We start from the raw sequence: 57,671 nt of genomic DNA on the forward strand, positions 1-57,671 counted from the left end.
ACCTCGTCGGAGATCATGCGCACGACCGCGAGGTCGTGGCTGATGAAGAGGTAGCTGAGGCCGAGGCGGGCCTGCAGGCCGGCCAGCAGTTCGAGGATCTGCGCCTGCACGAGCACGTCGAGCGCCGACACCGCCTCGTCGAGCACGACGAGCTCGGGTTCGAGTGCGAGGGCGCGGGCGATCGCGACGCGCTGTCGCTGCCCGCCCGAGAGTTCGTGCGGCAGTCGAGACGACATCGCGACGGGCAACGCGACCTGTTCGAGCAGCTCGGCGACGCGCGTGCGGCGAGCGGCCGCGTTGCCGACGCGGTGCACCTTGAGCGGCTCGGCGATCGACTCCTCGACCGTGTAGCGCGGGTCGAGGGAGGCGTACGGGTTCTGGAAGACGGGCTGCACCCGCCGGCGGAATGCGAAGAGCTCGCGGCGCTTCAAGGCGGTCAGGTCGGTTCCATCGAATTGGACGCGGCCGGCCGTGATCTGCTCGAGCCCCAGCACGAGGTTGGCCGTCGTCGACTTGCCCGAACCCGACTCGCCGACGATCGAGACCGTCTTGCCGCGCGGAATCGTGAAGCTGACGCCGTCGACGGCCGTGAACTTCGTCGGTTCGCCGGCCTTCGGCGATCGCAACGCGAACTCCTTGCGCAGATCGACGACCTCGACGAGCGGGCGGGCGTCGACCTCGCCGCCGCGGATCGGCAGCGGCTCGCGCCGCGAGGCGAGGCTCGGTGCCGCGGCCAGCAGCAGCTTCGTGTACTCGTGCTGCGGGTTCGCCAGCACCTCGGCCGAGGTGCCCGTCTCGACGATGTTGCCGCGGAACATCACGACGATGCGGTCGGCGCGCTCGGCGGCGAGGGCGAGGTCGTGCGTGATGAGGAACACCGCGGTGCCCATCTCGCCCGTGAGCTGGTCGAGTTGGTCGAGAATTCGGCGCTGCACCGTGACATCCAATGCCGAGGTCGGCTCGTCGGCGATGAGCAGGCGCGGCCGGCACGCGAGACCCATGGCGATGAGCACACGCTGCCGCATGCCGCCAGAGAACTCGTGCGGGTACTGCCGTGCGCGCTGGGCCGGGTCGGGGATGCCGACGAGCTCGAGCAGTTCGAGCACCCGGGCCTGCACGGCGTCGGCATTGCCGTAGCCGTGCACCTCGAGCGCTTCGCCGATCTGCTCGCCGACGCGCATGAGGGGGTTGAGGTTCGACATCGGGTCCTGCGGCACGAGGCCGATGCCGGCACCGCGCAGCTGCACGAGCTCGTTCTCGCCCAGTTCGGTGATCTCGCGGCCCTCGAAGCGGATGCTGCCCGTGGTGATGACGCCGTTGTCGGGAAGCAGGCGGTTGATCGCCGCGGCCGTCGTCGACTTGCCCGAGCCCGACTCGCCGACGACCGCGACGGTCTCGCCCGCTGCGACGTCGATGGAGACATCATTCACGGCGGTGACGAGTTCGCCGCCCATGCGGAAGGCGACCGAAAGCCCGCTGATGCGGAGAACCGGTTCGTTCGAGGTCATACGGTGTTCACTCCTGTGTGCTGAGGATCGAGGCGAGCGCATCGAGCGCGCGTCGCCAGTGGAAGTCGGTCGGCTGCGGTTGGCTCGCGAGCAGGCGGTTGCTCGCGAAGGCCACGGCGATGCGCCGGCCGGGCACGAAGCCGACGGCGCAGCCGGTGAATCCGGGGTGCCAGAGCAGTGGCATCCGCTCGCCCTGCACGTCGAGTTCGCGGCGCCGCCAGCCGAGCGCCTGCTCTGGGTCGGGACCTGCCGCGATGAGGTCGGCGGTGATGGCGGGGTTCCAGAGTCCGGGCTCGTCGTCGGCTCCGCTCAGGGCGGCCGCGACGTCCAGCAGGTCGTCGATCGAGCCGAAGAGCCCGGCGTGCCCGGCGACCCCGGCGAAGGCGTGGAAGCAGTTGCCGTCGTTCGCGGTACCGTTCACGGGCTCGGTGCGCCATACGAAGTCGGCGTCGCTCCATGAGACGGGGTACGGATGCCCCGTGGCGACCATGCGACGTTCGACCTCGTCGCCCCGGGCGCTCGTCGCAACCTCGCCCGTGACGGGGCCGTAGCCGAGCGTGCTGAGCGCGAGCGGTCGCGCGACGAGCTCGTCGACGGCGGCGGCGAGCGGCAGACCGGAGGCCGCCTCGACGACCCGGCCGAGGGTCATGAAGCCGAGGTCGGAGTAGTGCCGCTCGGTGCGGGGCGCGTACCGGAGCGGGAGAGCGTCGAGCGCATCGAAGGGGTCGGAGTCGGGAGCGAGATAGAGCGGCTGCCACTCCCAGAGGCCCGCGCGATGCTGCAGCAGATCGCGGATGGTCGCGCCGGCGGCACCGCCGAAGCTCGGAACGAAGCCGACCACCGGGTCGTCGAACGAGAGCTCTCCCGCCGAGGCGAGGCGGTGCAGCGCGGTCGTTGTACCGACCGCCTTGCTCACGGAGGCGAGGTCGTGCAGCGTGCTCCGGCGCATTGGAGCGCCATCCGGCCGCTCGGGAGCGGCGAGGCCGGTCGCGGCGACGGTGCGTTCGCCGTCGATCTCGACGCCGATCACGCAGCCGGCGGGAGCGGCGGCGCCTGACGCAACGACGCCCTCGGCGGCACCTCGGAGGATCTCGGCGGTGCTCATCGGGTCGGTGCTCATCGGGTCGGTGCTCATCGGGTCGGTGCTCACGGGGCTGGTGTTCACGAGGCCGACTCCCCGCCGCCGCGACGCAGCCGCAGCTCGGGCGCGCCGAACTCGTCTTGCGTGCGGGCTCCCCCGTCGGGCAGCCAGCCGCGACCGCGGTAGAACGCGATCGAGGGCGCGTTCGCCGCGAAGACCCAGAGCGCGACCGAACTCGCACCGTCGGCACGCAGCATCTCGTACGCGGTGTCGAGCAGCCGCGTGCCGAGGCCGAGGCCTTGGGCGTCGGGCGAGACGTAGAGCGAGTGAACGGCACCGCCGGCGCCGTCGCGGTCGCCCCGAGGCTCGACCGCGAACCGCGTGACGCCCTGCACGACGCCGTCGTGCTCGGCGACGAGCACGATGCCGTCGGGCGACGCGAGCACTCGACGCCACAGTGCCTGCGCACGGGCATCCGTCATCGCCTCGATCGCAGCGGCCGGCAGCACGCCGACGTAGCTCGCGCGCCAGCAGGCGAGGAAGACTGCGACGATGCCGTCGCGGTCGTCACTCGTCGCTGGGCGGAGCGTCACCGGCATGGCTCAGGCCCCTGCCTCGAGCACGAGCGAGCGCAGACCGCCGGCGAGCGGCTGCGGCAGCACGAGCGGTCCATCGCCCGGCGTGATCGTGCCGAGAATGCGCGGTGCGCGCGCACCGGTGCCGCCCGGCACGGTCGCCGCGACGCCGTGCAGCGTGCACCAGCCGATGAGCGCGAAGGCGATCGCCTCTTTGCTGTCGGCCGGGGCGCCGAGTTCATCGGCGAGCACGACCTCGACCTCGGGAAGCGCATCGCGGAGCCCGCCGAGAATCAGGGGATTGCGACATCCGCCGCCCGAGACGGCGAGGAAGCCGATGCCGGCCGACTGCACGTCGCGGGCGACCGTGCGCACGGTCAGCTCGGTGAGGGTGCGGATGAGGTCGGCGACCTCGAGCGAGCGGCCGAGGCGTGCCTCCGCGGCGCGCACGTAGGCGAGGTGGAAGTGCTCCTTGCCCGTGCTCTTCGGCGCGGCGAGCGCGTAGTACGGGTCGTCGAGGAGCAGCGCGAGCAGCTCCTCGTCGACGGAGCCGCTCGCCGCGATGCGCCCGTCTTCGTCGTAGCCGAGCGTGTTGAGCGCACCGTCGACGACGACCGCATCGACGAGCGCGTTCGCGGGGCCGATGTCGTAGGCGACGAGGGAATCGCCGCCGATGACGGTCATGTTGGAGATGCCGCCGAGGTTGAGCGCGGCCGAGACGCCCGCGCGATCGCGCAGCAGCAGCTCGTCGAGGAATGACACGAGCGGTGCGCCGTGACCGCCGGCGACGATGTCCCTGATGCGCACGTCGGAGACGACCGGCACGCCGAGGAGCTCGGCGATCCATGCGGGCTGACCGATCTGCAGGGTGCCGAGTGCGTGGGCGCCGTCGACCCAGTGGTACACGGTCTGGCCGTGCGAGGTGACGGCGTCGACGCCGCCCACCGCGTCGCGAGCGACGAGTGCGGCGTCGGCGAACGCCTGACCGATGAGGGTGTCGAGCTCGCAGATCTCGGCGAGCGTCGTCGGCGCCGGCGGCAATGCCGCGATGAGCCGCGCGCGCAGTTCGGGCGCATACGGGGTGCTCGCCTCGTGCAGCACTCGCCCTGAGAGGGCCCCGTCGAGTTCGGTGAACTCGACGACGGCGACGTCGATGCCGTCGTGCGAAGTGCCCGAGATCATGCCGAGAACACGCATCATGCTCCTTCCAGAGCTGGTCGGAGCCTGCCGCCGGCCGCAGCCAGGCGCGCCACCGCATCGTTCTGCGACAACCCGCGGGCGAGGATGAGCACCGAGGTCTTCACGTCGTAGCCGGTCTCGACCAGGGTCGCCTCCGCGCGCTCGCGCGGCACCTCGGCGATCTCGGCCACCATGCGCACCGCACGGTCGCGGAGTTTGTGGTTCGTGGGCTTCAGGTCGACCATGAGGCTGCCGTAGGTCTTGCCCTGCCGCACCATCACGATCGTCGAGAACATGTTGAGCACGAGCTTCTGCGCCGTGCCCGCCTTCAGCCGCGTCGAACCGGTCAACACCTCGGGGCCGACGGCCACCTCGATCGGGAACTCGGCGGCCGCACTCAGGGCCGTGTCGACGTTGCACGACAGCCCGACGGTGAGGGCGCCGAGCGCACGCGCTCGCTCGATGGCCGCGATGACGTACGGGGTGCGACCGCTCGACGCGATGCCGACGACCGTGTCGAGCGGCCCGATGCGCGCCTCGTCGATCGCCGCGGCTCCTGCCGCCGCATCGTCTTCGGCGCCCTCGGTCGGCGTGACGATCGCCGACGCCCCGCCTGCCATGATCGCGAAGACGAGCTCGGGCGGCGTGCTGAACGTGGGCGGGCATTCCGAGGCGTCGACCACGGCGATGCGGCCCGGAGTGCCGGCGCCGACGTAGACGAGACGCCCGCCACGCGACATCCGCTCGCTCGCGGCCTCGATCGCCGGAACGATCTGCGGCAGCGCACGGCCCACCGCGCCCGGAACCGTCGCGTCGGCCTCGTTCATGGCGGCCGCGATCTCCGCGACGGTCATGCGGTCGAGCTCCGCGTAGCGCGGGTTGCTCGCCTCGGTGGCGAGGGTCGCCAGGTCATCGCCCTGCATACTCATTTCTTTCCTCTGTTTCTGGGGTCGAGAGCGTCGCGCAGTCCGTCACCGAGCAGGTTCAGGCCGACGACGAGAAGAACGACGACGACACCGGGGGCGAACATCGTCCACGGCGCGATGCCGATGAGGGTTCGCGCCTCGAAGATCATCGAGCCGAGCGACGGGGCCGGCGGCGGCGTGCCGAGGCCGAGGAAGCTGAGCGACGCCTCGGTCAGCACCGCCCATGAGAGCGAGAGCGTGACCTGCACGATGATGATCGAGGTGATGTTCGGCAGCACGTGGCGCAACATCACCATCGCGCGGCTCTGGCCGGTGCTCGTGGCCGCCTTGACGTACTCGATCTCGCGGAGCGACAGCACGGGGCCGCGCGTCACGCGGATGAAGATCGGCACGTACACGATCGCGATGGCCACGGCGATCGTGAACCAGTTGCGGTCGAAGACCGAGGCGAGCGAGAGCGCGAGCAGCAGCGGCGGGAAGGCGAACAGCACGTTCGTGAACCCCGAGATGACGCCGTCGGAGACGCCGCGGTAGAACCCGGCGACGACGCCGCAGAGGGTTCCGACGATGGTCGCGAAGGCCACGGCGACGAGCGAGATGAGCGCCGAGTTCGCGACGCCCGCTGCGACCCGGGAGAAGACGTCGCGGCCGAACTGGTCGGTGCCGAACCAGTGCGCGGATGACGGCGGCTGCAGGCGAGACGGCGGATCCTGCGCGATCGGGTCGTACGGCAGCAGCCCGAATGCGGAGAGCAGGCTGAGCACGCCGAGAATGATGACGAGGATGAGGCCGATGAGGCCGCTCCTGCTGCGGAGCAGGAGCCGAACCCGTTCCATGGTGCGCCCACCGCCTGGGGCGAGGGTCGCGGTCTGCGTGATGTCGGTCATGCTGCACGCACCCTGGGGTCGATCATGCGGTAGAGCAGGTCGGTCGCGAGATTCACGAGCACGAAGGCGAGTGCGATGACGAGCACCGTGCTCTGCACGAGCGCATACTCCTTCTGCTGAATGCCGAGCAGCACCTGCCGGCCGATTCCCGGCAGCGAGAAGATCTGCTCGACGACGACCGCGCCGCCGAGCAGGTAGCCGAACTGCAGGCCCGTCATCGTGACGATCGGCACGAGCGCGTTGCCGAGCACGTGCTTGACCTGCAGCCGGCGCAGCGGAACGCCCTTCGCCTTCGCGGTGCGGATGAAGTCGTTCGAGCGGATCTCGAGCACCGCGGTACGCGTCGTGCGCATGATCGGCGCTGCGATGCCGAAGCCGAGCACGATCGAGGGCAGCAGCATCTGCTGCAGGTTCAGCCACGGATTGTCGAAGAAGTACGCGTAGCCCTGGCCGTTCGGATTGAACCCGAACGTCGAGGCGAGCCACGCGAGCAGGGTCGTCGCGAGCAGGAACGCGGGGATCGACAGACCTGCGAGACCCACGACCTGCCCGAACGCGTCACGCGGCGAGTCGGGCTTCGATGCCGAGAGCATGCCGAGCGGGATGCCGAGCACGAGTGCGAGCACGATCGAGAAGATCGCGAGCTCGATGGTGACGGGCAGCGACTGGGCCGTCAGCTCGAGCACGCTCTGCTGCGCGCGGGCCGAGAAGCCGAGGTTGCCGGTGAAGATGTTGCCGAGCCAGCTGAAGAACTGCACGAAGAGCGGCTGGTCGAGCCCGTAGTACGCCTCGAGCGCCTGCTGCTGGGCCGGGGTGAGGGCTGCGGCCTCGGTGCCGAGGCCGGCCGTGATCTGGTTGCCGGGGATCGCCCGCAACATGATGAAGACGAACACGGCGACACCGAGCAGCGTCGCCAGTGCGGCGAGGATGCGCCGGAGCACCGGGTTCCTGATGAGTCGTCGAAGCATGGTCTTCCGGGGTTGAGCGAGGGTGAGCCGAGTTGAACCGAACGGCGCGGCGCATGTGTGGTTGCCGCGCCGTTCGGGGCTTAGTCGACCGTCGTGGTTCGGAGGTACTGCAGCGAACCGTTGGCCATGGGTGTGAAGCCCGCCACCTCGGATGCCGCGGCGGTGTAGGTGTAGCTCGTGAAGAGCCAGATCCACGCCGCGTTGTCTTCGAGGTTCTCCGAGACCTGCGCGTAGATGTCCTTGCGCTCACCGGCGTCGGAGCTCTGCTTGCCCTCGGCGAAGAGTGCGTCGAGTTCGGGCGAGCTGTAGCCGGCGACCTGGTTCAGGTTGCCCGTGCTGGTGAAGTACCGGCCGTACATGCCGTCGGGGTCGGGGCGTCCGCCGTTGAGGGCGACGGCTGCGTCGAAGTCGGCGGCGACCCAGCGGTCGACGAAGGCGCCCGACTCGAGTACTTCGAGGTCGAGTGTGATGTTCGCCTCTGCGAGCTGGGACTTGAGGTTCTGCGCCTCGTTGACGCTCGTCGCGTACTCGCCCTGCGAGACGATCGTCTTGATCGTCACGCCGTCGGACTTGCCGGCCTTGTCGAGGTAGTCGGCGGCCTTGTCGAGGTCGCGCTCAGGGCAGGGGCGAGCGGATGCGTCGGAGCGATACGCCGGTGAGGTGATCGGACCGGTCACCTCGCCCTCGCCGAGTGCGGCGGTGTCGAGCACCTCTTGGCGGTCGACGGCGCACTGGATGGCCAGACGCACGTTCACTTCGGCGAGGTCACCGCGACGGGTGTTCAGCTGCAGCGCGTGGTAGCTCAGCTGCGGCGTCTTCTCGACGGTGACGGTGCCGCTTTCAGCGGTCTGGGCGACGAGCGGGTCGTCGAAGATCGCGAGCTGCACGTTGCCGGACTGCATGGCCGAGACGATCGAGGACTCGTCGGGGATGACTCGGAACTCGACGGTGTCGAGCTTGACGGCATCGCCCCAGTACGCGTCGTTCTTGGCGAGGGTCAGCGACTGGCTGGGCTTGCGGTCGTCGAGCACGAACGGCCCGGTGCCGTTCGGTGTGGTGTTGAGGTCGGCCTCGGTGTCGTCGGAGGAGAGCATCGCCATGTTGACGACGGCGAGGTTCGCCGGCAGGCCGGAGTCGGGCGCGGTCAGGCTGAGCACGACGGTGTTCTCGTCGGGTGCCTCGACGGCGGCGACCGACGCGAGCGAGCTGCGCGAGACGGCAGCCGTTGCCTCGTCTTGGATGGCTTCGAGCGAGGACTTCACGTCTTCGGAGCCGAAGGTCGAACCGTCGGCGAACGTGACACCCTCACGCAAGTGGAAGGTCACGGTCAGGCCGTCTTCCGAGACCTCCCACGACTCGGCGAGACCTGGCACGACCTCGAGGTCGGCGTCGAACTCGGTGAGCGTGCCGTAGAGGTTCTGCAGCACGTTGACGGCCTGGAACTGGGTGGCCTTCCAGGGGAAGAGCGTGTCGGGGTCGCTCGTGACGCCGATGACGAGCGAGCCGCCTGCGGCCCCTGCGTCGGACGGGGCGGGCTCGGACGACGAGCAGCCGGTGATCGTCAAGGCGACGGCTGCGGCCAGGCCGACCGCCGCGAGGGCGCCGAGCGTGGCGCGGTTGCCTTCGTTCATGGGGGAACTCCTCAGGGCTAGTGCTGCCTCGTCCGGGCGTACATCGCTGTGGTGCGCCGGCTCGAAGAGCATCGATGATCTCAGTAGGTCACGAAAGTACATCACATCGACTACCCGTGTAACAAACTTTCTCCTAGTGTGGTCTGCACGGGCCCGTGACGGGCAGAGCGTTGTCGACGAGGAGAACCCATGCCTGCACAGGAGGCCCGCACCGCGGAGCCCGGTCAACGCGCTGTGCTCGTGCGCATCCGGGCGATCCTCCCCGAGCTGCGCCCGAGCGAACAGCGCATCGCGTCGCTGTTCGTCACCGAACCGAGCGTGATCGCCGCGCTTTCGATCGCCGAACTCGCCGCGCGCTGCGACACCTCGACCACGTCGGTCGTGCGCTTCAGCAAGCGCATGGGCTATGAACACCTCAAAGACCTGCGCATGGACGTGCTGCGCGACATCGCCCGCGAGACGTTCGAGACGGCCGCCCTGCCCGAGGTCTCCGGCGACATCGACCGCGACGACAGCCTCGACGACATCGTGGCGAAGGTGTCGATGGCCGAGACGCTCTCGATCGCCGACACGGCGAAAGTGCTCGACATCGCCGCCCTCCAGTCGGCCGTCGACACGGTCGGCGCCGCGCACCGCGTCGACATCTTCGGCGTCGGAGCGAGTTCCTTCGTCGGGCTCGACCTGCAGCAGAAGCTCACCCGCATCGGTCGAACCGCCCTCAACTGGTCCGACCCGCACGCCGCGTGGACTTCGGCGGCGACGCTGCGCGCCGGGGCCGTCGCCATCGCCGTCTCGCACCGCGGGAGTACCGTGGACACCATCGAGTTCCTCGCGATCGCGCGAGCAGCGGGGGCGACGACGATCGCGCTCACCAATCACGGCAGTTCCCCCCTCGCCGAGCACGCCGACATCGTGTTGACCACGGCCGCGCGTGAGACCGGCTTCCGCTCAGGCGCACTCGGCAGCCGCATCGCGCAGCTCATGGTCGTCGACTGCGTCTTCATCGGCGTTGCGCAGGCCAGCTACGACGAGTCGATGGATGCGATCCGCAACACCTATGCCGCCGTCCACCATCTCCGCGCGCGCGCCTGACATCTCCGCGCGCGCCTGACCACCCGACCAGCCACCACAGGAAGCTCCACTGCATGACCCCGCACGCCACCGCCCAGCGCTCCGCCGTCGGCCCAGGCGACGAACGACTCGCCGCCGATCTCGGCCGACTCCTCGGCACGACCGGGCCGGATGTCTCGGTCGCCGAGTTCGACCGCATCGTCGCGGGCGTCGACGCATCCCACGTGCTGCTGACCCCCGCCGCAGTGGTCACGGCTCGAAGCGTCGACCAGGTCGCCGCCGTGTTCGGGTTCGCGGCCGACGCGGGCCTCGGCGTCACCGTGCGATCGGGCGGCACGAGCCTGTCGGGGCAGGCGGCGAGCGAGGGAATCCTGCTCGACACCCGCACCGCCTTCCGACGCATCCAGCCCGAAGCCGGCGGCGAGCGGGTGCGCGTGCAACCGGGCGCGACCGTGCGCCAGGTGAACGCCCGGCTCCTCCGGCACGGGCGCAAGCTCGGCCCCGACCCGGCCAGCGAGATCGCCGCGACCATCGGCGGCGTGATCGCCAACAACTCGAGCGGCATGGCGTGCGGCACGCACCACAACAGTTACCGCACGCTCGCGTCGCTGACGTTCGTGCTCCCGAGCGGCACCGTCGTCGACACCTCCGGGCCCGATGCCGATCGACGACTCGCCGAAGCCGAGCCCGAGCTGCACGCCGGCCTCGCCCGGCTCCGCGATCTGGTGCGCGGCCGAGCCGAGCTGCGCGCCGAGATCGAGCGGCAGTACCGCGGCAAGAACACGATGGGCTACGGGCTCAACTCCTTCCTCGACTTCACCGAACCGGTCGAGATCCTCGCCCACCTCATGGTCGGCAGCGAGGGCACCCTCGGCTTCGTCGCCGAGGCCGTGTTCGACACTGTGCCGATCGCCTCGAGTGTCGCCACGGCCCTCCTCGTCTTCCCGACCCTCGAGGCCGCCACCGGCATCCTGCCCGTGCTCGTCGAGAGCGGCGCGGCGACCCTCGAGCTCATGGATGCGGCGTCGCTCCGAGTCATCCAGGCCGACCCCGCGGCATCCGGCATCATCGACGATCTCGCGATCGACGGCCATGCCGCCCTCCTCGTCGAGTACCACGGCAGCGATGACGCCGAGCTCGCAGAACAGCTCGATCGTGCAGGCGCGGCGCTCACCGCCGCGGGCGGGCCCAGCCTCGACGTGACCCGGGACCCGAAGGAACGCGCCCGGCTCTGGCACTTCCGAAAGGGTCTCTACGCCGCGATCGCGGGGGCGAGGCGTCCCGGCACGACTGCACTGCTCGAAGACATCGCGGTGCCGGTCGAACAGCTGGCGGCGACCTGCGCCTCGCTGCAAGAGCTGTTCGAGCAGCACGGGTACGCCGACGCCGTGATCTTCGGGCACGCGAAAGACGGCAACATCCACTTCCTCCTCACCGAGGACTTCACCGAAGCGGGCGCGGTCGAGCGACAGGAGCGCTTCACCGAAGAGCTCGTCGACCTCGTGCTCGGCGCGGGCGGAACACTGAAGGCCGAGCACGGCACGGGTCGCATCATGGCGCCCTTCGTCGAGCGGCAGTTCGGCGCCGAGCTCTACGCTGTCATGCGCGAGATCAAGGCGCTCTGCGACCCCGACGGCATCTTGAACCCCGGCGTGCTGCTCACCGACTCGCCGACCGCGCACCTCGAGCACCTGAAGCTCACACCCGAGGTCGAGGCCGAGGTCGACCGCTGCGTCGAATGCGGCTACTGCGAGCCGGTCTGCCCGAGCAAAGACGTCACGATCACGCCGCGCCAGCGCATCGCGGTGCGCCGGGCGCGGGCTGCGGCGAGGGAGGCGGGCGACACCGCGCTCGACGCACGCCTCGCGGCGGCGGAGGAGTACTCCTCGGTCGAGACGTGCGCCGCCGACGGCATGTGCCAGACGGCGTGCCCGGTGCTCATCAACACGGGCGATCTCGTGCGGCGCCTGCGCGAGCAGGATGCGAACGCGCCGACCCGCACGATCGCCGCCGGGCTCGCCGACGGCTGGGGCGTCCTGAGTCGGGGCGCGTCGCTCGCCCTCACCGCAGCGAAGGCGGTTCCGTCCGTCGCGACCGCGGCGAGCGCCGCAGGGCGAAAGGTGCTCGGCACCGACCTTGTGCCCCAGTGGAGCCCCGATCTGCCGCGCGGCGGAGCGAAGCGGGCGCATGCCTCCTCCCCCACCGGCGAGGTCGTCTTCTTCTCCGCGTGCGTCGGTTCGATGTTCGGCCCCGCCGAGGGCGGCATCGGCGCGGCATCCGCGTTCCGAGCGCTCTGCGAGCGGGCCGGCGTCGAGCTCATCACACCCGCCGGCATCGACGGCCTCTGCTGCGGCACGCCCTGGAAGTCGAAGGGCCTCGCCGCCGGCTACCGCACGGCCATCGAGAAGACCGTGCGTGCGCTGCTCGCCGCCTCCGACGGCGGCCTCCTGCCGATCGTCTGCGACAACTCCTCATGCACCGAGGGGCTCGTGCTCGCCCTCGAGAACGTCGGCGAGCTGGATGGCGCAGCGGTGTCGCTGCGCATCGTCGACGCGGTCGACTTCGCCGCCGAGCGCCTCCTCCCGGCGCTCGACGTCAGCACGCAGCTCGACTCGCTCGCGCTGCATCCGACGTGCTCGAGCACCCGGCTCGGCTCGAACGACCACCTCCGCGAGCTCGCGAACGCCGTGGCCGTCGACGCGGTGGTACCGGATGCCTGGGGCTGCTGCGCATTCGCCGGCGACCGAGGCATGCTCCACCCCGAGCTCACGGCATCGGCCACTGCGGCGGAGGCGGCGGAGCTCGCCGAGCGAGACTTCGATGCGCACGCCTCGTGCAACCGCACGTGCGAGATCGGCATGACGCGCGCGACGGGCGAGCCGTACGTGCACATCCTGGAGCTGCTCGAGCGCTCGACCCGCTGAGGCCGGGGCCCGGACCGGGGCCGGGGCCGGTCGAGCGCCGTCAGTGCGGCTCGGGAGCCGTGGCCAACACCTCGAGGCTCTCGAAGAGTCGCTCGCGTTGCGCTTCGTTCAGTGGTGAATGCAATTCCGCCTGGGCCTCGTCGATTGCCGCATCGAGCTGATCGAGGGTGCGCCTGCCGGCGCGCGTGATGGCGATCACCATGCGGCGTCGAACGAGCCGTGCTCGTCGGCCACGACTGGGGCGGTGCACTCGGGTTCGACTGGGCCACGCGGCATCCGGAGCGGGTACTCGGCGTCGCCTTCTTCGAAAGCATCGTGAAACCCATGGAGTGGAGCGATCTCTCAGCGCAGGCGCAAGCTCGCTCCGCGTCGGTGCGCACGCCAGGCGTCGGCGAGGAACGTGTGCTCACCACCGACGCGTTCATCCGCCAAGCGTTCACCGGCGGCGTGCTGACCCCGGTCGACGGCTCTGATCTCGAGGCCTACGATCGATGGCTCGCAACAAGCACCTCCGTTCGAAGCCGCTGCTGCTGACCTTCTCGGGCTCGCCGGCCACCGCGCACAAGAGGACCGCCCGGATGCGATCGCCGCCGCGATCGGCCGCTGGGCAGACCGGCACGGGCTGCGCTGAACGAGTTCGAGATCAACGCATTGCTGCCAGCTGAGAAAGTCAACAGGTAAGAACTCATCGCCGAATGCACGTTACTGTTTTCGTATGAGCATTCTGCGAGCTTCTTGGATCATCGACACTGTGAGAGCTCGCGCCATGATGATGATGGTCGGCGTCGTCGTCGCCGCCGTGGGGATCCTCGGAGGGTCATCGGCGTCGGCGGCGGCGTCGGCGTCGGAAGAGGACGTGCCGTTCTACATCGTTCAGCAGAGCGTCGGCGGGGAGCCGGAGTTCCTGTTCGCGATCGCACAGCGTTTTCTCGGCGACGGCAATCGCTTCGACGAGATCTTCGAACTGAACGAAGGCCGGACGCAGCCGGACGGAGGCGCCTTGACGGTGCCGACGAGCGTGAGTCCGGGCTGGGTTCTCCAGCTGCCCGCAGACGCGCAGGGCGAAGGTGTGCAGTTCGGCCCGCTCCCGGGCGCCGATTCGCCGGTCACGACGGCGACTGCCGAGCCTCCGGCCACTGCCACGGACCCTCGCTCCGAGGAGCACGCAGACGAAGCGTCCGCAGATGGCGCACCCGCCCCGCTCCTCATCGTCGCGCTGGTCATCATCGCCCTGCTGGCAGCCGCGGGGGTGTTCCTCTGGCTCCGTCGTCGCGGTCGACGTACAGCCCCGAGTGGCGAGCGGCTCCTCGGAACTGCTGACCGCTCGGCTTCCTGGACCATCGACAGCGCACTCAAGATCGTCGTATCGACCTGCGCGGACGAGCAGATCGCCTTCCCCGGTCTTTACCTGATCACCGTGGATGCCACTTCGATCCATCTCCAACTCTCGAGCCCGTCGACGAAGGTGCCCACCGGCTGGACGGCCTCACCGGACGGCCGCAGCTGGACCGCGTCGCTCGCGTACCTGCAGACGCAGCAGGTGCCTGTCGCGACGAACGAGCAGTTCTCCGCGATCGCGACTCTCGGGACGACGGATCAAGGTCGCCTCTTGCTTGATTTCCACCAGGCGAAGGGCGTGGTGAGCGTCGAGGGCGCGGCCTCCGCCGTGACCGATGTCGTCGACGGCTGGCTCACCGAACTCACCAACAGTCCGTGGTCGGGCACACCGGAGGTCGTGCGCCTGAGCACCCGCGGTAGCGCGCAGCAGCTTTCGCTCGACGAGTTCCTCGCCACGGCCGGTCGAGTCGAGACCGGGATCGTCATCCTGGAAGATTCGCCGAACCGTGCGCAAAGCGAGGCGCTACGGGCCCTGGCATCGTCACCGGGCTCCGGCTGGATCGTCATCGCAGAAGGAGCCTTCCCTGGCGCGTCGTGGACGTTCACCGTACGTGACGGGCAGCTATCGAGCAATTTCCTGCCTCCCATTCGCTACAGCGTTTCCTCGGTCGTCCGCGACCCCAGCTCCGTTTGACGCAGATTCCGAGATGTCCGAGCATCCGCTCGGTGCAATCCAGTACGACCGAGAAGAAAAGAGGGAAATATGGCCAACTTGAACGTCACCTATGGCGACATGCAGGATGCGGGGAGCCGCCTCGCCAATGGTCAGCAAGAGATCAACGCTCAGCTGGGCCGGCTGAAGTCGCTCGTCGACAGCCTCGTGTCGGGCGGATACGTGACCGACCAGTCGTCAGTTGCGTTCGCGAGCTCCTACCAGGAGTTCAACGACGGCGCGACGAAGACCATCGCGGGACTCGAAGGCATGAGCAGTTACCTCAAGAAGGCCGCTGAGGCGCTGCAGCAGACGGACTCCGACCTGGCCAGCGCACTCCGCAAGTAGCCGAGGAGTACAGCACAGGGATTCCGCCCGATATTCGGGCGGAATCCTTGTCTTCCCATCCCATCCCATCCCAACCCGGAGAAACCGGATCATGCGAATTGCAGTGACACTGCGCGACAACACGGACGCCCTCCGCGACTTCTTCATCGATGCTGAGGCCGAGGCTCCGGTCGCCGAAGTACTGCGGCGGATGGGAGCCGACCGCGTGGCAGCGGCGACGGGCGACGAGAATGTCACGGTCTCCGGCGTGGGCATCGATCCCGCCGTATCGCTCCGTGCAGCGGGTGTTCGCCAAGGCTCGGTGATCGCGATCGGCGGCGATTCGTCTGCCGGCCACCGGGCAGCGAACGGTCTCGTCGATGTGGGCATCGCGAGCGGTCCTGGATCCGGCGAAGTGGTGCGCCTCGGCCCCGGTCAGCACTCACTGGGCAGCGCGCCCACGAACGACGCTGTACTGCGCGCACTGCCGGCTCAAGGATTCGTCGTGGCGGTCGACATGCAGATGCGGGTGCAGGTGCGCACGGCCTCCGCCCATGTGCGGGCAGAGCTCGGCGGCGAGACGCTCACCGAGGAGTTCGCGTCGTGGCCCGACGGGGCGAACCTGAGCTTCGGTGATTCGCTGATGCAGCAGCGCAGCGTCACCGAGACCGTGGCAGTACTCGAACCCTCGGATGACGGCAGTGCGCTCGATTTCAACCGGCCACCTCGACTCGGTTCCGCCCGGGCCGACCAGGTGTTCCGCATCCCGGCAGCACCCGCGTTCCAGGCCAAGAGCTCGCTTCCGTGGCTGGCGGTGCTCCTTCCCCTGGTCGCCGGAGTCGTCTCGGCCATCATCTTTCAGTCATTCGGATTCCTTGCGCTCGCGTTGCTGTCGCCGGTCATGGCGATCGCGAACTCGCTGACAGCCCGGCGGCAGGGCCGACGCAGCCACGGCGCCAAGGTGAAAGAGCACCGCGAGACGGTCGCGCACATCGAAGCCGACATCGCCGAACAGCACGACCGTGAACGCGCTGCGATGCTCATCGCCGCTCCCAGCGCCGCAGATCTCTGGACGATCGCGGCTGCGCCCGGGGTGAGACTCTGGGAGCGTCGGCCCACCGATGACGACCACCTGCTCGTGCGCGTCGGCACCGCGAACCTGCCCAGCGCCGTCGTCGTCGAAGACATGCGCGAGCCGCTGGAGTATCGCCGAAGGATGCCGGGCGTATTGAAGGATGTTCCGACGACGATCCCGCTCGCCGACTCCGGAGTACTCGGCATCGCCGGTCTCCCGGGGCCGGCGCGCGGGCTCGCCAAATGGCTCGTCGCCCAACTCGCGGTGCTGCAGAGCCCGCGTGACGTGCAGCTGGTGGTGCTCACTTCCGGTGAGAACGACCACGACTGGGGCTGGGCGTCCTGGCTGCCGCAGGTGGTACCGGCCCTCGGGCAGGATGCGCGGGCTCTTGTCGGCAACGACGCCGACACGGTCGGCCGGCGCGTGGCGGAGCTCGTACAACTCGTCGCCGACCGCCAGCAGCGGTCCTCCTCCGGGAGCGCCCGGAACGTGCGCTTCCCGCCGGACGTCGTCGTCGTCTGGGACGGGGCCAGGCGGCTTCGCAGCTATCCGGGCGTCGCAGGCGTCCTGCGCGATGGTCCGGCGGTCGGTGTCTACGCCATCTGCATCGACGACAGCGAACGCTCGCTACCCGAGGAGTGCGACTCCGTCGTCGCCCTCCGCCCGGGCGGGCGCGCCGTGGTGCGCCGGTCCTCGCACGAAGCCGTTCAGAACCTCCGGCTCGACGAGGTCGATCACGACTGGTTCGAGGACGTCGCACGCTCCATCGCGCCGATCCGTGACACGGGTGACGACGAGGGCGACGCCATCCCGAGCGCCGCACGACTGACCGAGGTCATGCAACTCGAGCCGGTGAGCGCCCGCGGGCTGGCGGCAGGCTGGGCCGGGGCAGCGCGCAGCACCCGCGCGACGATCGGGGTATCGCTCGATGGTCCGTTCTCGATCGACCTCGTCGCAGACGGCCCTCATGGGCTCGTCGCCGGAACCACCGGAGCCGGCAAATCGGAACTTCTGCAGACTCTCGTCGCGAGCCTCGCGGTCGCCAACCGTCCGGACGAGATGAACTTCGTGCTCGTCGACTACAAAGGCGGTGCGGCATTCAAGGACGCCGTGCGACTGCCGCACACCGTCGGGATGGTCACCGATCTCGATGCCCACCTCGTCGAGCGCGCGCTGACGTCCCTCGGGGCGGAGCTCACGCGGCGCGAACACCAGCTCGCCGGCGCCGGCGCGAAGGACATCGAGGACTACATCGTCGCGCGCGATCAGAGCAAGGCCGGTGCCACCGCGCCGATGCCGCGGCTGCTCATCGTCATCGACGAATTCGCCTCGATGGCACGGGAGCTGCCCGACTTCGTGACCGGGCTCGTCAATGTCGCCCAGCGTGGACGCTCGCTCGGCATCCATCTCATCCTCGCGACGCAGCGACCATCGGGCGTCGTCTCGTCGGAGATCCGCGCGAACACCAACCTGCGCATCTCGCTGCGCGTGACCGACGTCGCAGACAGCAGCGACGTCATCGATGCCCCGGACGCCGCGCGCATCTCCGCATCGGTACCCGGTCGCGCCTATGTGCGACTCGGGCACTCGTCGCTCATTCCCTTCCAGACAGCGCGGGTCGGGGGCCGTAGCCTGTCGGTCGGCGGCCCAGAGCCCCTGGCCACGCCCGTGATCACTGAGCTCGGCTGGGCATCCGCCGGCTATCCGCTCCCCGCCTCCCCGCGATCTGACACGGCGCAAGGGGAGAACACTGATCTGTCCCGCGTCGTGGAGGCCGCTCGAGAGGCCGCGCTCGACCTCGATCTGCCGCCGAACCGCTCCCCGTGGCTGGCCGCCCTGGCCGAGGTCGTCCTGCGCGAAGATCTCCCGAGCGTCGGCGTTCCCCAGCACGTCGACAGCGCGCGGCTGCCACCCGTGTCGTGGGCGCTCGGCGACCTGCCCAGCGAGCAATCGCAGCACCCGGTGGCCATCGATCTGGCCGAACTCAGCCATCTCTTCATCGCCGGATCCGCCCGGAGCGGGCGATCCCAGGCCTTGCGCACGATCGCCGGCGCGCTGGCCGACACCGTCTCGAGTGCTGATCTGCACCTCTTCGGCATCGACATGGGCAACGGGGCATTGCTTCCGCTCTCCCGACTGCCGCACACCGGAGCCATCGTCCAGCGCAGCGAGCGCGAACGAGTCGTACGGCTGTTCGACCGGCTGCAGGCCGAGCTGACCCGCCGCCAGGAGTTGCTGGGCAGACTCGGCGTCGCCGACATCACCGAGCAGCGGGCTCAAGCCGATGCCGACCAACGCCTTGCGCACATGGTCGTGCTGCTCGATCGCTGGGAGAGCTTCACCAGTACGTTCGGCGACCTCGACGGCGGTGCGTTGGTCGAGCAGGTGCTGGGCTTCCTCCGAGAGGGGGCGAGCGCGGGCATCCATCTGATCCTCGCCGGCGACCGATCGCTGCTGTCCGGGCGCATCAGCGTGCTGACGGAGGAGAAATGGATGCTGCGCCTCGCCGATCGCAGCGACTACGGCCTGGGTGGCCTGAACCCGCGCAAGGTCGCCCAGAGCATCCCCGACGGGCGCATGGTGCGTGCATCGACGGGTCAGGAGGCTCAGGTCGCCCTCCTCACCGCCGACCCGACCGCGGCGGCTCAGGCGGGAGCGCTCACCGAGATCGCGATGCGCGCGCGCGAGCGCGATCGGGACGTACCGGCCCGCCTGCGCCCGATGCGCATCGACCTGCTGCCGGCGCTGCTCTCTTGGGACGACGCGTCGCTCTACCCCACGAACGCCAGCGCTCCGGCGCTCTGGGCGATGCTCGGAGTCGGCGGCGACGAACTGACCTCGATCGGCGTCGACCTCGCGGAGGGCTCGCCGACGTTCCTCGTCGCCGGTCCGCCGCGTTCCGGGCGCAGCAACCTGCTCGCAACCATGACCCGATCGCTGCTCGACGCCGGCACGTCGGTGGTGCTCATCGCGCCGCGCCGCTCGCCGCTGCCCGGGCTCTTCGCCGGTCACCCCGGCATGCGCACCGTGTTCGAGCGCACCGACATCGACGCAGACGAGCTGCAGGACGCCCTCGACGTCGATGGTCCCGTCGTTCTGGTGGTTGACGACGGAGAGCTCGTTCGCGACATGCCGGCCAAGGATTTCCTGCGCGACTGGATCCGCGGCGCGGCAGGCAATGGTCGTGGTGTCGTGCTCGGCGGGAACGCGGCGGAGGTCGGCGGCGGCTTCATGGGCTGGCAGACGGATATCCGCAACAATCAGCGCGGCGCACTGCTGAGTCCGCGCAACCAATTCGATGGCGACCTCCTGGGCGTGCGTATCCCGCGGTCGGTCACGACGGCGCCCGTCGCTCCCGGTCGCGCGATCGTGCACCTCGGCGACGGCGCGCTGCAGACGCTCCAAGTGCCGACGCTCGTCGAATGACCCCGCCCGCAGAACAGAGGAAGAAGAGTCCATGGCCCCCGACCTGATCGTCGACGCGACACTCGACGACACGAACCGCGATCTCAAGGCGATCCGCGAGGCGTTCACGGATGCGAAGGACAATGCCGAGCAGAATCACAGCATCTGGGGCCAGGACGATCTCTCGCGGGCCATGAAGGAGTTCGTCGACAACTGGTACGTTCACCGCGACAAGATCCTCGACCGGCTCGGCAAGCTGAGCGACCGCGTCGATACGGCTTGCGCGACCTGGACGGATGCAGAGAAGCAGCTCGCCGACAGCCTGCAGGTCAAGGAGACGCAGAATGGCTGAGCGGCCGGGTCGATGGGACCTGCTCGATCGCCGTTCGGATCCGGTGAATGCCGACACGTCCGCGATCGATGAGCAGCTGGGGCATTTCCGGTCGCTGGCTGAGATGCTGCGCGTCGAGGGCCGGCGATTGTCGCGCATCGGCTCGGGCGAGGCTTTGCGCGGCGAGTACGCGGATGAGTTGCGATCGGCCGCGGGTGATGTGGCGAAGGATCTGAATCAGGCCGTCGGGCGCTACGACGCGGTCGTGAGGGCGCTCGTCGAGTTCCAGCCGGCGGTCGACGTGGCACTCACCGGGTCAGCAGCCGCCCTCGATGACGCGATCGATGCGAGCGGTGCGCGGGCCAATGCCGATGCGATGGTTCTCGTGGTGGCCGAGCCGGGCATCGAGCTCACCTCGGAACAGCAGCACCTGAACGACGAGAAGCTGTCGGCGACGGATGCCTCGGCCGCACGCCTGCAGGCCGCGAAGGACAGGCTGTCCGCCGTCTTGAACGAGTTCGACCGCGCCGGTCAGCAGGCAGCCGCGACGGTGCGCGACGGATTCAACGACGGACTGAAGGACTCCGGCTGGGACCGCTTCAAGTACGCGTTCGCCAAGTTCCTGAAGATCCTCGTGGAGGTCCTCGCGATCATCGGGATGGTGCTGGCTGCGATCGCGCTGCTGATCCCGGGGATCGGGCCGGCGATCGCCGCGGCACTGATGACGATCGCCTCAGTACTCGAGGCGATCGTCTTCGTCGCCGAGGTCACTTTGGTCGCCATGGGAGAGGGATCGTGGCTCGACATCGGCCTGTCGATCGCCAGCTTCCTGACATTCGGCGGTGCCAAGGCGATCGGGGTGGCGGCGAAGCGCGCCGTGAGGGCGGCGCCCTCCGGGTCGGCGACCCCGCCGGCTTCTCTCCCGGTATCGCCGGCATCCTCCCGCCCGGTGACGCCGGTCGCGTCCACGCCGGAGCCCCCGGTGCCCGTTCGCCCGGAGACGCCGCCTCCCGTTCGCCCGGAGACGCCGGTGCCCGTTCGCCCGGAGACACCGGTCGCGTCCACGCCGGAGCCCCCGGCGCCCGTTCGCCCGGCACAGCCGTGGCGGCCGAGGCGGTTGAACGGCCTGTCCCCCGCCGAAGCGGCCAAGCTTGCCGAGATCAAGCGCCTGGACGCTCTCGAGGCCGCCGCCGCAGCCAAGGAGGGCTATCGCATCGATCAGTACACCGGCGGGGGCTACAAGGAGCTCAATTCCTATCTGCGAGATCGTGCGGACGGCAAAGTCCCCGCGAACCCCGAGATCGACAAGAAGATCGCCGATCTCGACAAGCGGATACAAGAGGCACCTGTGATGAAAGACCCCATCACCACCTATCGCGGCGTGGAGGGGAACTATGGGGCAGGTTTGAAGAAGGGGGACATCTACTCGGATCCCGCCTATCTCTCCACTTCGACGGACCTGAAGGTGGCGGACGGCTTCATCGCCAAGCAGGGCGGGGAGGGCACCCGGTTCACGCTGAAGACCGACGGTCTCGGGCGTGACATCTCCGAGCACAGCGCGCAGCGTGAGCTCGAGGTGCTCTTCCAACGCGGTGAGAAGTTCGAGGTGGTGAGCAACACGAGAGTCCCGAACGCCTTGCAGGTTCCCGGCACGTCGAACACCGTGGACATCTGGGACGTGCAACTCATTCCGGCGCGTCAGAACGCGGCAGCGTCCGCATCAGGAGTGCGGCAGCCATGAACGATTCGAACACCGCAGTTGGCGACTCCGGCTCGACCCGACCGGTGTATGCCGTGCCCGTCGAGCACTGGGACAGTGTCGACCTTCCAGGCACGAGACGTGCGACCGAGGGCGAGGAGCCGCCGGGTGGCAACCGCTGGCATCTCTCGCATGTCGTGCTGACCACTGCAGACGCCGATCCGAAAGAGGAGCGACCGTGACCGCGCAGACCGAGACAGTCGATCGGATGCTGATCGGTCCGCTGCCCGCGGAGTGGAGCCCCGGCGTGGAGACCGGACTCTTCCAGGCCTCGGGCATTCTGGCCGAACACGCACTCACCGCAATCGTGCGCGTGTTCGAGCCGCTCGAGGAGAACACCCAGTATCTGCTCGATCGGCTCGGCACGGGGAAGATCGGACCGCTCGGTCGCCCGCAGGTGAGCAGCCTGCCCGATGAACTCCCTGATGGAGTGGCCGTGCTGGCGTTCGAGGAGTCGCCAGATGGCTCCCTGACGTCGCGCATCGACCTCGTCCGTCGCCGCTGGGGCCGTGACATCGTCGTCTCTGCGCATTCGGTGCCGGTGGAGGCCGTCGACGAGCTGTACAACGCGATGATCAACCTGCTGAGGACGATCCGTCCGGAAGGGAGCGACCGATGACCGCCTATACGATCGTGGATATCCCGGGATGGGAGAACCTGTCCCTCAACGCGGCAGACCGGGTGGATCTCGATCGTCGTCTCGACGAGCTGGCTCACGGCACCGTGCCCGACGACGTGCCTCGGGACAGTGCGACCCCGTTTCGGCAAGAGGTGCGCAAGCGCCTCCTGCACGTCGTCGGCCAGGCGAGGTCTGCCGGAGCGGGACTGATCTGCCTGCCGGTGGAGCGCATGGGCGAGATCGCGGTTCCGGCGTCGTACACCGTATCGGAATGGCGGGATGCCGATCGCGACGAGGTTCCCCCACTGTCGCTGCTGCAGGTGTTGGCGGGCAACAGCACCGCCGAGGTGCAGATCGTCGACGTCGACGGCCAGCCGGCTCTGCGAGAGGAGTCCGTGGAGGCGGCCACGCCGGAGGCCGATGCGCTCACGCGGTATGCGGGGCGCCGCATCACCTATACGATCTCTTCTCCGGATGATCCGCGGGCGTGGGTCGTATTCAGCTTCATCACCATCGGCGACGGAGATCCCGTCGGCGCGCTGGCCGACCTGCTCGTGGAATTGTTCGACGCCCAGTTGACGACGCTGCGGTGGCGTGTCCGTTGACCCCGGAGGAAGGAGCCGAAGGGCCAGGCGTGGAGAATCGGTCGCCGGTCTCCCGCGACCGATCCCGTCGATAACCTCTAGACTGGCGCCCAAGATCCGGTCTCTCATCGACGAAGGGGGAGACAGTATGGGTGTCATTTCTCTGCGATGGCCGGCGACCAGACGTTCTGGAGAAGACGAGAGCGCTCCCGGTGGACTGGGCTTCGTGCAAGACCTCATGAACACCGCGAGTTTCGGCAATCCTCCCAGGCCTGATCTCTTGGGTTCGATCGAGAGCGGCCAGGCCTGGATGAACGCGGCGTTGGATCTGCTTCGCGACGCCGACCCCTACACTCCGGTCGACCGGTTCGAGTTGGATGGACTCGGTCTGCGGCAACTGGTGTCGTTCCGGGATGAGCTGCGTGAGGCGATCAGACGCCCCCCAGGTCTGTACATCGACGGGCGGCGGTTCGCCGAAGAGCCGGCGTCGATCACGCTCAGCGCCGGGGCCGCACGTCTCCGCCCGACCGGTCAAGGTGTCGGCTTCCTGCGCTCCTACGTGCTCGTTCAACTCGCCATCGCATCCATCGACGATCGCTTCCGACGCCTCAAGCTCTGTGCGAACCCGCTCTGCCGGGTGGCGTTCTTCGACCGGTCGAAGAACTCGTCCAGGGTCTGGCATGACGGGGCGATCTGTGGCAACCGGGTGAACGTCCAAGCGCACCGAGAACGCAAGCGTGCCGCCGAGTCGGCCGTCTCGCGGCCGGCGACGTAGTGCTCCATCACCACTGGCCGTGGCCGCGGCGATGCTGGAGCACCCACGGCGCGGCGACTCGTCCTCCACAGGGTGGTGGCGGGTGAGGTTATCCACAGTCTGACCAGCGGTTTTGCGATGGTTTCGGGCCGGTTCGGATGTCGGTGGGTGGCGGCAGGATGGAACCATGACCACCACCGCCCAAGCGTTCGAGCAGTTGCGATCCTCGCTGCTCGACGTCGCAGGGTTCGATGATGCTGCGCGGTGGTCCGATGACGAGCTGCTCGCTGTGACGGCGGTGATCGAGGCGGTCGGGCGGGTGCTCGATGCGCACCGGGTGGTCTGCGCCGGTGAGATCGGTGAACGCTCCCGGCTCGAGCTCGGCGGTGAGCGGTTGTCGACCCGCCGTGGGTGCCGCTCCGCCGGCGAGCTGCTCGAGCGGGTGACGCAGGTCTCGGGCGGAGAAGCGCGGCGGCGTATCGCGCTCGGCACGGCCACCCGGGCCCGCACGGGTCTGACCGGTGACCTGATGGAGGCGCAATTTCCCGAAGTCGCGGCGGCGCTGGCCGATGGCGAGTTGGGGGCGGATGCCGCGGGCACGATCGTCCGCGAGCTGGGCGGCACCCGGCGAGTCGCCGACCCCGTCGCCCTCCGCACGGCCGAGCGCGAACTCGTCGCCGCCGCCCTCGCATCGGGTGAGGCCCACCCGGTGCGCTGCACGGCCGATGAGCTGCGGGTGCAGGCGCAGGCGTGGGCTGCGTTCCTCGATCAAGACGGCCCCGAACCCGACGACGAGCGGGCGATGAGGCGGCGAGGCTTCCGCCTCGGGCGTGCCCGCGACGGCCTCATTCCCGTCAGCGGCGAACTCCTCCCCGAAGTCGCGGCGGGGCTGCGTCGATTGTTCGATGCGCACCTCGCACCGAGGTCGGGCGGCGGGTTCATGACCGCTGAAGAACGTGCCGACATCGCCCGCAACGGCGAAACCCGAACCGCCGATCAGCAGCGCCACGACGTGATGGCCGCGATCATCGCGACCGCCGCCCGCTCCGGTGAACACCCCTCCATCGGCGGGGCGGCACCCACCGTGCTCGTCAGCGTCCGCGCCGCCGATCTGCAGACCGGCCGCGGCGTCGCGCACGCCGACGGCATCGAGATCCCCGTCTCCCTCCGGGCGGCCCGGCAACTGATGTGCACCGGCGGAACCCAGCAGGTCACGTTCGACGACCACGGCCGCATCATCCGGCTCGGCTCACCAGAGCGCTGCTTCACCCCGCACCAACGCCGTGCGATCACGCTCCGCGACGGCGGCTGCCTCATTCCCGGGTGCAGCGTGCCGGCATCCTGGTGCGAGATCCACCATGTCATCCCAGACGTCGACGGCGGCCCGACCCATCCCGACAACGGCGTCCTCCTCTGCTGGTTCCACCACCGCACGATCGAGACCTCAGGGTGGGGCATCCGCATGATCGCCGGTGCACCGCAGATCCGCCCGCCCGCATGGCTCGACCCCGGCGGCCGATGGCGCAACACCACGAAATCCCCGACCAGACTCGCCGACCAACTCGAACGAAGACCCCCCGAAGTCGCATGACGGTTCCGGCGCGCGTCACCGCACGGGTTGCATGAGGGGTGCGGCGCGCGTTGCCGAACGGGTCGCGCGTGCGTTGCGGCGCGCGTTGTCGAACCGGTCGCGCGTGCGTTGCGACGCGCGTTGCCGAACCGGTGAGCACGCGCGCGCCCGCGTCACAGCACGCGTACGCCGGGGGGCGTACCGCGGATGCCTCCCCCGGGCGGATGCCGATCGAGCGCGCCGCCGCGATGCTGGTGCGAGTACCGACGACACCCCCGACACCCCGAGACCCCGAGACCCCGAGACCCGCGAGAGAACGAGAGAACGAGAGGAACGACCATGTCGACGCTCACCGGCCGTCCAGGCGCGCCGCCGACCCCGGGCCGCTTCCGCCTGTCGCCGCGCACGAGGAAGCTCGTGCTCGTCACCCACATCGCCGCTGCAGGGTCGTGGCTCGGGCTCGACCTCGTGCTCGGCATCCTGGTCTTGACCGCGTTCACTGCGCAGGCGCAGCCAGCCGCCGCCGCAGCCGCGAGCATCGCCACCTTCGCGACGTGGCCGCTCATCACGATCGGGTTGCTCACCCTCGCGAGCGGCACTGTGCTCGGCCTCGGCTCCAAGTACGGACTCGTGCGCTACTGGTGGGTGCTCGCAAAGCTCGCCCTGAACCTCGTGCTCGTCACCCTCGTGGTGCTGGTGCTCGCGCCCGGCACCGAGGAGCTCTCCGGCACGGCGCTCGACGACCTCGCGACCGGCGCCTCGCTCGAGGTGACGTCGACCATGGTGTTCCCGCCGATCGTCTCGTCGACGGCCGTGATCGCAGCGATGACCCTCTCGGTGTTCAAGCCGTGGGGTCGGGTGGGCGCTCGACGCCGCAGGCGTGCGGCCGCGACATCCGTCAGCATCGATCGCTCAGTCGCTGAAGCGCCACCCGGCCCGTCGCCTTCTCAGCCGCGCGTGTAGTACCCGGCGGCCAGATCCTCGAGGAGTGTCGGATGCGTCGGCGTCCACCCGAGCAACTGCCGGGTGATCGCGCTCGACGACTGAACGTCGGCGGCGAAGATGCGTCCGATCCAGCCGAAGTGCTCATCGATGTTGGCGGGCTCGATCGACGCGGTCGGAATCCCCAGCTGTCGGCCGATGGCGCCGGCGATCTCTCGGGTCGGGATGCCGGGTTCGGCGACGCCGTGCACCACAGCGCCAGCCGGCGCCTTCTCGAGCGCCGAGGCCACCATGGTCGCGACATCCAGCCGGTGCACCGCGGGCCAGTGGTTGGTGCCGTCGCCGACGTACCCGGCGACACCCTTCGCCTGCGCAATGCTCACGAGCACCGACGCGAAACCGTAGTCTCCCTCACCGTGCACGGTCGGTGCGAACCGGAGCGCCACGGCGTGCACCCCACGGTCGACGTACTCGAACGCGAACTGCTCACTCCCCCCTCGCGGCGAGTCGGGGCCGACCGCCGCCGAGCGGTCGCGCTCGGTTCCTGCCCGCCCCTGTGCGAGCCCGAAGACCCCTGAAGCGAAGAGGAACGGACGATCGGAGCCGATGAGGGTGTCGCCGATCGCCTCGACCACTGCCCGCTCAGTGCGGCCCGCGGCGGCGGAGCTCGAGAAGTCGTGATTGTAGGCGAGATGGATGACGGCATCGGATGCCTCGGCACCGGCACGCAGATTCTCGAGGTCGTCGATGCTGCCGCGCAGCACCTCGGCGCCCGCAGCAGTGATGGCGGCAGACGACTCGTCCGAGCGGGCGAGGCCCACCACGTGGTGGCCGGCGGCGATCAGCTCGGGAACGACGGCGGAACCGATCCATCCGGATGCTCCTGTGACGAAAACGCGCATGGCGTGACTCCTTCAATTGATGTCAGTCTCTGTCATCACTCACGATACACCTGATGTCAGACTCTGTCATCACTAGACTGGTCGCCATGGGACGTTGGGAGGCAGACGCTCAGGGGCGCCTGCGGCAGGCCGCACTCGAACTGTTCACCGCGCGCGGCTTCGAGCAGACGACGGTGGCCGACATCGCCGAGCGTGCGGGCGTGACCGAGCGCACCTACTTCCGCCATTTCAGCGACAAGCGCGAAGTGCTCTTCGACGCATCGAACGAGCTGCAAGACGCGGTCGTGCACGCGATCGCAGCTGCCGAGGCTTCCGGCGCCTCCGGGGCTTCCGCGTCGCCCCTCGACACTGTCGGCGCAGCCATGATGAGCGCAGGCTCACTCCTCGAGGAACGGCGCGACTACGCGCGACTTCGTGCCGCGGCGATTGCCGCCAACCCGAGCCTCATGGAGCGCGAACTCTTGAAGCTCTCCGCTCTCGCATCGGCCGCGGCCGAGGCCCTGCGCTCCACCGGCGTTGCCGAGCTGAGCGCCAGCTTGGCAGCGGAGTCCGGCGTCACGATCTTCCGCGTCGGCTTCGAACGATGGGTCGCGGATGACTCGCGCGGCACGCTCGCCCAGCAGATCCGCGAGGCCCTGGCCGAACTCAAGGCACTGACCGGCGCCACCGCACGCTGAGCACTGACGGATCCGAGGCGTCGACGACGAACGGCTCGTCACCACGCGTGGTTGTCCCGGGCGCCGTGTTCTGAAATTGAAACGTTCGCTAGGCTGACCCCGCATACGAGCACGGGGTCGTCAACGATGGGGTGGGGATGCGTCGAGCACTGGGGTGGACTGCAATAGTCGGCATGAGTATCGCGGCGGCGCTCGGGGGTGGCACGGCCGCGAGCGCCTCGGTCGGAGCCGGAGCCGGATCCGGCTCCGTTGCCTCCGCCGCCACGGCACCCACGACCGTGTCGGGGGTGATCGAGACCGTCTACGAGGGGCCTGACGCACTCACGGATTGGACAGGCTGGCGCGTCGAGGCCTGGCTGACGGGCGGCACCGCGCCGGTGGCGACGACGACGGCCGCGGCATCCGGTGCCTTCTCGGTCGCCTTCGCAGAAGGTGTTCCCTCAGACGGCATCGCGTACCTGACCGCGACGGCCCCGGTTGACGCTGCCGGCCCTTCGGCGACTCTGGCGGTCGCTCTTCCGGCCGGGACCTCCACGAGCGCGGTCACCCTCAACGAGCGCACGACCGTAGCGATGGCGTACGCGATGGCCCAGTTCGTCATCCCCGACGGTGTCGCGGGGCTCGCACCGGGCGTGCGCAACTCCGCGGCAATGGCTGCGAACCTCGCCGACCCTGCGACGGGCGCACTCAGCGAAGTACTGACGACCTCACCGAACGGCACGGAGACCTCGACGTGGGCAGCCTTCGACTCGCTGACCGCCGCACTCGCGGCGTGCGTGAATGTGCCGTTCGCCGACCCGGTCGCGCACCCGACCGGGGTCTGCGCGTCCCTGCTCGACGCAGCCGCAGTGCCCGGCGAGCCGGCCCCGACCGATAGCTTCCGGGCATTCTCGTCGATCGCACGCGCCCCCGGCACCGACCCGGCCCGAGTCTTCAGCCTCACCGGGGTCGTTGGACTGCCGTCAGACCTGCCGGTGCTCGCCTCGCCGCCCGCAGCGTGGACCCTTGCGGTGCGGTTCGACGGCGACGGTCAATCGCTCGGCGGCCCCGGCAACTTCGCCATCGATCACGAGGGCAACATCTGGGTCAACAACAACTACCAGTACGCCGCCGACCCGAACACGCCGGTGTGCGGCTCCGACAAGCTGTTCCGGGTCTCGCCGACCGGCGAGTTCACGACCTTCACGGGCGGCGGCCTCAGCGGTGTCGGCTACGGCATCGCGCTCGACCCAGCGAGCGGCAACGTGTGGGTGAGCAACTTCGGGTTCGCCGCCCCAGCACCCCTCTGCCCCGAGGCAGACCAGCCGCCGCACAACAGCAACTCGGCTTTCACTTCGGAGGGAGTGCCGCTCTCGCCCGACACGGGCTTCACCCAGGGCGACATCTTCTGGCCGCAAGGCATGACGTTCGCCGGCGACGGCTCCATCTGGACCGCCAATTGCGGCAACGACTCCGTGACCGTCTACCCCGACGCGGACCCGACCCAGGCGGTGAACCTTCCCTACGACCGTCTCGGGCTCGAGCAGCCGTTCGACATCGTCGACAACGGGCGCGGACTCGTCATCTCGGGCATCGTGAACAGCTCGGTCGCGATGGTCGACTATGACGGCAACGTGCTGCCCGAATCACCCGGCGCGAATGCGGCTTTCGACAACCCGATGGGACTCGCTCGGGATGCCGCGGGCAACGTCTGGGTGTCGAACTCGAGCCTCATCACGCTCCCGTGCCCGACGGCCCCCGGCGGCACCGGGCCGTTCGCCGACGGTGACGTGAGCGGCCTCGACGAGGTGATCGGCTCGGTCGCCTTCGTCACCCCCGACGGCACGGCGACGGAGTTCGAAGGCGGCGGCACGACGGTCGCCTGGGGCATCTCGACCGATGGCGACGGCAACGTCTGGGTCGCGAACTTCGCGGGCAAGCGCCTCTCGGCGTTCTGCGGTGCCGACCCGTCGACGTGTCCGGCTGGGCTCACCACCGGTGACCCCATCTCTCCGGAGGTCACGGGGTTCTTCTTCGACGGCCTGACCCGCAACACGGCGACCGCCGTCGACCAATCGGGCAACGTCTGGGTCACCAACAACTGGCTCGAGGTGCCGGTGCAGTCCAACCCGGGCGGTCACCAGATCGTCGCGTTCCTCGGGCTTGCGACACCGACCGTGATCGCGGCACCGACCGGTGCCGGCAGCACGCCCATCCCTGGGCCGGATCCAGGGCTGGCCGCAACCGGTACCGATGGCCTGTCGATGGTCTTCGTCGGGGCGAGTGCACTCGCGCTGCTCGTCGGCGGTGTCATCGTGCGCTTCCGGCGACGCGCGGCCGACTGAGCAGCGCGCGGATCGACGACCTCCGCGTGAGAATCCTGTTCGACGAAAGCAAGTCGGCGTGACACTCCTGAACCTCCCCGACCACCCGCAGGGTGCGGCGAGATCGCCGCACCCTGCTTCTGGGCGGTCACGTCGGCTCACTGAATAGTGACCCGATCGACGAATACCGTGTTGTCTCCCGCGTTCGCTCCCTTGAACTGGATCGTATGGGTGCCCGGCGTTGTCGTGAACGCGGGTGATGTGAACGTCTGGAACGCCCCGCTCGATGGCGGCACGAATGCCGAACCGTTCACTTTGACGCCGTCGACATAGAGGTCGAGCGCCTGCGCACCGCCGTTGTTGGTGCGCTGGGCGAGCGAGAACGTCACCGTGTGGGAGGCGGCCGAGAGATTCAGCTCCTGCGATGCCGAGTTCGTTCCCTGGATGAACGCCGTCTGTTGGCCATCTGGCGCGCGCTGCGCACCGCTGAACGGACTCGTGTTGCGTTGAACCCCTGCTGACCCGGCGAACTGCCACACCCCCGCGGGCTCGTACGTGTAGAAGGTCGTCGACGGGTCTTCGAAGCTCCCATTCAGCAGCCGATTCACATACAGTGCGCCACTTCCGGAAACCACGACGCTGTCGATGTTAACGCGCCCGACCGTGTCGATCGGGTCGATCCGCAAGAGCCTGATCTCATCGGTCCACAGCGGGTTGGACGCCATATCGACGGTGTAGGTCGCATAGCCGCTGTTCGGCTCCACCGCGAAAGCCACCGACTTCGATTCACTCGCACCTGGCGACGACCGAGTCGTGAAGTAGATCCTCCCCGTCGTACTGGCGGTCGCGTTGCTCATTCTGACGGTCACCGTCGGTGCGGACGCAGCATCAAGATGCAGTTGGTCAGGCGACTCGATTCGGGGATCGGTTCCGGTCGAGGTGAGGTTCAGCGCACTCAGATCCGCACCCTCCGCGGTCGTCGACGTTGCGCCCCAGACCTTCCACCGGCTTTCCTGGCCGCTGTTGAAACCCCAGTTGTATGCCTCGTCCGGATGTGATGTGTACACGACGCTCGGAGTCCAGCTCGCCTTGTCGTTCGCCGAGGCCCCATTCTCGTTCGTTTCAAAGCGGAGCGTGTCGCCGGCATTCACCTCCACGTCGTCGAGCACGTACCCGACTCCGGTGTACTCGTCCCCGGCAGCGACGGTCTGCGCGCCGCTGGCCGGCCAGATCGGCGTTCCGTTCATCGTGACCCTGGCCAGGATCCCGTTGCCCTGCCCGGTGTTGTCGGATTTGAGGATGCGCCCGCGAAGGCTCACGGTGCCGGTGACCGGAGCCGTCCATGCCCTGGCAACCCAGCCGTTCGTCGTGGTCCCTGGATGCTGGTCGAACCGCGTGATCTCCGGCACGTTCTGCCCCACCGGCGTCCACTTCTCGGCCCCCGCGTTGTAGACCAGGTCGGAATAGGCTGCGCCGTTGAAAGCCTGGTAGGACCAGCCGTTCAGACCCTGGGTACCGCTGAAGTCGGCCGCGGAGAAATACACGTTGCCCGAGCCGTTGGAGAGCGTCTGGTTGTTCGTCGTCGTGAAGCCCGCGAAACCGTTGCCCTGGTCGTACAGGAAGTTCGAGTTGACGTTGATGTTGTCTTTGATCGTGCCCGTAATCGGTGACGCGACGCCTGCCTGGTTGAGAACCAGAATCGGGCCGTACCCCTTCGCGACCCCGTTGTTGATCATCACGTTGGACGATGACTCGTTGTTCGTCGAGTAATCGCCGGGGCGGTTCCCGAGCTTCAGGAACGACATCGCAGACCCAGGCGTGTTCGCGAACAAGGAGTTCCGAGCCCGCACGTTGTTGTTGAGAATCTCGAAGTCGAGCGCATTTTCGTCGTTCGAACCGGTGCTCGTGACATTTGTGACCATGGAATTGACGAACGTGACGTCTTCGAGGTGGCCGAGGATCACGGCCGTCGTGCCACCGACGTGGTGGCACGGCGCCTCGTTGTTCAAGGACGAGTTCATGACCACCGCATGCTTGACGGTGAAGAGTCGGAGCGCTTCGTCGCATCCCCAGTCGTTGTCGTGACTGGCCAGATGATTGATGACGACATCCTGCACCATGTTGGCGCCCGCTCCGCCACTGCCACCGACGTTGGACTCCAGCTGCTGCATTTGCCCGAGCATGTCGATACCGACGGTGTTGAGGTTGTGTTCGCCCGTGATGTCATCGATACGCACGCCTTTGAGGAAATAGTCCGTCGACGAGAACGTGGTGTACTTTCCGGTGATCTGGATGCCGGACGAGTTGCGCACGTTGTCGGCCAGGGCGCTGGGCACCGGCGTGTCGACGACGCCATCGGTGAAGAAGATGAGGCCTTTGATGTCGTGCGCGAAGATATCCGTGAAGCTCAGGCCCTTGTGTCCGAGAGTGTCGTAATACGCGAGGATGCCCGATGCAGCGGACGCGACCTCGAGGTGACTGAAGCTCCAGTAGTCCCCGTTGACGAGCTTGATGACGCGGTCATCCACCGACCCGTTGCGGATCAGCTTCGGATTCGCCCCGCTTCCGTAGGCGCCGACGGAGATCCCGTTCGACGCGGTTCCGGAACCCCTGAGATTCATCTGCTGGTTCCACGTCGCCCCCTTGGCGAGGAGGATCGCGTCGCCCGGTCCGAACGCACCATGCGAGTTGATCGGAGTGAACGTGCACCAGGGCTGCGCCTGGGTCGCAGCACCCGAGTCGCTGCAGTTCGAACCGGCCTGGTTGTCGACGTAATAGGTCGTACCGACGGCCCATGCCGGCTGGCTGATCCCGCTCAGCGCCAGCGTGGCAAGTGCCGTCGCAGTCATCGCCGCGATCATTCTTCGCTTCATGGCAAATCCTCTTCCTCGTTGAAGTCGGTATTGCAAATTGCGTACAGAGTTGCGGAAGGGGCGGGACCGACGGGGCCCGCCCCCAGGTGCAGGTCGCGCGATGTGCTGGCTACTGCTGCGCCCACGGCTCCGTCCACTTGGCCTCGGCGGCCTGCTCCTTGGCCCAGGCAACGGCGTTGTCATTGAGCTTGACCAGCTCGTCCTCCAGGGAGGTCGTGCCGAGGAGATACCCGGCACGGGTGTTCTCGGCCGAGACGGCCTTGGGTCCGCGCCACAGGCCACCGTTCTGGCCACCGAGTGACAGAGTTGCCCAGGCGCCGTCGTTCATGGCCTCGAGTCCGGGCGGGGCGGTCAGCGCAGTCACCGCCGGAATGCCGCCGGTCTCGTCGAGCCAGGTCTGAACCTTCGGGCTTGAAACATACTGGAGGAAGGTGATGGCCGCGTCCAGCTGCTTGCCCTCGATATACGCGGGGATCATGTAGGCGGTTCCACCGTTGTTGACACCGAACTGCGCCGGCTCGCCCGTAGCCTGATCCGAGTCACTCTTGGAGACCGACGGGAACGGCAGCGTGCCGTAGTCGAAATCCACCGTCGCGAGCTGCGTGGAGGCGAAGTTCGTTCCCCAGGCCATGGCCGCTTTGCCTCCGGGAAAGTCCGTTCCGCCGGTGAAGGCACCCTCGGACTTGATGCCGGACCAGTTCGGCGTCGCGCACTCGTCGTAGAGCTTCTTGAGCACCTCGAGAACCGCGGCGAACCCGGGATCCCTCGTCATGTTGATCTCGTCGGAGAGGTAGCCATGTGCGACGCTCTTCACGGTCACCGGTGTGCTGGTGCCCGGTTCGCCGTCTGCGCCGAACGTGTTCACCGCCTCCGTCTCATTCACGAGCAGCATGGATGACAGTGCCGTCGACGCCCAGCCCACGGGCAGGTTTCCGCTGTCTGTGGCGAGCGGGGTGTAGCCGGCGTCCCTGATGTCGCTGCACGCCTGGGTGAATCCGTCGAAGGTCGCCAGGTCCTCGACGTCGACCCCCGCCTCCTCGAGGATGTCCTTGTTGAAGTAGATGCCCACCGAGACCAGGTTGAACGGAATGGACTCGTAATGGCCCGCCGTGTTCTGGCCGAGACGATCCTCACCGCCGAAGTACTGCGAGTTGAAGTCCTCGATCCACGGCTTGCCGGTGTCTGCGAACTCGTTCGGCTTCGCCAGAGCGTCATCGAGAGAGACGACCTGGTCTGGCGCGTGGGTCGTCTGGTTGAAGATCAGCTCGGGCGCGGTGCCGGCCGTCAGCTGGGCAGCGGATGTCTGCGACCAGGAACTGAGCGGCAGAACATTGGTCTTCACCGTGATGTCGGGGTTGTCCTTCTCGAAGTCGGCGATCAAGTCGTCCCAGGCCGGCCCGAACGTGTTCGTGTCGCTCGTGAACTGGTTGGGGCCGGAGAGGGTGATGGTCACCTTGTCCGAGTCGCTCGCTGCCGGCGAGCATCCGGCCAGCGCGAGCATCGTGCCCAGCGCGGCCGCGGACGCGACCGCAGTCAGGCCAGCCCGCCGCAACTTCTTCGTTGTCTGTAGCATGCTTCCCCATTTCTCGGGTGTTCCAGGAATGTTCTCTTGGGTGTTCATTGGTGGTAAATCGTTTCATTCAAAATCCGAAGGAATCGTCGACCGCCGCCCTGGGGCTCAGGGGGCGAACGCGGCTCAGTGGGCGCCGGGCACGCCTCCCTGGACTCCGGCGAGGAAGTACTTCGACAGAAAGACGAAGAGCAGAACCAGGGGGAAGCTGGCGATCAGGTATCCCGCCATGAGCGGACCGTAGTCCGTGGCGTTCTGGCCCTGGAAGAACTGGAGTCCGACCGAGACCGTGCGCAGGTTGTTGTCGGAGATCACGAGCAACGGCCAGAAGAAGTCATTCCAGACCTCGCTGACGGTGATCAGCGAGATCGTTCCGAGCACGGGCAGCGAGAGCGGAAGCATCACCGAACGGTACATTCGCGCTCCGTTGGCACCGTCGAGACGGGCCGCGTCGAACAGGGTCTGCGGGATTCCCTCGACGAAGTTGCGAATCAGGATCGTGCCGAGAACGCTGCCGCCTACCGTGTACGGCACCACCAGAACGATGTAGGTGTTGAGCAGGCCCAGATCTTTCATGATGATGAAGAGCGGGATCAGGTTGGCCAGGCCGGGCACCATCATGAGCACCAGCACGGCGCCGTAGACGAGGCCCCTGCCGGCGAAGCGGTAGCGCGCGAGGACGAAGCCCGAGATCGATGCGATCAACAGGATGAGCACGATGGAGATCACCGCGACGACGGCCGTATTGAACAGGTACGGCTGGATCTGGTTCCAGGCCACCGAATAGTTCTCGAAGTGCAGCGGGAACGAGATCTGCCAGAAGCTGTCGGCGAACTGCTGGTTCGTCTTCAGCGAGGTGACGACCATGAACAGGTACGGCGCGAGGGCGACGGTCGCGAGAATGATCAGCACCGACTTCAGGCCGAACTGCCGCGACTTCCGTGGCCGGCGCGTGGTCGCGCTGCCTGTGGTGATGCCGCTTGTTCGCACAGTGCGGTCACGGATCGTGGTCACATTTCACCGCCGTCGGCCGTCGAGGAACCGCGTTTGCGCGCCAGTACGACCACGGCGCTGATGGTGATGGTGATGAGGAAGAGGGTGGTGGACAAGGCGGCGGAGTAGCCCCAGTCGCCGCCCTGGAAGGCCACGTTGATCATCCGCAGGATGGGCACCATCGTCGCGTTGTCCGGGCCCCCGGCTGTGAGCACGTAGGCGACGAATCCATATTGCAGAGTTCCGACGACCGCGAGGAACAGCAGGATGCGAATCTGGCTGGCCATGAGCGGAAGGTCGATCTGCCAGAACCGCGCGAATCGTCCCACTCCGTCGAGCTGGGCCGCCTCCAGCACCTCGACCGGAATGTTCTGCAGACTGGAGTAGAAGATCAGGAACGGCAGGCCCGCGATGAACGGGAAGCCGACGAAGAGCAGGGAGAGAAGCGCGGTGCTTTCCTGCCCGGTCCAGTTCTGCGCCAGCGCCCCGAGTCCGAGTGCCTTGAGCGTCTGGTTGATCACACCGTCGTTCGGGCTGTAGAAGAATCCCCAGACCAGTGCGGTGACCACGCCCGGGAAGGCCATGGGAACGATGAGGAGCGTGCGCATCGTGAATTGCCAGCGCGCGCTCCTGAGCGAGATCAGCAGCTCGGCGGCGAACAGCGGAAACACCCACGACGCCACGGCGAACAGGAAGATGTAGCCGAGGTTTCGGAACGACGCCCACCAGATCTGGTCGCTGAACATGGCGATGTAGTTGTCGAATCCGAGAAAGGTCGATTCCGCGGCCGGCTGCCAATGGAAGAACGACCAGAAGATCGCGGAGACGGCCGGATAGTAGGCGAAGTACCCGATGATGACCGCGAGCGGGAGGAGCGCGAGGTAGGCCCACCAGCGAACGGGTCGCTTGCGCGGCGTTCGCGCCGCGTTTCGCGATTCCGACGGTGGCGAGGGGATGAGCGATGGGGCATCGAGTGTCACCACCATGATCAGCACCTCACCATCGAGTTTGAATCAGACGTGTTCAAAGGAATATAACGTTTCACCACAATCTAGCGGATGTCTCGAGTGTGTCAAGTGTCTCCGGAAGAAATCGATTCATTTGGCCTCACGCTCACCACGTGCGGGCCGTGGTGCTGAAACCGACGTCGCTGAGATGAAATCCAGAACGGATGCCGTTCTCGGCCGGGTAGACGGCCAGGGCGTTGTCTGCAGCATCATTGCGATATTCCAGGCCGACTTCGATCGCGACGACCTCGACCGTGCCTTCGAGCCCCGTTCCGTCGAGATCGGCGGTGTCGACCGCGACGCGGTTCCATCCCGCCGGCCAGAGGGCGCCGGAGCTCGATCTGGTCTCGCCATTGCTCAGGTGCAGAAGGAGGTATGGGGCGGCGACCCGATCCGGCCCGGCAAGGCACTGGTCGACCAGCGCGTAGAAGAATGTGGTGCCGGCGACTGGAATCCCAGCGGGAGGCGTGAGAACCACAGTCGGAGCGAGGTCTTCGCCGCCGACCGCTGTGGCTACGACCTTGAGTACGGCATGGTCGGGCTGCTCGTGCGGCACGGGCATGCATCTGAGCCGCGGGAGCGTCTCGATCGTGGGGGCGGCCCGGCCCGGAGAGACCTGCGACTCTGCGAGCAGGGTGCGAGAGCCGATCACATCCGCTCCAGTGGGAGCATGAGGAGGCGTCGCCCGCGTCTGTTCCCCGAGTGAGGGAAGCGGAGCGCCGGACTCGGTCGCCTCGGCGAGCGTCTCGACGGTGAAGCGATGTCTCCCGGGTGGCAAGACGGCATCCGCTCGCCCTGCGAGCACGAGGGTGCCCTCGCTGCCGGGCGGCACGGTGATCTCGAAGTGCGTGGCCGAACCGGTGCGGGCGTAGCCGATCGCCACGTCGCCGCGCACGGTCTCGGTGCGCAGCTCGAGTCTGGTCACTTCGGCGACGAATTGCGGTTCGATTCGAAACCTGGTGTACCCGGGCGCCGTCGGCTGCAGCCCGGCCAGGCCATTCCAGGCCCAGGCGGCGAACGGGCCGCCCAGCCCGACGTGGTTGAGGGAACCCGTGCCGGTGTTGGTCGGATCGATCCACCAGCATTCCCAGAACGTGCCGGGACCGGAGGTCAGCATCGCGCCGATTCCCGGCGCCTCTGGCTGGACGAGGATGTCGGAGATCACCTGTGATCTCCGAGACATGGTGAGCGCCCGCACCACGGTGCGGGTTGTGGCGAAGCCGCTCGACACGCGGTTGCCCCGTTCCCGGACGAGCTCGACAAGCCGGTCGCCGGCTCGCTGCGCTTCCGGACCCGTCAGGATGCCTGCCTCGATGGCGACGGCGTACGACCCCTGCGAGCCGTTCCCGAATGTTCCCGACGCGGGGTCGAAGAACATACGGCGGGCGGATGCGCGGAGCGCTTCGGCGGCGGCGCGACGCTGAGAGGCGGCATCCGTCTCACCGGTCGCCTCCTCGAGATCGGCGAGCGCCAGGAGGCAGTCGATCACCGCTCCGGTGTGGTGAATGGGCGGTGGCGTCTGCTCGAGCGCCAGCCAGTCATGACCGTAACTGATGGGGGAACGGGAGACGACGCCGTCGGCGTCGGTGCAGCTGAGCTGAAAATCCGCCCATCTGCGCAACGTCGGAAGCGCCCGTCGGATGAGCCGGAGGTCGCCGTAATGCAACAGGTGGCCCCGCAGCAGGCGATGCAGCGCCGACCCCCAAACCGGGTCTGAAGGCATGCGGCTCGCGTGCAGGTCTGGGGAAACCGCCGGGAGTTGCCCGTCGGGTTGCTGGCTCGTCTCGAGATCGGCGATCCACTTGTCGAGGAAGGTGGCGCTATCGAAGGCGGCAAGCTCATACTCGGCAACGGATGCCGTGTCCCCCGTCCAGGCGGCCTGCTCACGGGTGGGGCAGTCCTCCGGGACCCCGTGCACGTTGTTCAGGAGTGTTCGGGTGGCCATCGTGAGCAGGCGATCGATTGTGGGGCTGTCGGTCGAGATGAATCCGGCCGGTGCAAGGTCGGTGTGCATCGATGAGGCGGTGACGGTGATGATCGCGTCGTCGGGCAGTCCCCGAACCTCCAGGTAGCGGAAGCCGTGGTACACGAACCACGGCTCGTGCGTCTCGTCCGTCGCACCACTCGCGACGTATTCGACCAGCTGCCGCTCGCGGCCGTCGTCATATGGCATCGTGAGATTCGTCGTGTCGATATGACCCTGACCGTCGATGTGCTCGCCGTGCAGCACCTGGATGACCGTGCCTTCCGGCACGTTCTGGTGCACGACCAGCTTCGATCTGCCCGCGATGTTGGCGCCGACGTCGAACAATCGGGAACCGGTGGAGCGGGCTGTCTCGACGGGCGCGAAGGTGTCAACCGTGCGCAGGGGCGGGGTCGGGTCCGAGGTGACCTCGAGTGGCGGCGTCGCCGGTGACGCCGGCAGCGCCTTCGGTTCGAGGATGATCGGGGGCGCCAGCCGCGGCAATCCGGTCGCCGTTGCGCTCGCATCGTGCCGCTCGAGGTAGAAGGGCTCGTCGACGTCGAGCTCCGACGCGGTGACCTCGGAGTCCGCACCCGGGGCGACCCGAGTGACCCGGCCGTCCTCGTGCCAGATCAGCAGTTCGGCGAGCAGCCGGGGCTGCTCGCCGGTGCGAGCCCATTCCCCGAGTCCGGCGACGAACGCGAGCGTGTTCGCACCCCCGGTCTCGTCGGCCACCTCGATGTCGCTGGCCACCGTGAGCGATTCGGTGACGTCGTAGCTTCTGAAGAGAGCCCGCACGAAGTCCGTTCTCGTCGGGTCCATCCGGTCGGGGTTGACGACGGTTCCATTCACCCAGGCGCGCATGACCCCCTGGCCGGTGAGATACAGTCGTGCCCGCGCCACCGGCGCTTCGAGGCGGAAGCGGGTAACGATGCGCGAACGGTGGGGAACCGACAACCACTGCGCCTGCCAGTCGGAGAGGTCGAACGGGCCGGTCTCGAGGCTCGAGTCCGCCCATGGCGACCACCGACCGTCCTGCGCCTGCACCCGCACGCGCCAGTCGTAGGCGGAATGCGGCTCGAGGTCGCGACTGACGACGACTTCAGTGGCGTCCGATCTGATCGTTCCCGAGCTCCACATCGATCGGTTCGAGGTGTCATGTACTTCGACTTCGAACCCCACTGTGCCCTGAGGACCGAATTCGGCGTCGAGCTTCCAGGTCAGCCGGGGCCTCATCGACGACACCGTCGGCACCAGACTGTCGTCGTGACCCCGCTCTCCGGAGCGGCCATCGGCCCGCAGCGAAAGAGGAGCGCCGAGGGCTGCCTTGCGCTCCGCTGCAACCGTGCTGCTCGGTCGAATCATCGTCTGGTGTCTCCTCGCAGGTGCGGCACGCGGTGAAACGTATCACAGGCGCGAGCGAATCACGAGCGACCAAATTCCCGCAATAGCAGTGCCAACGGGTCATTAATCGATATGATTGGTCGACAGCGACGTCCACTCGATCGATGGCGTTGCGCGAACCGCGGGAGCGATGCATTTGGTCAGTATTCGAGATGTGGCGCAGCGCGCAGACGTGTCCATCGGCACGGTCTCCAAGTATCTGAACACTCCGCATCGAGTGGCGCCAGACACGAAGAAGCGCATCGGCAAGGCGATCCGCGACCTCGGCTTCGTGCGAAACGAGGCGGCCAGGCAACTCCGCGCCGGTGCGAGCAGAACCCTGGCGTTCGTGGCTCTGGAATTGAACAACCCGTTCTTCGGCGATGTCGCCGACGCGATGGAGCGGCGGGCAGCTCAGAACGGGCTCTTCCTGTTCATCGTGAGCAGCAACGGTGACCCTGAACGCGAGGGTCAGTACATCGAGATGTTCGTGCAGCAACGCGTCTACGGCGTGATCCTGGCTTCCGGCATGACCAGGGAGCGAGAGCTCGAGCTGCTGTTCACGCGCCGAATACCGACGGTGCTGGTCGATGCGTACGGCAGCTCGGATCGCTTCTCATCGACATCGGTCGATGACTTTCTCGGCGCAGAACGGGCTGTGACGCACCTGATCGAACAGGGCTGTCGCTCGATCGCCTTCGTCGGCGGTGAGATTCAGATTCACCAGATCAACGAGCGGTTGCGTGGAGCTCGCGCCGCCGTCGCGGCGCATCCGGGAGTCGACCTCGAGGTCATTCCGACGGTTGAGCGTTCTGTTCACGCCGGACTTGCCGCGGGCGAACAGCTGCTCGGCAGGGCGAGTAGGAACCGCCCAGACGGCATCTTCGCCGCAAACGACTCGCTTGCGATGGGAATCATGCAGGCGATCTCGGCAGGTTCCGACCTTCGCATTCCGGGGGATATCGCCGTCGTCGGTTACGACGACATCGACTTCGCCTCCTCGGCGGCCGTACCGCTCTCGACGGTTCGGAGACCGAGGGAGGTGTTCGGTCGGAGCGCCGTCGACCTCGTGAGGGACCAGGCGGATTCCACGGAAGCGCTACCCGTGCGCAGCATCGTGATCCAGCCGGAGCTCATCGTGCGGGCCAGTTCGAGGCGCAGCTGATCAGGTTCGTCTCGTTGTCGCCACCGAGAGTGCGGGTTCGCACGGTGAAACTGGCACGATGTGAAGCCGGCGGGAGCCGGCGGCTCAGAGCGCCCCGGTTGCCGCCGTCTCGATGACTCGGGGCGTGCCATCGAAGACGAGCAGCCGGTCGGCGAGCTTGTCGACGAAGAACCGGTCGTGGCTCACCACGACCACCGCGCCCGGGAAGTGCGTGAGCGCGCGCTCCATCACCTGCGTGCTCGTGATGTCGAGGTGGTTCGTCGGCTCATCGAGCACGATCACCGCGGCCCCCGAGAGCAGGCACTGCGCGATCGCGACCCGGGCGCGCTGACCGCCCGAGAGTGTGCCGATCTTCTGCTGCAGGTCGGCATCGGAGAACTGCAGCATCGCGAGGAACCGGTTCACGCTCTTCTTCGTCGCGGTGAACGCGAGCGAGTCGGGGTAGGCGTTCACTGCGTGCCCGACCGTGTCCTCGAGATCGAGCGACGCGTAGACCCGGTTGTACGAGACGAACCTCGCGCCCTTCGCCCAACGCACCGTCCCGGCATCCGCTTCGGTCTCACCGGTGAGCACGTCGAGCAGCGTCGACTTGCCCGAACCGTTGGAGCCGAGCACCGCGACCCGGTCGCCGCGCTGCAGGTCGAATGAGAGTCCCTCGAAGAGCGGCGTGCCGTTGAAGCCCTTCGAGAGCCCGGTCACGGTCAGCAGGTCGTTGCTGACCCGCAGCCCGTCGTAGATGCCCGTGATGATCTGGTCGATCGGGCGCGGCGCCTGCCGCTTCTTGATGTCTGCGAGCCGGCGGGCGACTGCGTTCGACGGATTGCGAGCAGCTTCGCGGCGTGCAGCGGATGCTGCCTGCTCGTAGGCCAGCAGCTCCTCTTCGTGCGCGAACTGGCGCTCGAGCATCTTCAACCTCGACTGCTTCGCGTGCACGTAGGCGGAGTAGTTGCCCTCGTACTCCTGCAGGCGATAGTTCTCGATCTCGACGATTCGGGTGACGACCCCGTCGAGGAACTGACGGTCGTGCGAGACCACGAGCACTGCGCCGGCGAAGCCGCCGAGCCACCCCTCGATCCAGCGCACCCCGTCGAGGTCGAGGAAGTTCGTCGGCTCGTCGAGCAGCAGCACGTCGGGCGCCTGCACGAGAATCTGCGCGAGCGCGGCGCGGTTGCGCCATCCGCCCGACAACCGGTCGACGGGAAGGTGCCGCCGCTCCTCGTCGAAACCGAGGCTCGTGAGCACGGTGTCGATCGTGTTCTCGTAGGTCCAGCCGCCGATCGCGTCCATGCGCTCGAACAGCTCGCCCTGCTCGGAGAGCAGGCGCGTCATCGCCGTGTCATCCATGGGCTCGGCGAGCTGCATGCCGATCGCGTCGAGCCGGGCCTGCGTCTCGTGCACGGCGGCGAAGTGGCCGCTCAACGTCTGCTGCACGCTCAGTTCGCCGTCGAGTTCGGAGAACTGCGAGAAGTACCCGATCGTGGTGCCGAGGGTGGCGTCGACGGTGCCGCCCGACGGCTGCTGCCGCCCGAGCACGAGCTCGAGGAACGTCGTCTTGCCTGTGCCGTTCTTGCCGATGAGCCCGACGCGATCGCCCTTCCGCAACTTGAGGAACGCCTCCCGCAAGACGGGTCGCCCGTCGAATTCCATGCTCACGTCGTTCAGGCGGATCAGGCTCACTGGGGTCCTTGCGTCGGGGCGGGGCGATGAGGGCGAGGTGGATGCCTCGAGCCGGCGCGTTCGAGATGGCACTGCCGCGCCGGGCGAGTCTACCTGCCGTCGATGGGGGGCGAGCCCGAGGGATCCACTGCTCGGTCGAGGTAACGCTCCACGCCATCGAGGATGCGCGCGAGACCGAAGTCGGCGCCGTCGAAGCTGCGGTCGACGAGCGCGCCGCTCACGAGTGTCGCGTGCAACGCGGGGAAACGCTCTGCCGTGACGAGTTCGCCCAACAGCCGCGCCTCGGCACGCACGACCTGCACGGGCGGCTCGCCGGTCTCCCCCGAGCGCTCCTCGTACCCCCGCTCCACCGCGGCGCGGAATCGTGCATGCCCCGTGACCTCGAGCACGACGGCGATGCGCTCCTGCCCGGTCAACCCCGTGCCGTCGAGCGCGGCGAGCCCGGCGTCGAACCAGGCGAGGTTGTTCGGAGTGCTCGTGATGCCCTGGATCGCGATGTCGAGCATCCACGGGTGGCTCCGATAGACCGCGATGGATGCCGCGGCGTGGGCCTCGAGCCCCGCCCGCCACCCCGTCGCGCGAGCCACGGAGTCGGGCGGCGAATCCATGGCCCGCTCCTGCAGGAGCACCACGAGCGTGTCTTTCGAACCGACGTAGCGGTAGAGCGACATCGCGGTCAGGCCGAGCTCCGAGGCGACCGAGGGCATGGTCACCGCATCGATGCCATCGGCGTCGGCGATGGCGAGTGCAGTGCCGAGCACTTGGTCGAGGGTGAACTCGCGCTTCGGACCGCGCTGGGACGCCGGCACCCTGCCCCAGGCGAGGGCGAGTTCCGCCGGAAGGTCGGGGACCTCCGAGTCGTCAGCCACGGCACCCTCCTCGATTCGGCCCGCTCCAGCTTAGGCGCGGCGTCGGGGCCGGTATCGGTATCGCCCCGGCCCCGGCCTCACTCAGGCCGCAGACCAGCCACCGTCGGAGGCGAGGATGACGCCGTTGATGTTCGCAGCGGCGTCGCTGGCGAGCCACGCGACCGTGCCGGCGATCTGCTCGGCGGTGGCCGGCGGCGACATCGTCGCCTGCATGATCGGGCCGACCCGACCGGGGCCGTACTCGGACTTCAGCGACATGTCGAGACCCGTCACGACGGCGCCCGGCGCCACGGCGTTGGTGCGGATTCCCTGCGGCCCGTACATGACGGCGCAGCTCTTGGTGAGTCCGGCGACTGCATGCTTCGAGGCCGTGTACGCGGCGCCGCCGACCGAGCCGCGGAACGCGGCCTCCGAGGCGATGTTCACGATCACGCCCGACCCGCGCTGGCGCATCAGAGGGATGGCAGCGCGGGTCGTGCGCATCACCGCGGTGACATTGATGTCGAAGATGCGTTGCCAGGTGGCGTCGTCGACCTCGTCGGCCGGCACGACGCCGTCCATGACGCCGGCGATGTTGGCGAGCACGTCGATCCTGCCCGCTGCGGCTTCGACGAGCTCTCGCACGGTCGCCTCCTGCGTGATATCGCCGGTGACGATGCGCACGTCGTACTCGCTCAGGTCGGCGGCGAGGTCGCGCAGGGGGTCGGCGGCGACATCGGTCGCGACGACCGTCGCGCCTTCACGCGCGAGGATCTGCGCTGTGGCCCAGCCGATGCCGGAGCCGGCTCCGGTCACGATGGCGGTTCGGTCGGTGAAGCGGGCAGTGCTGCGGTCGGTCATGGTGTCCTCAGGGTCGGTGGCTGTTTCTCGTACTGTCGTAAACAGTATATGCACATACTAGTTACTCAACGAATTCGCCGATTCTGGAGCCCGCGCCTCTCGGCGCTCGACACTGAGATCGCCCGCGGCAAACGCAACCGACGTCAGCGGCAGAAAGAGAACGAGGAGGAACTGCAATGAGCGACTACACGACCGAGGCCGACCGGCTTCACCGCCACGTGGGAATTCGGCGGCGGAACGAGCGAGCTGAGCGTCGCACTCGCGCCCGAAGGCACCTCGCGTTCGACACCGACGCGCCCCTCGAGACCACCGAATGGGCGACGTCCGCCGACGGGCGCGCCTTCATCCGCGCCTCCGCGACGGCGTGGGGTGATGCGGCGATCGCCGCCGGGGAGCAGCACGACGGCGTTGCTCGCCGCTGCAGTCAGTCGACGAAGGCGACCGCTCGGGCCGGCGCGCCGTCGCCCGCGAGCCGCAACGGGAACACTCCGATGCGCACGCGCGACGGAAGCCCGTCGAGGCCGGTGAGGTTCTCGACGATGAGCCCGTCGCCGCCGAGCACGACCTCGTGCACCGGGAACTCGGTCGTGCCGGCGGCATCGGTGGGATCGGGGCTCAGGGTGTCGACGCCGAGCACGTGCATGCCCCGTTCGACGAGCAGGCGCGCCGCGTCGACGCCGAGCGCCGGATGTCGCAGCGCGCGGGCCGTGCCGAAGTGCCGCGCCCACCCGGTGTCGACGACGACGATCGACGGCACCCGTTCAGGCAGTTCGCCGAGCTCGTCGACGCCGATCGTCGCCCGGTCGGCGAGCCCCGGCACGTGGATCACGAGCGCGTCGCCGACGAGCTCCTCGAGCGCGACCAGGTCCATCGTCCGCCCACCAGCCACGGTGTGGGCGGGCGCGTCGACGTGCGTTCCGGTGTGCGACCCGAGGTGGAGCGACATGACGGCGGCGCCGTCGCGCTCCAGCTTCAGCGCAGGCGAGAGCTCGACCGAAGGGTCGCCCGGATACACCTGCATGCCGGTGCGCAGCCGATGGCTCAGGTCACGCATGCGGTGCGGGCTCCGTCGTGGCATCCGCCAAGTGCTCGCTCCTCGCCGGCTGCGTCGACGAACGCTCGCGCAGCGACACCAGCAGGTAGAGCACGAACGTGATCACGAATGCCGGGATCGTCGCACCGACCGGCGTCGGCCACACGTACGTGAAGACGTACGCCGCGACCGCGCCGATGAGCCACACGACCACCGCGGCCCAGTTCACACCCGCGAGGTACCAGTACCGGCCGTCGCGGGCGCGCAGGATGTCGGGGGTGTAGGCGCCGCGTTTCACGATGTAGTAGTCGGCGATCATGATCGCGAACACTGGTGCGAAGAGCGCGCCGATCGTGACGAGGAAGGTCGTGAACTGGCCCAGCAGGCCGAACCAGGTCGACCCGACGATCGAGATGACGCCCACGATGAGCGCGGTCGGCAGGAACTTCAGCTTCTTGCCGCCCGGCACGGCGTTCACGATCGTCGTGACCATGCCGTAGACGACCATCGTGTTCGTGGCCATGACCGACAGGAAGATCACGACCGCCAGCGGAGCGCCGAACGGTTCGACGATCGTCACCGGGTCGAACGGGATGGCCTCGCCGCCCGAGAGCACGACGTAGCCGATCGCGGTGGCACCGACGGTCATCGAGATGACCGTCGAGAGCGTGTAGCCGACCCCCGAGCCGACGATGCCGGCCCTGCTCGATTTCGCGAAGCGGTTGAAGTCGGCCGAGAGCACCGTCCACGAGATCGCCGTGGCGATGACGACGTCGAGCACGAGGATCGGGGTGTAGCCGATCGACTGGTCGGCCGGAATCGCGAGGAACTCCGCCGGCGCGTAGGTTGTGAACGCGACCACGAAGATGTAGGCGATGATGCCGAGGATGAGCACGGCGAGCCACGGTTCGACGCGGGCGATGCCCGTGTGGCCGAAGATCGCGAGGATCACGACGAGGGTCTGGCAGAGCACCGCGAACATGATCGGGCTCGAGAAGCCGGTGACGGATGCCACGAGGAAGTCGAGCGCGATGCCGGCGAGCATCGCCTGCACCCAGCTCCAGCCCATGAGGATGATGACGTTCGCGGCCACCGGCAGGAGGCTGCCGCGCGTGCCGAACGGCCCGCGGGTGAGCGCCATCGTCGGCATGCCGGTGCGCGTGCCGATGTTGCCGACGGTCACGAGCACCGCGGCGCCGAGAATCGTGCCGACGATGATCAGCATGATGACGAGGCCGTAGTCGACGCCGGGCACGAACAGCGTGCCGGTGAGCAGGGTCGTCACCACGAGGTTCGCGGCGAGCCAGATCATGCCGATGCGAGGCAGCGACAGGGTGCCGCGCACGGGGCCGGCATCATCGGAGTGTTCCTCGAGGTAGTGCTCGAGTCGGGAGTAGAGCGACATTGCCAGGTCTCCTCGGTGAGTGGTGGGTCGGGTTCGGGTGGTGGTCAGGACGCGTCGGCCGTGTCGGGCATCGGCGAGAGGTGCTCGTGCACGGCGACGAGGCGCGGCGATGCGGCATCCGTCGCCCCCTCGGCGCGGAAGACGATGGTTTCGCGCTCGCGGTAGGACTCGGTGCCCTCGCCGGTGTCGACGGTCGTCGCGACCGAGTGCGTGAACACCGCGCCGCCGGGGAACGTCTGCACGAGCGGGTCGCTCGACGCGCACGAGACGACGCGCCAGCCACCGTCGACCCAGCCCGCCCAGAGCCGCTCGTAGGCGGCCCGGTCGGCGAGCCGCTCAGGCTCCGTGTGGAAGAGGAAGCTCGCGTCGGGGGCGAAGGCTGCGAAGTAGCGCTCGCCGTCGGTCGCGGCGAAGGCGTCGACGATCTCGGATGCCGCCGCCAGCACCTCCTCGCGACTCGGTTCGGACTGCTCGGTCATCGGTGGGGCTCCTTCGCCTCGGGTTCTTCGGTCGTGTCGGGTGTGATGGCGGGTTCGTTGGGGCCGCGGAGGCTATGCGCGTGGCGCCATGGCGCTGATGAGCTCGTAGGCGACGTGGCTCGCCGCGACGGCGGTGAGCTGGGCGTGGTCGTAGGCGGGCGCGACCTCGACGACGTCGGCGCCGACGATGTTGCGGTCGGCGAGTGAGCGGATCATGCGCAGCAGTTCGCGGCTCGTCAGCCCGCCGGCCTCGGGAGTGCCGGTGCCCGGGGCGTGCGCGGGGTCGAGCACATCGATGTCGATCGAGATGTAGAGCGGCGCCTCGCCGATGCGGGCGCGCATGCGGTCGATCGCCGCGGCGAGTCCGTGCTCTTCGAGGTACTCGCTCGTGATGATCGAGAAGCCCAGGCGCTCGTCGTCTTCGAGGTCGCTCTTCGCGTAGAGCGGGCCGCGGATGCCGACGTGCATGCTCGCAGTGAGATCGATGAGGCCCTCCTCCGACGCGCGGCGGAATGGCGTGCCGTGCGTGGTCGGGGCACCGAAGTAGGTGTCCCAGGTGTCAAGGTGCGCGTCGAAGTGCAGCACTGCGACGGGGCCGTGCTTCGCGTGCACTGCGCGCAGCAGCGGCAGCGCGATGGTGTGGTCGCCGCCGATCGCCACGAGCTTGTCGGTGTGCTCGGCGAGCTCCCTCGCGCCCGCCTCGATCTGGCTCACGGCCTCGGCGATATCGAAGGGATTGGCGACGATGTCGCCGGCGTCGGCCACTTGCTGCGCGCCGAACGGGAAGACGTCTTGCGCGGGGTTGTAGGGGCGAAGAAGGCGCGAGGCCTCGCGCACGTGGGCCGGGCCGAACCGGGCCCCTGGGCGGTAGCTCACGCCGCTGTCGAAGGGTACGCCCGCGATCGCGACGTGGGCTCGATCGACCTCGTCGAGGCGCGGGAGGCGTGCGAAGGTCGCGATGCCGGCGAAGCGCGGCACGACGCTCGCGTCGACCGGGCCGCGGATACCGCCGTCGTGCGGTTCTTCGGGAGAGAGTTGCATATTACGAAACTTCCAGTACTCTTGAGGAAACTTGCGGCCACTGTATGCCGCATTCGCCGTCGCCGTCAAGGGAAGATCCACGATGCGTCCCATCCACCCCAGTGCCGACGCGATCGGCACGCCGATCGGCGCGAAGCTGCGCAGCACTCGCATCGCACAGGGGCTCACGCTCGCCCAGATCGCCGAATCGAGCGGACTCAGCAAGGGATTCCTCAGCCGCGTCGAACGCGACGAGACCTCGCCGAGCGTCGCCACCCTCGTGCAGCTCTGCCAAGTGCTCTCGCTGCCTGTCGGCGCGCTCTTCGCCGAGCCCGAGATCCAGCGCATTACGCACGCCGACGCGCCGCACATCAACCTCGGCGGCGTCGACGTCAGCGAACGCCTCATGTCGCCGCGCGGCGAATCGCGAGTGCAGCTCATCCGCTCCGCCCTCGAACCCGGCGCACACGGAGGGCACGAGCTCTACACCGTGAACTGCGACGTCGAGGTGCTCCACGTCATTGCCGGAGCGGTCACCGTGCGATTCGCCGACCGCTCCGTGCGACTCGAGACCGGTGACGCGCTGACGTTCCCGGGCAGGGAGCCGCACACCTGGCACGCGGAGGATGCCGCGTCGGCCGAGGTCTGCTGGATTCTCGCACCCGCCCCCTGGAGTGGCTCGGCCTGAGCTCCCGCCGCGAACCTCGATGCGTCAGGTGGACGCCCCCCGAGACGTGGGCCGCGCCGGAACCAGCTGCAGACCGACCGTCGAATTCATCCGCCGAACAGCACCGGGTGTCGCACCGTGGCGACGCTTGAACGCTCGACTGAATGCGGCCTCCGAGGAGTAGCCGACCCGACTCGAGATCGATGCGATCGGATCGGTCGTGCGGGTGAGTTCCGAATGCGCCTGCTGCAGTCGCCAATCGGCGAGATAGCGCATCGGTGGTTCTCCGACGAGGGTCGTGAACCGCTCGGCGAAGGCCGAGCGCGACATGTTGGCCTGCCGCGCGAGTTCCACGAGGGTCCAGTCGTGATCCGGTCGGGCGTGCATGCGACCGAGGGCACGCCCGACCTGCGGATCGCGAAGGGCTGCGAGCCAGCCGCTCGCCGTCGTCTCGGTGTTGCGCAACCACCAGCGCAGCACCTGGATGACGAGCACGTCTGCCAGCCTCGTCATCACTGCCTCCCCGCCGGGCTGGATGTCCTCCGCCTCTCGCGCGAGCATTCGCAGGACGGCCTGGAACGAGCCCGACTCGGTGTCGTCCCAGGAGTCGACGCGAATGAGACCCGGCAGCTCCTCGATCAGGCGGGCGGTGAGCGGGGCGTCGACCTGCATCGCGGCGTAGGCGATCTGAGTGCGATCCCCGCCACCACCGAACCGCATGTGCTCGTACGTCTCGCTGACCTGCTCCACCGGGATATCGAACAGCGGCGTGCTCGAGGCATCCGCTGCGCTCAGGATTCGGTGAGGCACTGCCCTGGTGATGAGCGCCGCACTTCCGGCCTCGAGCGCGTGCCGCTCACCCCCGATCTCAAGGATGCATCGCCCGGCGAGCACGACCGGAAGCATCATGTGCCCATCGAGTGCAGGAAACTCCACACCCCATGGTGCGGAGAGTTCGGCGCGGCAGTAGAGCGCGCCGGTGAACCGAAGGAGATGCAGTCCGTCGCCGAGCTGATCGCCTGCGCCGGGATTACGGGGATTGACCATGCGTCCACACTGGCATGCCGAACAGCCAGAAATCCCAGTTCATGGACGATCAGCATAGAAGTACGAACTTCCGGCGATTGTACGTCCGCGTCGCTGGGGCGAGAGTGGACGACAAGACAACGAAGAGGAGTTCCACCATGACCCCGACCATCGCCGTGATCGGCGCCACCGGAAAGACCGGTCGCCGCATCGCACCCCTGCTCGACGCACAAGGACACGCAGTGCGCCGCCTCGCCCGCAACACCAGCCCGGCCTTCGACTGGGAGCGCCCGGAGGGATGGGCGGCGGCACTCCGCGACGTCGATCGGCTGTACGTCGCCTACGTGCCCGATCTCGCGGCGCCCGGATCGGAACTCGCCATCACCCGCCTCATCGAGGTCGCACGCGACGCCGGCGTACGACGCATCGTGCTGCTCTCGGGCCGCGGCGAAGACGGCGCACGCCGGTGCGAAGACATCCTGTTCGCCTCGGGCATTCCGGCGACGGTCGTGCGTGCGAGCTGGTTCATCCAGAACTTCACCGAAGGCGCACTGAGCGACGCGGTGGGAACCGGAGTGCTCGCGCTTGCGGCAGGGGGTGTGCGCGAGCCGTTCATCGACGTCGACGACATCGCCGAGGTGGCCGTGGAAGCGCTCACCGGCGAGGGCCACGAAGGCCGCGTCTACGAGGTGACGGGTCCGCAGTCGCTCACGCTCACGGAGGTGGCGGCACTGTTGTCCGAGATCAGCGGACGCGAGGTCGGCTACATTCCCATGGGATTCGACGACTTCCATGCCGCCGTCGCCTCCGAGCAGGGGCCGGAGGTCGCGACGCTGCTCACCGAGCTGTGCCGTGAGGTGTTCGACGGTCGCAACGAGAGCACCACCGAAGGTGTCGCCGAAGCGCTCGGCCGCAGCCCCCGCGACGTGCGCGCAGTGCTCACCGAGGCGGCCTCGGCGGGAGCCTGGGCATGAGGCCCCGCATGATTCACCGAATCGTACTGCTCCTCGCAGGTCTCACGCTGGTCGCCATCGGAGCCGGTGCGGCGTTCGCGCCCGACGCGTTCTACAGCGGCTACGGCATCGGGCTCGACGGCGACGCCGACCTGAAGAGCGAGCTGCGCTCCGCCGGACTGGCGCTGTTCCTGCTCGGTGCGACCGTGATCGCGGGGGCGTTCGTGACGCGGCTGACGACGGCCGCCGCGCTCATCGGTGCGATCGTACTGCTCGCGTATGCCGGCGGCCGGCTCCTCTCTTGGGCGATCGACGGCACTCCGTCGGCGGCACTGGCCCTCGCGGGTGCCGTGGAACTCGTGCTCGGCGCCGCCTGCGTCTGGGTGCTGATGCGACGACGCCCGGTGAACGACCACGGGTAGATCCGGCCGCGGGGAGAGTCTGCGGACGCGCCGCTGCGGCTGGGGCGGCGCGTCCGCTCATGCTCGCGCGTTTCGGGTGCGCCTGCTCATCGATCGCGCACGGCCACGTGACGGGTCGGCGTGAATCGGTGGTCCGGGAGTAGCCGACCCTCGTCGGCTTCAGGCGAGACTATGCCGTTGCCGTCGGCACCGTTGCCGTCGGCAACGTGGCCGGCTTCGCGTGCGCGAGCGCCCAGTCGAGGGCGTAGTCGGCGACCTCTTCCCAGCCCGGCTCGGCGCAGATCCAGTGCGATCGGCCCGGGAATTCGTGGTACTCGGTGAGGGCCGGCGACTTGTCGTAGTGCTTCGCGTTCGACTTGTTCACCGACGGTGGCATGATGTGATCCTTCTCCCCGCCGATGAAGAGCAGCGGCGCCCGGTCGGCCGAGTAGTCGACCCAGGTCTCCTGCTTGCCGGGCTTGAAGTTCGCGATGAGCCCGTACGCCCACACCCAGTTACCCGGAGCCGCAATGGCGAATTCCTGCCACACAGCGTCGGAGTCCTCACGCGAGAGCGTGTTCGCGAACGCGTAGTGGAACTCCTCGGGCGTGAATGCGACCGCTTTGTGGATGTTCGCCGGGTTCTTGAGTGCCGGGAAGAGCGACTTCACCTGCGACAGCGGGTTCACCCGCACACCCTCGGTCGGCGCCGCGTCGACCACGACGGCGGAGGCCCCGAGCCCGCGCGCGAGCAGCAGCTGCGTGAGCGTGCCGCCGAACGAGTGGCCCATGATGATGGGCGGCTTGGGCAGGGCTTCGATCTGCGCGGCGATGTGGTCGACGGTCTCGGGCACGGTGAGCTTCGCGATGAGGTCGGGATTCTCGCGAAGCCCCTCGACCTCGATCTCGAAGCCCGGGTAGCCGGGCGTGAGCACGGTGAAGCCCCTCGCCTCGAAGTGCTCCTTCCATCCCCGCCAGCTGCGCGGTGTCATCCACAGGCCGTGCACGAGCACGACGGTATCGGGGGCGGCGGGGTCGGCGGGGGCGGCCTGGTCGGTCATGATGCGTCCTTTCAAGGGGATCCGGAATGAGTCATCCGGCATCTGGAATGGAATCTGAAACCTGGAACTCAGGATTCGATGAACGCGAGCAGGTCGGCGTGCAACCGATCGCGTTCCGTGTCGGGCAGTCCATGCGCACCGTTCTCGTACACGGTGAGGGTCGCACCGGCGATCGCCGCCGCCGAGCGCTTGCCGCCGACCTCGAACGGCACGATCTGGTCGTCGGAGCCGTGGATCACGAGCGTCGGCACGTCGACCTTGGCGAGATCGGGACGGAAGTCGGTGGCCGAGAACGCCGCGATGCACTCGTACGCACCACGGTGGCCCGATGCCATGCTCTGCAGCCAGAACGCGTCGCGCACGCCCTGCGAGATGTCGTTGTTGCGGTTGTTCCCGAAGAAGGGCCCGTCGGCGAGGTCTCGGTACAGCTGTGAGCGATCGGATGCCTCTCCAGCGCGAATCCCGTCGAACACCTCGATCGGCAACCCAGCGGGGTTGTCGGCGGTGGCCAGCATGAGCGGCGGCACCGCCGAGATGAGCACGAGCTTCGCGACGCGGCCGCTGCCGTGCCGGCCGAGGTAGCGCACGATCTCGCCGCCGCCGGTCGAGTGCCCCACGAGGGTGAGGTCGGTGAGGTCGAGGTGTTCGATGAGGCCTGCGAGGTCGTCGGCATACGTGTCCATCTCGTTGCCGTTCCACGTCTGGCTCGACCGACCGTGGCCGCGCCGGTCGTGGGCGATCGCCCGGTGGCCGTGCTCGGCCAGGAAGCGAGCGGCGGCATCCCAGGCATCCGCATTCAGCGGCCAGCCGTGGCTGAGAATCACGGGCGTACCATCGCCGCCCCAGTCCTTGTAGAAGATCTGTGTACCGTCGTCGGTCGTGATGTAGGGCATGGCGCCTCCCGAGTGCGTCTGGGTTCGCGGATGCTTCGATGCTGGCCCGTCTGCACCCAGCTCGAACCACGTGAGACTCGTAGTCGTCACCTCACCGGCCGTGCGGTTCAGTCCGTGTGGTACTGCTCCGACAGCTGACGCCGGGAGGTGACGCCGAGTTTCCGGAACACCTTGCGCAGGTGGTAGTCGACCGTGTTCACGCTGATGAAGAGTGCCGCCCCGATCTCGGCGTTCGTCTGGCCGACCGCCGCCAAGCGGGCGATCGTGGCCTCCTGCGCGGTGAGTTCCTCGGCCTCGCCCGGCACATGGCGCGCCACGTGCTCGCCCGTCGCCTCGAGTTCGCGTCGCGCGCGACCGGCGAACACCGGGGCACCGACACGCTCGAAGATCGCGAGAGCGAGGCGCAGTTGCTCACGCGCCTCTCGCCTGCGCTTCGCGCGGCGCAGCCATTCGCCGTAAACGAGATGTGCTCGGCCGAGGTCGCCGAGCACGGTCGACTGCCCGAGGTGCTCGATCGCCTGACGGTACAGCTCCTCAGCGACGTCGTCAGGCGCGAGTAATGCGGAGCTCCGCGCCGAGACGCCTCGGATCCACGGCGTACCGCTGACTGCGGCGAACTCGGCGAGCCGATCGGCCGCCGCACGCACCTCGTCGGGATGACCGCTGCGCACGCCCGCCTCGACGTACTCGGGCAACTGCTGGTACGTCACCTGCAGGAACGGGCGCTCGACCATCGGCCGCAGCCGTTCGAATGCGTCGCGGGCGTGGCCCTCGGCGAGCGCCCTGATGCTCAGGCCCGTCATCGCGATCGTCCACGCGCCGGCGAACCCGATGGCGAGCGTTGCCTCTGCGATCAACTCCACTTGCGTGGTCGGGGCCCCCGCCCACGCGAGATACGACGCGTTCACGACCTGCTCCGCGTCGTAGCCGATGGCGCGGCGCAGCTCGCGGATCTGCTCGACGTACCGACCGGATGCCCCGGGGTCACCGCGCACGAGTTCGACGAGGCTCAGCAGCCACAGTGTCGTGTCGAGCACTCGAAGTGCGCCCGCGTCCCGCGCTGCACCGGCCGTGCGTTCGAGGATCTCGATGGAGCTGCGTTCATCCCATAACGCCATCGTGAGGGCGATACTGAAGTGCCCGAGATCGAGGAGCGTCGCGTCATCCGCGCCCAGCAGCATCTCGATGGCCGAGCGCATCTCGGGCACGGCCTCGTCGTACGGAAGCTGGATGTGTGCGCCGAGCGCCCGCAGTGCGATCGATCTGGGTCCGGTTGCGACTGCGGCACCGCGAGCGAGGCGGTGCCCGAGCTCCTGCAGGGTGGCGCCCTCGGTCGCCCACTCCGAATTGAGCACCGACTCGAACGCGCGCAGCAGGCTGCGCTGCTCCAGTTCCGGTGCGGCACCATGGAACAGATCGGCCGCGCGCAACATCGTCGCCGTGCCCGCGATGATGCCGGGCGGGTCGGCGAGGAACCGCGCGAGCAGCGCACGAAGTACGAGTGTTCTGCCGCGGTCGACCGGGTCGAGCGTCGCGGGGTCGATTCGGTCCAGCAGTTCGAGCGCGAGCTGTGCCGCGCCCGCGTCGGCTGCCGCTTCAGCCGCCGCTACGAGCCTGCCGGCGCGCACCGATCCTGCCGGCGTAAGTTCCGCGGAACGGGCGAGCAGTCGCGCCCGCGACGCGGTGCCGCCGCGGCCGCCTGCGGCATCCGCCACCCGCTCCATGCGATCGGCAACCGCCGCATCGGTGCCGATGGTCGCGGCGGCGGCGTGCCACACGGCGATATCGGCGCGCTGGAGTTCATCGGCGGCATCGCGGAGAACCTCGTGCACTCGCCGACGCACGGCCGCCGGCATTCCGTTGTACACCGCCGCTCGAACAAGCGGATGCCGGAAGCTCACGGTGTCGCGCACTGCGACGAGGCGCGTGTGCTCCGCCTCGGTTGCGGCACCGTCGGGAAGTCCGAGTCGTGCCGCGGCCTCGGCGATCAGCCCGCCGTCGCCGGTGGACTCGGCCGCGGCGACCCGCAGCCACAACTGCGCGCCTGGAGCGATCTCCTCGATCTCTCTGAGGTAGTGCGTCTCGAGCCGGAGGCCGATCGGTACCGGCTCGAGAGCGAGCGACGAGTCGGTGAGCTGGCGCGACGTGAACTCACGAGCGAGGTCGATGAGGGCGAGCGGATTGCCGCCCGTCTCTTCGGCGATCTGCGTCGCGAGGAATGGGTCGACCGGCGTACGCGCCGAACGATTCAGCAGTTGCACCGCCGATGCGCGATCGAGGCCGTCGAGAGCGACGGTGGCCACGCCCGCCGCCGCGATGTCGACCCGCGACTCGGGGCGCGCACCGAGCAGCAGCGCAACCGACTCGGCCTTCAGTCGGCGGCCGACGAAGGCGAGCACCTCGAGCGACTCGGCATCGACGAGGTGCGCGTCGTCGACGACGCACACGAGCGGCTCGGTCTCACCTGCCACCGCGAGAAGCGACAACATTCCGAGACCGACGAGGTATCGGTCGGGCGGCGGCCCGTCGTCGAGCCCTGCCGCGATTCGGAGCGCTGCGGCCTGCCGCCGCGGCAGCACTGGCAGGTGCTCGGCGAACGGCGAGCCGATGCGCTGCAGGGTCGCATACGGCAGGGCAGACTCGGCTTCGTATCCATCGGAGCGCACGACTCGAACACCCCGCAGCCCTCGAGTTCCCTCGTCGAGGAGCGCCGACTTACCGATGCCCGGATCGCCCCGGAACAGCAGGGCGCCGCCACGCCCGTTGCGGGCACCACCCACCACCGCGCTCAGGCGATCGAGTTCGCTGGCGCGGCCGAGGAGAGCGGGCGTTGGGGCGTCGATGGATTCACCGTAGTGGCGGTGGCGCGTGCCGCGCCAGCAGTGGCGAGTCAGCGGCCGACACCGCCCGGTATTTCGACGCGTCCGGAAGAACCACCGCGCCCGCTGTGTTGTCTTTGAGCATGAGAGCGATCGTGTATTCGCAGTCCGGTGATTCATCCGTATTGAACCTGGTGGAGCGCGAACTCCTCGAGCCCGGCGCGGGTGAGGTGCGAGTGCGGATCGTGGTGTCGGGCGTGAACCCCACCGATTGGAAGGCGCGTGCCGGCGGGCGGCCGGGCAGGCCCACCCCGTTCCCCGAGGTCGTCCCCGATCAGGATGGCGCGGGCGTCGTCGATGCGGTCGGCCCCGGCGTGAGTGGCCTCGAGGTCGGCGATCGGGTGTGGCTGTTCCTCGCCGCCCACGAGCGGCCGACCGGCACAGCCCAGGAGGTCACGGTAGTGCCGGCAGAGCGGGTCGTGCCCCTTCCGGATGCCGCGAGCTTCGACATCGGCGCGAGCCTCGGCATTCCCGCGATGACCGCGCACCGTGCCCTCACGGTCGCCGAGGGCGGCCCGTCGCGACTCGGCCCCGGAGCCCTCGACGGTCGCACCGTGCTCGTCGCCGGTGGGGCCGGTGCCGTCGGCCATGCGGCGATCCAGCTCGCCCGCTGGTCGGGTGCGCGAGTCATCACGACCGTGAGCTCGCCCGAGAAGGCAGCACTCGCGACGGCAGCGGGCGCGCACCACGTGGTGAACTACCGGGCGGGCGACACGACCCGTGCCATTCGCGCGATCGCTCCCGACGGCGTCGACATCGTCGTCGAGGTCTCGCCGGCCCGCAACGCCCAGCTCAACTCGAGCGTCATCGCCAACCACGGCACGATCGCCGTGTACGCCACTGACGGCGGCAGCGAGATGGTGCTCGACGTGCGTTTCCACTTCTCGCTGAACGTGCGGTACCAGTTCCTGCTGCTCTACACCGTCGGCGCCGAGCCCCTCGCGGCCGCCGCCGAGGACATCGGGCGAGCGCTCGCCGACGGCGCGCTCGACGTCGGCGAGGCATCCGGACTCCCCGTCACGCGCTTCCCGCTGGAGCGTACCGCCGAGGCGCACGATGCGGTGGAGGCGGGCACCGTGGGCAAGGTGCTCATCGACGTGGCATCGCCGACCGATCGAACTGAGGACTAACTCAATCCCAGGTATGCCTCGATCACCCGTTCGTCTGAGAGCAGGTCGCGCGCCGGACCGGAATGCGTGACCTCACCCGTTTCGAGCACGTAGCCGACATCGGCCGCGGCGAGCGCGCGTCGCGCGTTCTGCTCCACGAGAACGACGGTCGTGCCGGCGTCGCGAATCTCGGCGATCACGGTGAAGACCTGATCGACGATCTTCGGGGCAAGCCCCATCGACGGTTCGTCGAGCAGCAGCACCTCGGGCTCGGCGATGAGCGCCCGTGCAATCGCGAGCATCTGCTGTTCGCCGCCCGAGAGCGCGCCGGCATGCAGCCTGCGACGCTCCCGGAGGA

Annotated in this window: 46 protein-coding genes and 1 pseudogene (2 of these 47 running past the window's edge); 21 read left to right on the forward strand and 26 right to left on the reverse strand. The window is 68.3% G+C overall.

The features are described 5' to 3' along the window. The 8 genes from AC1C2R_RS03925 to AC1C2R_RS03960 form a co-directional block, all read right to left on the reverse strand. Positions 1-1,508, reverse strand: the 5' portion of a protein-coding gene (locus AC1C2R_RS03925; protein WP_495379034.1) for an ABC transporter ATP-binding protein. The gene continues 124 nt to the left of window position 1, outside the view; the window shows 1,508 of its 1,632 coding nt (coding positions 1-1,508); its start codon is at positions 1,506-1,508; its stop codon lies off the left edge, out of view. Between the two features lie 7 nt (positions 1,509-1,515). Continuing rightward, positions 1,516-2,673 carry a serine hydrolase domain-containing protein gene (locus AC1C2R_RS03930; protein WP_495379035.1) on the reverse strand — a complete coding sequence of 386 codons (1,158 nt, stop codon included), beginning with the start codon at positions 2,671-2,673 and terminating at the stop codon, positions 1,516-1,518. Beyond that, a complete protein-coding gene (locus AC1C2R_RS03935) occupies positions 2,670-3,188 on the reverse strand; it encodes a GNAT family N-acetyltransferase (protein WP_495379036.1) in 519 nt (172 codons plus the stop codon). Before AC1C2R_RS03935 ends, AC1C2R_RS03930 begins: the two co-directional genes overlap by 4 nt. 3 nt (positions 3,189-3,191) lie before the next feature. Then, complete coding sequence (locus AC1C2R_RS03940; protein WP_495379037.1) at positions 3,192-4,361, reverse strand: anhydro-N-acetylmuramic acid kinase; 1,170 nt, start codon at positions 4,359-4,361, stop codon at positions 3,192-3,194. Further along, positions 4,361-5,272: an N-acetylmuramic acid 6-phosphate etherase gene (gene murQ, locus AC1C2R_RS03945; RefSeq protein ID WP_495379038.1), complete on the reverse strand. Its 912-nt coding sequence runs from the start codon at positions 5,270-5,272 to the stop codon at positions 4,361-4,363. The genes AC1C2R_RS03940 and murQ overlap by 1 nt, the downstream gene beginning before the upstream one ends. Further along, positions 5,269-6,156 carry an ABC transporter permease gene (locus AC1C2R_RS03950; protein ID WP_495351244.1) on the reverse strand — a complete coding sequence of 296 codons (888 nt, stop codon included), beginning with the start codon at positions 6,154-6,156 and terminating at the stop codon, positions 5,269-5,271. The genes murQ and AC1C2R_RS03950 overlap by 4 nt, the downstream gene beginning before the upstream one ends. After that, a complete protein-coding gene (locus AC1C2R_RS03955; protein WP_495379039.1) occupies positions 6,153-7,124 on the reverse strand; it encodes an ABC transporter permease in 972 nt (323 codons plus the stop codon). The genes AC1C2R_RS03950 and AC1C2R_RS03955 overlap by 4 nt, the downstream gene beginning before the upstream one ends. Before the next feature lie 80 nt (positions 7,125-7,204). Next, the gene (locus AC1C2R_RS03960) at positions 7,205-8,755 is read right to left on the reverse strand and encodes an ABC transporter substrate-binding protein (RefSeq protein ID WP_495379040.1); all 1,551 of its coding nucleotides are present in this window, start codon (positions 8,753-8,755) and stop codon (positions 7,205-7,207) included. Positions 8,756-8,944: 189 nt separating this feature from the next. On the opposite strand from AC1C2R_RS03960, the gene AC1C2R_RS03965 reads away from it, so the two are divergent. Continuing rightward, complete coding sequence (locus tag AC1C2R_RS03965; protein ID WP_495379041.1) at positions 8,945-9,847, forward strand: MurR/RpiR family transcriptional regulator; 903 nt, start codon at positions 8,945-8,947, stop codon at positions 9,845-9,847. A 53-nt stretch (positions 9,848-9,900) separates the two neighbouring features. After that, entirely contained in the window at positions 9,901-12,750 is a 2,850-nt protein-coding gene (locus AC1C2R_RS03970) for an FAD-binding and (Fe-S)-binding domain-containing protein (protein ID WP_495379042.1), read from the forward strand. Positions 12,751-12,790: 40 nt separating this feature from the next. Here the strand turns inward: AC1C2R_RS03970 and AC1C2R_RS03975 are convergent, their stop codons facing one another. After that, positions 12,791-12,952, reverse strand: a complete 162-nt coding sequence (locus AC1C2R_RS03975) for a hypothetical protein (RefSeq protein ID WP_495379043.1) — start codon at positions 12,950-12,952, stop codon at positions 12,791-12,793. A gap of 14 nt (positions 12,953-12,966) precedes the next feature. Here AC1C2R_RS03975 and AC1C2R_RS03980 point away from each other — a divergent pair. From AC1C2R_RS03980 to AC1C2R_RS04035, 12 genes and pseudogenes are all read left to right on the forward strand, one after another. After that, positions 12,967-13,284 (forward strand): annotated as a pseudogene (locus AC1C2R_RS03980) (alpha/beta fold hydrolase); the annotation flags it as partial. A 181-nt stretch (positions 13,285-13,465) separates the two neighbouring features. Next, positions 13,466-14,782 (forward strand): hypothetical protein, encoded by a 1,317-nt coding sequence (locus AC1C2R_RS03985; protein ID WP_495379044.1) that lies wholly within the window; start codon positions 13,466-13,468, stop codon positions 14,780-14,782. 69 nt (positions 14,783-14,851) lie between these two features. After that, positions 14,852-15,148, forward strand: a complete 297-nt coding sequence (locus AC1C2R_RS03990; RefSeq protein ID WP_495351252.1) for a WXG100 family type VII secretion target — start codon at positions 14,852-14,854, stop codon at positions 15,146-15,148. A gap of 91 nt (positions 15,149-15,239) precedes the next feature. Further along, positions 15,240-19,628 (forward strand): FtsK/SpoIIIE domain-containing protein, encoded by a 4,389-nt coding sequence (locus tag AC1C2R_RS03995; RefSeq protein WP_495379045.1) that lies wholly within the window; start codon positions 15,240-15,242, stop codon positions 19,626-19,628. Positions 19,629-19,659: 31 nt separating this feature from the next. Further along, positions 19,660-19,959, forward strand: coding sequence for a hypothetical protein (locus tag AC1C2R_RS04000; protein ID WP_495351254.1), 300 nt, complete (start codon positions 19,660-19,662; stop codon positions 19,957-19,959). Next, entirely contained in the window at positions 19,952-21,679 is a 1,728-nt protein-coding gene (locus AC1C2R_RS04005; protein ID WP_495379046.1) for an ADP-ribosyltransferase, read from the forward strand. Before AC1C2R_RS04000 ends, AC1C2R_RS04005 begins: the two co-directional genes overlap by 8 nt. Further along, positions 21,676-21,879: a hypothetical protein gene (locus tag AC1C2R_RS04010; RefSeq protein ID WP_495351256.1), complete on the forward strand. Its 204-nt coding sequence runs from the start codon at positions 21,676-21,678 to the stop codon at positions 21,877-21,879. The genes AC1C2R_RS04005 and AC1C2R_RS04010 overlap by 4 nt, the downstream gene beginning before the upstream one ends. Continuing rightward, a complete protein-coding gene (locus tag AC1C2R_RS04015; RefSeq protein WP_495351257.1) occupies positions 21,876-22,316 on the forward strand; it encodes a hypothetical protein in 441 nt (146 codons plus the stop codon). The genes AC1C2R_RS04010 and AC1C2R_RS04015 overlap by 4 nt, the downstream gene beginning before the upstream one ends. Continuing rightward, entirely contained in the window at positions 22,313-22,921 is a 609-nt protein-coding gene (locus tag AC1C2R_RS04020) for a hypothetical protein (protein WP_495351258.1), read from the forward strand. The genes AC1C2R_RS04015 and AC1C2R_RS04020 overlap by 4 nt, the downstream gene beginning before the upstream one ends. Positions 22,922-23,048: 127 nt before the next feature. Continuing rightward, positions 23,049-23,675: a CGNR zinc finger domain-containing protein gene (locus AC1C2R_RS04025; protein WP_495351259.1), complete on the forward strand. Its 627-nt coding sequence runs from the start codon at positions 23,049-23,051 to the stop codon at positions 23,673-23,675. Positions 23,676-23,841: 166 nt separating this feature from the next. Further along, positions 23,842-25,245, forward strand: coding sequence for an HNH endonuclease signature motif containing protein (locus AC1C2R_RS04030; RefSeq protein WP_495379047.1), 1,404 nt, complete (start codon positions 23,842-23,844; stop codon positions 25,243-25,245). Positions 25,246-25,563: 318 nt separating this feature from the next. Next, positions 25,564-26,187, forward strand: a complete 624-nt coding sequence (locus AC1C2R_RS04035; protein WP_495379048.1) for a hypothetical protein — start codon at positions 25,564-25,566, stop codon at positions 26,185-26,187. Here AC1C2R_RS04035 and AC1C2R_RS04040 read toward each other — a convergent pair. Beyond that, complete coding sequence (locus AC1C2R_RS04040; RefSeq protein ID WP_495379049.1) at positions 26,172-27,068, reverse strand: SDR family oxidoreductase; 897 nt, start codon at positions 27,066-27,068, stop codon at positions 26,172-26,174. The genes AC1C2R_RS04035 and AC1C2R_RS04040 overlap by 16 nt on opposite strands. A gap of 86 nt (positions 27,069-27,154) precedes the next feature. Here AC1C2R_RS04040 and AC1C2R_RS04045 point away from each other — a divergent pair, with 86 nt between their 5' ends. Both AC1C2R_RS04045 and AC1C2R_RS04050 read left to right on the forward strand, forming a co-directional pair. After that, a complete protein-coding gene (locus AC1C2R_RS04045; protein WP_495379050.1) occupies positions 27,155-27,745 on the forward strand; it encodes a TetR/AcrR family transcriptional regulator in 591 nt (196 codons plus the stop codon). 173 nt (positions 27,746-27,918) lie between these two features. Continuing rightward, complete coding sequence (locus tag AC1C2R_RS04050; protein WP_495379051.1) at positions 27,919-30,069, forward strand: LPXTG cell wall anchor domain-containing protein; 2,151 nt, start codon at positions 27,919-27,921, stop codon at positions 30,067-30,069. Positions 30,070-33,030: 2,961 nt separating this feature from the next. Here the strand turns inward: AC1C2R_RS04050 and AC1C2R_RS04055 are convergent. From AC1C2R_RS04055 to AC1C2R_RS04070, 4 genes are all read right to left on the reverse strand, one after another. After that, a complete protein-coding gene (locus AC1C2R_RS04055; protein ID WP_495379052.1) occupies positions 33,031-34,494 on the reverse strand; it encodes an ABC transporter substrate-binding protein in 1,464 nt (487 codons plus the stop codon). Between the two features lie 123 nt (positions 34,495-34,617). Further along, positions 34,618-35,505, reverse strand: a complete 888-nt coding sequence (locus AC1C2R_RS04060; protein WP_495379053.1) for a carbohydrate ABC transporter permease — start codon at positions 35,503-35,505, stop codon at positions 34,618-34,620. After that, positions 35,502-36,470, reverse strand: coding sequence for a carbohydrate ABC transporter permease (locus AC1C2R_RS04065; protein ID WP_495351267.1), 969 nt, complete (start codon positions 36,468-36,470; stop codon positions 35,502-35,504). The genes AC1C2R_RS04060 and AC1C2R_RS04065 overlap by 4 nt, the downstream gene beginning before the upstream one ends. 127 nt (positions 36,471-36,597) lie before the next feature. Beyond that, entirely contained in the window at positions 36,598-39,819 is a 3,222-nt protein-coding gene (locus AC1C2R_RS04070; protein WP_495379054.1) for a family 78 glycoside hydrolase catalytic domain, read from the reverse strand. A gap of 193 nt (positions 39,820-40,012) precedes the next feature. Between AC1C2R_RS04070 and AC1C2R_RS04075 the strand changes: the two genes are divergently transcribed. Further along, entirely contained in the window at positions 40,013-41,002 is a 990-nt protein-coding gene (locus tag AC1C2R_RS04075) for a LacI family DNA-binding transcriptional regulator (RefSeq protein WP_495379055.1), read from the forward strand. A gap of 84 nt (positions 41,003-41,086) precedes the next feature. Here AC1C2R_RS04075 and AC1C2R_RS04080 read toward each other — a convergent pair whose 3' ends face one another. The 7 genes from AC1C2R_RS04080 to speB all read right to left on the reverse strand — a co-directional run bounded on the left by AC1C2R_RS04080 (position 41,087) and on the right by speB (position 48,346). Next, complete coding sequence (locus AC1C2R_RS04080) at positions 41,087-42,679, reverse strand: ABC-F family ATP-binding cassette domain-containing protein (protein WP_495379056.1); 1,593 nt, start codon at positions 42,677-42,679, stop codon at positions 41,087-41,089. 89 nt (positions 42,680-42,768) lie between these two features. Then, on the reverse strand, positions 42,769-43,548 hold the full coding sequence (locus AC1C2R_RS04085) for a TetR/AcrR family transcriptional regulator (RefSeq protein WP_495379057.1): 780 nt from the start codon (positions 43,546-43,548) through the stop codon (positions 42,769-42,771). A gap of 81 nt (positions 43,549-43,629) precedes the next feature. Continuing rightward, positions 43,630-44,388 (reverse strand): SDR family NAD(P)-dependent oxidoreductase, encoded by a 759-nt coding sequence (locus tag AC1C2R_RS04090; RefSeq protein ID WP_495379058.1) that lies wholly within the window; start codon positions 44,386-44,388, stop codon positions 43,630-43,632. A gap of 424 nt (positions 44,389-44,812) precedes the next feature. Beyond that, complete coding sequence (locus tag AC1C2R_RS04095) at positions 44,813-45,442, reverse strand: cyclase family protein (protein ID WP_495379059.1); 630 nt, start codon at positions 45,440-45,442, stop codon at positions 44,813-44,815. Beyond that, complete coding sequence (locus tag AC1C2R_RS04100) at positions 45,435-46,826, reverse strand: purine-cytosine permease family protein (protein ID WP_495379060.1); 1,392 nt, start codon at positions 46,824-46,826, stop codon at positions 45,435-45,437. The genes AC1C2R_RS04095 and AC1C2R_RS04100 overlap by 8 nt, the downstream gene beginning before the upstream one ends. 44 nt (positions 46,827-46,870) lie before the next feature. Then, positions 46,871-47,305, reverse strand: coding sequence for a nuclear transport factor 2 family protein (locus tag AC1C2R_RS04105; RefSeq protein WP_495379061.1), 435 nt, complete (start codon positions 47,303-47,305; stop codon positions 46,871-46,873). A 72-nt stretch (positions 47,306-47,377) separates the two neighbouring features. Next, positions 47,378-48,346 carry an agmatinase gene (gene speB / locus AC1C2R_RS04110; RefSeq protein ID WP_495379062.1) on the reverse strand — a complete coding sequence of 323 codons (969 nt, stop codon included), beginning with the start codon at positions 48,344-48,346 and terminating at the stop codon, positions 47,378-47,380. Between the two features lie 82 nt (positions 48,347-48,428). Between speB and AC1C2R_RS04115 the strand changes: the two genes are divergently transcribed. Further along, entirely contained in the window at positions 48,429-49,013 is a 585-nt protein-coding gene (locus tag AC1C2R_RS04115) for a helix-turn-helix domain-containing protein (protein ID WP_495379063.1), read from the forward strand. Between the two features lie 24 nt (positions 49,014-49,037). Here the strand turns inward: AC1C2R_RS04115 and AC1C2R_RS04120 are convergent, their stop codons facing one another. Continuing rightward, positions 49,038-50,039, reverse strand: coding sequence for an AraC family transcriptional regulator (locus tag AC1C2R_RS04120; protein WP_495379064.1), 1,002 nt, complete (start codon positions 50,037-50,039; stop codon positions 49,038-49,040). 137 nt (positions 50,040-50,176) lie between these two features. On the opposite strand from AC1C2R_RS04120, the gene AC1C2R_RS04125 reads away from it, so the two are divergent. Both AC1C2R_RS04125 and AC1C2R_RS04130 read left to right on the forward strand, forming a co-directional pair. Then, positions 50,177-50,992, forward strand: a complete 816-nt coding sequence (locus AC1C2R_RS04125) for an NAD(P)H-binding protein (protein WP_495351278.1) — start codon at positions 50,177-50,179, stop codon at positions 50,990-50,992. A gap of 8 nt (positions 50,993-51,000) precedes the next feature. After that, on the forward strand, positions 51,001-51,393 hold the full coding sequence (locus tag AC1C2R_RS04130; RefSeq protein ID WP_495379065.1) for a DUF4345 domain-containing protein: 393 nt from the start codon (positions 51,001-51,003) through the stop codon (positions 51,391-51,393). A gap of 169 nt (positions 51,394-51,562) precedes the next feature. Here the strand turns inward: AC1C2R_RS04130 and AC1C2R_RS04135 are convergent, their stop codons facing one another. The 3 genes from AC1C2R_RS04135 to AC1C2R_RS04145 form a co-directional block, all read right to left on the reverse strand. After that, positions 51,563-52,432 carry an alpha/beta hydrolase gene (locus AC1C2R_RS04135; protein WP_495379066.1) on the reverse strand — a complete coding sequence of 290 codons (870 nt, stop codon included), beginning with the start codon at positions 52,430-52,432 and terminating at the stop codon, positions 51,563-51,565. 68 nt (positions 52,433-52,500) lie between these two features. Continuing rightward, positions 52,501-53,325, reverse strand: a complete 825-nt coding sequence (locus AC1C2R_RS04140; protein ID WP_495379067.1) for an alpha/beta fold hydrolase — start codon at positions 53,323-53,325, stop codon at positions 52,501-52,503. A 107-nt stretch (positions 53,326-53,432) separates the two neighbouring features. Next, entirely contained in the window at positions 53,433-56,219 is a 2,787-nt protein-coding gene (locus AC1C2R_RS04145) for a helix-turn-helix transcriptional regulator (protein WP_495380368.1), read from the reverse strand. Positions 56,220-56,287: 68 nt separating this feature from the next. On the opposite strand from AC1C2R_RS04145, the gene AC1C2R_RS04150 reads away from it, so the two are divergent. Further along, the gene (locus AC1C2R_RS04150; RefSeq protein ID WP_495379068.1) at positions 56,288-57,334 is read left to right on the forward strand and encodes an NADPH:quinone reductase; all 1,047 of its coding nucleotides are present in this window, start codon (positions 56,288-56,290) and stop codon (positions 57,332-57,334) included. On the opposite strand, the gene AC1C2R_RS04155 is transcribed toward AC1C2R_RS04150, so the two are convergent. Next, positions 57,331-57,671 carry the final stretch of an ABC transporter ATP-binding protein gene (locus tag AC1C2R_RS04155; protein ID WP_495379069.1) on the reverse strand. The gene runs 373 nt beyond the window's last position, so the window shows 341 of its 714 coding nt (coding positions 374-714); the start codon falls outside the window, past its right edge — the gene reads right to left on this strand; the stop codon is at positions 57,331-57,333. The genes AC1C2R_RS04150 and AC1C2R_RS04155 overlap by 4 nt on opposite strands.

This window comes from Agromyces sp. Y182, assembly GCF_059445385.1.

What these genes read in the sequence shown, in the direction of transcription:
- AC1C2R_RS04040 (WP_495379049.1), bottom strand. Translation starts at nt 27,068, where the DNA reads ATGCGCGTTTTCGTCACAGGAGCATCCGGATGGATCGGTTCCGCCGTC.
- AC1C2R_RS03950 (WP_495351244.1), bottom strand. Translation starts at nt 6,156, where the DNA reads ATGACCGACATCACGCAGACCGCGACCCTCGCCCCAGGCGGTGGGCGC.
- AC1C2R_RS03975 (WP_495379043.1), bottom strand. Translation starts at nt 12,952, where the DNA reads ATGGTGATCGCCATCACGCGCGCCGGCAGGCGCACCCTCGATCAGCTC.
- AC1C2R_RS04010 (WP_495351256.1), top strand. Translation starts at nt 21,676, where the DNA reads ATGAACGATTCGAACACCGCAGTTGGCGACTCCGGCTCGACCCGACCG.
- AC1C2R_RS04045 (WP_495379050.1), top strand. Translation starts at nt 27,155, where the DNA reads ATGGGACGTTGGGAGGCAGACGCTCAGGGGCGCCTGCGGCAGGCCGCA.
- AC1C2R_RS04070 (WP_495379054.1), bottom strand. Translation starts at nt 39,819, where the DNA reads ATGATTCGACCGAGCAGCACGGTTGCAGCGGAGCGCAAGGCAGCCCTC.
- speB (WP_495379062.1), bottom strand. Translation starts at nt 48,346, where the DNA reads ATGCAACTCTCTCCCGAAGAACCGCACGACGGCGGTATCCGCGGCCCG.
- AC1C2R_RS04100 (WP_495379060.1), bottom strand. Translation starts at nt 46,826, where the DNA reads ATGTCGCTCTACTCCCGACTCGAGCACTACCTCGAGGAACACTCCGAT.
- AC1C2R_RS04050 (WP_495379051.1), top strand. Translation starts at nt 27,919, where the DNA reads ATGAGTATCGCGGCGGCGCTCGGGGGTGGCACGGCCGCGAGCGCCTCG.
- AC1C2R_RS03965 (WP_495379041.1), top strand. Translation starts at nt 8,945, where the DNA reads ATGCCTGCACAGGAGGCCCGCACCGCGGAGCCCGGTCAACGCGCTGTG.
- murQ (WP_495379038.1), bottom strand. Translation starts at nt 5,272, where the DNA reads ATGAGTATGCAGGGCGATGACCTGGCGACCCTCGCCACCGAGGCGAGC.
- AC1C2R_RS04130 (WP_495379065.1), top strand. Translation starts at nt 51,001, where the DNA reads ATGATTCACCGAATCGTACTGCTCCTCGCAGGTCTCACGCTGGTCGCC.
- AC1C2R_RS04030 (WP_495379047.1), top strand. Translation starts at nt 23,842, where the DNA reads ATGACCACCACCGCCCAAGCGTTCGAGCAGTTGCGATCCTCGCTGCTC.
- AC1C2R_RS04150 (WP_495379068.1), top strand. Translation starts at nt 56,288, where the DNA reads ATGAGAGCGATCGTGTATTCGCAGTCCGGTGATTCATCCGTATTGAAC.
- AC1C2R_RS04035 (WP_495379048.1), top strand. Translation starts at nt 25,564, where the DNA reads ATGTCGACGCTCACCGGCCGTCCAGGCGCGCCGCCGACCCCGGGCCGC.
- AC1C2R_RS03955 (WP_495379039.1), bottom strand. Translation starts at nt 7,124, where the DNA reads ATGCTTCGACGACTCATCAGGAACCCGGTGCTCCGGCGCATCCTCGCC.
- AC1C2R_RS04120 (WP_495379064.1), bottom strand. Translation starts at nt 50,039, where the DNA reads ATGGTCAATCCCCGTAATCCCGGCGCAGGCGATCAGCTCGGCGACGGA.
- AC1C2R_RS04095 (WP_495379059.1), bottom strand. Translation starts at nt 45,442, where the DNA reads ATGCGTGACCTGAGCCATCGGCTGCGCACCGGCATGCAGGTGTATCCG.
- AC1C2R_RS04115 (WP_495379063.1), top strand. Translation starts at nt 48,429, where the DNA reads ATGCGTCCCATCCACCCCAGTGCCGACGCGATCGGCACGCCGATCGGC.
- AC1C2R_RS04140 (WP_495379067.1), bottom strand. Translation starts at nt 53,325, where the DNA reads ATGCCCTACATCACGACCGACGACGGTACACAGATCTTCTACAAGGAC.
- AC1C2R_RS04090 (WP_495379058.1), bottom strand. Translation starts at nt 44,388, where the DNA reads ATGACCGACCGCAGCACTGCCCGCTTCACCGACCGAACCGCCATCGTG.
- AC1C2R_RS03985 (WP_495379044.1), top strand. Translation starts at nt 13,466, where the DNA reads ATGAGCATTCTGCGAGCTTCTTGGATCATCGACACTGTGAGAGCTCGC.
- AC1C2R_RS04065 (WP_495351267.1), bottom strand. Translation starts at nt 36,470, where the DNA reads ATGGTGGTGACACTCGATGCCCCATCGCTCATCCCCTCGCCACCGTCG.
- AC1C2R_RS03935 (WP_495379036.1), bottom strand. Translation starts at nt 3,188, where the DNA reads ATGCCGGTGACGCTCCGCCCAGCGACGAGTGACGACCGCGACGGCATC.
- AC1C2R_RS03970 (WP_495379042.1), top strand. Translation starts at nt 9,901, where the DNA reads ATGACCCCGCACGCCACCGCCCAGCGCTCCGCCGTCGGCCCAGGCGAC.
- AC1C2R_RS04000 (WP_495351254.1), top strand. Translation starts at nt 19,660, where the DNA reads ATGGCCCCCGACCTGATCGTCGACGCGACACTCGACGACACGAACCGC.
- AC1C2R_RS03990 (WP_495351252.1), top strand. Translation starts at nt 14,852, where the DNA reads ATGGCCAACTTGAACGTCACCTATGGCGACATGCAGGATGCGGGGAGC.
- AC1C2R_RS04005 (WP_495379046.1), top strand. Translation starts at nt 19,952, where the DNA reads ATGGCTGAGCGGCCGGGTCGATGGGACCTGCTCGATCGCCGTTCGGAT.
- AC1C2R_RS03940 (WP_495379037.1), bottom strand. Translation starts at nt 4,361, where the DNA reads ATGCGTGTTCTCGGCATGATCTCGGGCACTTCGCACGACGGCATCGAC.
- AC1C2R_RS04055 (WP_495379052.1), bottom strand. Translation starts at nt 34,494, where the DNA reads ATGCTACAGACAACGAAGAAGTTGCGGCGGGCTGGCCTGACTGCGGTC.
- AC1C2R_RS04135 (WP_495379066.1), bottom strand. Translation starts at nt 52,432, where the DNA reads ATGACCGACCAGGCCGCCCCCGCCGACCCCGCCGCCCCCGATACCGTC.
- AC1C2R_RS03995 (WP_495379045.1), top strand. Translation starts at nt 15,240, where the DNA reads ATGCGAATTGCAGTGACACTGCGCGACAACACGGACGCCCTCCGCGAC.
- AC1C2R_RS04020 (WP_495351258.1), top strand. Translation starts at nt 22,313, where the DNA reads ATGACCGCCTATACGATCGTGGATATCCCGGGATGGGAGAACCTGTCC.
- AC1C2R_RS04125 (WP_495351278.1), top strand. Translation starts at nt 50,177, where the DNA reads ATGACCCCGACCATCGCCGTGATCGGCGCCACCGGAAAGACCGGTCGC.
- AC1C2R_RS04025 (WP_495351259.1), top strand. Translation starts at nt 23,049, where the DNA reads ATGGGTGTCATTTCTCTGCGATGGCCGGCGACCAGACGTTCTGGAGAA.
- AC1C2R_RS04105 (WP_495379061.1), bottom strand. Translation starts at nt 47,305, where the DNA reads ATGACCGAGCAGTCCGAACCGAGTCGCGAGGAGGTGCTGGCGGCGGCA.
- AC1C2R_RS03960 (WP_495379040.1), bottom strand. Translation starts at nt 8,755, where the DNA reads ATGAACGAAGGCAACCGCGCCACGCTCGGCGCCCTCGCGGCGGTCGGC.